The following is a 57,671-nucleotide window of genomic DNA, read 5'->3' as shown; positions in this document are numbered from 1 at the left end:
GACGCAAAGCATTTTAAAACCTGCCAAAGCCTCATCGTCAGTCGCAGAGATGTACTCAGCACGACCCGTTTCGTTCCAGTGGCAATGTTCAGGGCCAAGACCAGGATAGTCCAGACCCGCAGAAATGCTGTACGCTTCTTCTACCTGACCATTTTCATCTTGCAACAGGCGCATGATATTGCCGTGGAGCACGCCATCAGTTCCTCGATTGATTGAGGCAGCTGTTTCACCGCTGTCAAGCCCACGACCTGCCGCCTCAACACCAATCATTGCAACGTCTGCGTCATTGACAAAGGGATAGAAAAGCCCTGCTGCATTTGAGCCGCCACCGACACAGGCAACGACCGCTGCAGGTAATTTACCTGTTTTTTCCAAAATCTGAGCTCTGGCTTCACGACCGATGACCGACTGAAAATCACGCACCATTTCTGGAAATGGCGCAGGTCCAGCTGCAGTGCCTAAGATATAATGCGTATCCTCCACGCTTTCAACCCAGGCACGCAATGCCGCATTAACTGCATCCTTGAGCACACTCGATCCGTCCGTCACAGAGACTACTTCGGCGCCTAGCAACTGCATGCGAAAGACATTGAGCTCTTGGCGTTTGACGTCTACGGCACCCATATAAATCTTACATTCCATGCCAAAAAGCGCTGCCGCTGTCGCCGTTGCAACACCATGCTGACCAGCACCCGTTTCAGCGATGACCTTATTTTTGCCCATTTTCTTAGCTAGCATGACTTGTGCAAGGGCATTGTTGATTTTGTGTGCCCCAGTATGGTTGAGATCTTCACGCTTGAAATAAATCCGTGCGCCACCAAGTTTTTCTGTTAAATTTTTAGCAAAATAAAGCGGATTTTCACGCCCAACATAATCTTTTAACAAGTAATTCAGCTCATCTTGAAAGGCTTGGTCAGTTTTGCTGGCTTCATAAGCTGCTTTGAGTTCTTTAACAGCGTACATCAGTGTTTCAGGCACAAATGTTCCACCGTAAGTACCGAAAAATCCGGCATCATCTGGGTTTTTATAAGTCATATTTTTCTTTCTATTTGTAAAATCAGTGATTTTCTCGTTAGGCTTTCAAGCTATTGCTAATAAATTTTTCAATCTTTACTAAATCTTTTTTACCGTCCGTTTCAACGCCGGAGCTGACGTCTACACCATTTGGCTGGAAGATCGTGATGGCAGTTGCGACATTGTCTGGTGTCAAACCACCTGCGACAAAAAAACGGTAGCCATCTAAAGCCGCAAGATCGACCTTATCCCAGTCAAAACTAGCACCACTGCCGCCTGCAAACTGTGCTGGTGGTGCGTCAAGTAAAAGGATATGATTTTTGAAATCAGCAATCTCATCGGGAATTTTCCCGTCTGTAATACCAAATGCTTTAATCACAGGAACTGGTAAGTTGTCAGCAAATTCTGAATTTTCTTGTCCATGTAATTGTACCATGTCAAGTCCTACTTTTTCAACTATTTCTGTTATAGTTGCTGGGTCTTCATTGACAAATAAGCCGACTTTTTTGATTGTTTTCGGGACAAATTTTGCCAGATATTTGGCATATTCTGGCGTGACCTGTCGCTTACTTTTTGCAAAGACAAAGCCAACATGTGTGGCACCATCACGAACGGCTTCCTTGACAGCTTCTTCGGTGGATAGGCCACATATTTTAATCCACATGACGTGCCACCTGTAAGTTTTTTGCTGCAACAATCGGATTGCCATCTTTCATCAGCGCTTCACCGACCAGCACCGCTCGAAAATCATTGGCGACTTGATCAGCCTCGACAGCTGATTTGATGCCTGACTCTGAGATATAAAAACGATCATTTTTTTGCAAAGGCACAAGCTCAAGGCTGTTTTGAATATCCACTTCAAAGGTTTTGAGGTTTCGATTATTAACACCGATCAACTCAGCATTGATACTGTGCGCAATCGCAAGTTCTTCTGCATTGTGCACCTCGACTAATACTTCGAGCCCGAGCGACGCCGCATAGTCATACAGCTCTTTCAAGTCCGACTCAGACAGAGCAGCAACAATCAAAAGCACAATCGTTGCACCACTATTGACCGCACGCGCAATCTGCTTTTTGTCAATGATGAAATCTTTGTTTAAAACGGGAATGTCAACGTTTTTAGCAACCAAACGAAGGTCGTCAATGTTGCCTTTAAAAAAGACAGGGTCCGTCAGAACGGAAATCGCTGAGACGCCAGCTTTTTCATAGCTCTTTGCTTGTTCAAGCACGTCTACATCCAAGTTGATTGCACCTAGTGACGGTGAGGCACGTTTGACTTCACCGATGACTTGCAGCTGGTCTGGATTTTCTTTCAATCGTGTGACAAATCCCTTAACTTGTCGCACTTTCCCTGGCGTTTCATCTGGCATCTGTGCGACTTCTAACGCTTTTTCAGCTAGGATTTTTTCTAAAAAATCTGCCATTTATTTAACCTCCTGCATCTCAGCAAGTTTTTTGGCAGCAGCGCCGCTTGCGATGACGTCACGCGCTTTTGCAACGCCTGCTTCAATCGTGTCAACAATTCCTGCCGCAAAAAAGCCTAGTCCAGCGTTCAAAACCGTGACTTCAAGGAAAGGACTTGCCACATTATTTAGGACATTTTTCAGGATTTCCGCATTTTCCTTGCCCTCGCCACCTCGAATTTCTTGTAGCGTCACGCGCGGCATGCCGATACTTTCATTGTCGAACTCATGCACCGTAATGTTTCCTGCTTCATCAAGCAGCGCATACTGATTAACACCGTCGAGGCTTGCTTCATCCATGTTGTTTGGGCCACTTACGACGAGGGCACGTCTACGTCCCAATGATTTGAGCACTTCAGCCGTCGTCACCAATAAATCACGACGTGAGGTCCCTAGCAACTGCGTATCCAGATTGACAGGATTTGTGAAAGGGCCGATGAGATTGAGCACCGTGCGCACTTCAAGCTCACGGCGAACCGGCATGACATAGCGCATATTAGGGTGGACGTGCTGAGCAAATAGAAAGACAAGGCCGGTTTGCTCAAAAATGGCTGCCAATTCTTCTGGTGTGTGATAGAGATTGATACCAAGCGCTTCCAAGACATCAGCTGATCCTGATTTTGACGAAATAGAGCGATTGCCGTGCTTGGCCATTTTCACGCCACCAGCCGCAAGCACAAAGGCAGACGTCGTTGATACGTTAAATGAAAATGACAGGTCGCCACCTGTACCACAGTTATCCATGGCGGTCGTAATCGTCGTCGGAATTTTCAGCGCTTTTTCGCGCACCACATCAACAATGCCAGCCATTTCATCGACTGTCTCACCTTTCATGGCAAGGGCAATAAGAATCGACGCAAGCTGTGAATCGGTTAACTCACCATTGAACATCGAGTTTGCAAGTTGATTGACCTCATAACGTGTGAGGTTTTCGCGGTTCATGAGTTTGACTAGGTTTTCTTTCATTTTTGATACACTTTCTACTATTTTTCTCTGACGTCAGCTTATAAGTTTACAAAATTCTCAATCATTCGCAAGCCATCAGGCGTGCCTATACTTTCTGGGTGATATTGCATGCCGTATATTGGTAGTGTTTTGTATTGAATTGCCATGATTTCATGGTCGTCTGTTGTTTTTGAGACGATGTCAAAGTCCGCTGGCATGTCTGAGATGACGATTGAGTGATAGCGCATGATTTCATGCGTTTTTGAAATGCCTGCCAATAACGGCGTCTCTTTCAAGCTTTCAGCCATTGACGTTTTGCCATGCATGATCCGTTTTGCCAAGTCCAACTTGCCGCCAAAAACTTCAGCAATAGCTTGGTGTCCGAGACAAATCCCCAGAATCGGTTTTTCACCTGCGAAATCTTTGATCATGGCTTCCATTTGACCTGCGTCAGCCGGCCAGCCTGGGCCTGGTGAGAAGACGATTTTATCTGCTCTACTCGCCTCGTCGTAGAGATGCTTGTCATCATTTCGCAAGACTTTGACCGTATCGAACTCGCCGATGTACTGCGCGAGGTTATAGGTGAAGCTGTCGTAGTTATCAACTAATAAAATCATTACTTTCTCCAATCTGTGTCATGGCTTTTGCTTTGTTAAGCGTTTCCTGATACTCGTTTTCGGGGACGCTATCAAAGACGATGCCTGCGCCTGCTTGGGCGTGCGCTTTGCCGTCTTTTAGCACCATGGTCCTAAGCGCAATGGCAAAATCCATGTCCGAATTACTTGACAGGTAGCCGATTGCACCAGCATAGATGCCACGCTTAGTTTTTTCTAGCTCATAAATGCGCTGCATGGCGCGGATTTTCGGCGCACCAGACACGGTACCCGCAGGCAAGGTTGATTTGAGCGCGTCAAGACTCGTCACATTATCAAGCAACTCACCTTTGACCACGCTCGTCAGATGCATGACATAGCGGAAATACTCGACTTCCATGTATTTGGTGACTTTGACTGTTCCGATTTTGGCAATTTTGCCAATGTCATTACGTCCGAGATCGACTAACATGCGGTGTTCTGCGACTTCTTTTTTATCAGAAAGTAGATCTGCCGTCAAACGCTCGTCTTCTAGCTCTGAGCTGCCACGCGGTCGTGTTCCTGCAATGGGATTAGTGGTGACGACGCCATTTTTGACTGAGACAAGACTTTCAGGACTTGCACCCATGATCTGATAATCTCCAAAATCCAGAAAATAAAGGTAATTTGACGGATTCGTCAGACGCAGATTCCGATAATAATCAAATGGATTGCCCGTCAGATCACTCGTCAAACGCTGGCTGAGTACAATCTGAAACATGTCACCATTTTTGATATATGTTTTTGCTTTCTCCACCATTTTGATAAAATCAGCTTTTTCAGTATTAGACTGAAATGACAGCTTATTGAGCTTGACCGTTTCAAACTCAGCTTTGTGAGGTCGCGTCAGATTTGACAAAACAAGCTCCATAGCAAGCTTTGCGTCTGCGTCAGAACGACCGCTGTAAATGTCCGACTCAACAATAGTAATCTGCTCTTTTTTATGGTCAAAAACGAGATACGACTCGTACAAAAAGAAATGCAAGTCAGGTGTGCCAATCACGTCCTTTGGAATCTGACCGATATTTTCATAAAAAGAAATCGTGTCGTAGCTGACAAATCCAATCGCACCACCTGTAAAGGGCAGATCTGAGACAACTTTATTTTTCACCGTCAACTCGCCCAGATAATCCAGCGGATCGCCAGTTTTTTCAATACCATTGTCCGTCAGAACGCCATTTTCAAACTTGATTTCATGGACGGGATTATAGGCAATCATCGAATAACGTGAATTTTCTTTTTCCCTCGGGATCGACTCCAGGATGATTTTACGTTTCATATCCAAGCGTAAATACGCCAAAATTGGTGTGATAATGTCAGCATTGATTGTTTTTCTTAAAGTCATAAGCCAAGTCTTTCTAGTCTGTCAATTTCTCAAAATCGATACAAAAAAATCCCCGACAAAAATTAATTTGTCGAGGACGTTATAACACGCGGTGCCACCTCAATTTGACAGAAAAAGCCTGTCATCTCATTCCCTCTAACAAGGGTGTGTGCGGTATCGAGCACGGACGTGATTTTTATTGTTTCAAATCAAATTCATTTTCCTAGCAGCCCATTCGCCTAGTCTGAACTCTTGTCTCGCAATGACCGACAAGTCTCTGAAAATTCATTGACTAAGCTACTTCTTTCTGCTAATAAAACTAATTTTACGACTATTTTTGTAGAATGTCAAGTGGAAATATGATATTTTATTTCATCTGTTCTTTTACAGGACAGCTACAATTACAATCGTCACAGGCACCTCGAGCTTTGATATACTTGTAAAAAGCAAACCCAGCGCCTATAATGGCAAGAAAAAAGATAATCATCGTTTGGATATTCATACAAGCACACTTTCTTTTGGTAGCACATAGGCTGGTTTTCTAAAGAGATAGTAAAGACAGGTTGCAAAGGCAAGCACTGCAACAATGGCAAGTGGACTAAAACGCCCTGTGAGCATAACATTACCCAACTGATAGATGATAAAGCTAAACACATAGGCAATCCCGCACTGAAAGCCAACGGCTATGGCGGTCCACTTGGCGGTCCCCATCTCGCGATAAATGGCCCCTATGGCCGCAAAACATGGTGCGCACAGGAGATTAAACGTCAAAAGCGTGTAAGCTGAAAGCGCCGTAAAATGCTGCGTCATAGCAGTATTCAGCGCGGCACCACCTTTGGCATGGTAAAGCACGCCCATGGTCGATACCAGCGTTTCTTTGGCAAGAAGGCCTGTAAACGTCGACACCGTCGCCTGCCAAGACGTCCAGCCAAGCGGCGCAAATAACGGCATGATCAAGCGACCGATATCAGCCAAAATTGACTGATCCGTTGGCACCTCATGCAGATGAAAATCAAAGGTCATCATAAACCAGAGTAAAATCGTTGTCGCGAGGATAATTGTCCCAGCACGCTTGATAAAACTAAGCGCCTTGTCAAAGGCATAGCGCAGCACATTTGACCATTTGGGCAGGTGGTAATTTGGCAATTCCATGATAAATGGTGTTACAGATCCGCCTAAAAACTTCGTTTTCTTGAGCATGATACCGCTCAGGATAATCGTCAAAATACCGATAAAATAGGCACTTGGCGCAATCAATGAGTTATTTGGAAACAGAGCACCAGCAACAAGCGCAATAATCGGCAGCTTGGCTGAGCAAGGCATGAAAGTTGTCACCATGATCGTGATTTTTCTGTCACGTTCATTTTCAATCGTACGTGAGGCCATGACGCCTGGAATCCCGCATCCTGTTGCAATCAGCATTGGAATGAAGGATTTTCCTGATAAGCCAAAACGTCTGAAAACACGGTCCATGACAAAGGCAACACGACTCATGTAACCCGAGTCCTCAAGAATGCCCAGACAGATGAAAAGAACAAAAATTTGCGGAATGAAACCAAGTACAGCACCGACCCCAGCAATGATCCCGTCCAAAATCAAGTGCTGTCCAATCGGTGCAATTTGTAAGGCATCTAACCCTTTTTGTGCAAGATCTGGCACCAGATTGCCAAATAACTGATCATTTATCCAGTCGGTTCCCATGGTGCCAACCGTCTGAATGCTCAGAAAATACACGGCCCACATGACAAATAGGAAAAATGGCAGACCAAAAAATCGTGAGGTTACAAATTGGTCAATCTTGTCAGAAATGTTGAGTCTGATGCCTTGTGTCTTGCGCTCGACCAGCTCGACTAACTTGGTCAGATACTGATAGCGCTCATTTACCACGATGCTTTGTCGGTCATCTAAAAAAATGTCCTCAGTGATTTTGACAATTTCTGAGACGTCATCTACTTGCGATTGACTCAAGCTAACTTTCTTTAAAATCTTGGCATCATTTTCAAAAACTTTAATCAGGTCAAAGCGGTTGTCAAGCTGTGTTGCTACCGAAAGTTCTGACAGACTCGCCTCAAAACGTTCATCAAAATGCAGGTGAACTTCAGGCGGCGCAGCTTTTTTCGCCGTCACAATCAGCTCATCAAAGCCTTTGTTTTTGAGGGCAGAGATTGAAACGACCGGAACACCTAACGAATAAGCAAGTTTTTCCATGTCGATAAAAATGTTATTACGCGCAAGCAAATCCGTCATGTTCAGCGCTAAAATCACAGGTTTCCCGATCTCAATCAGCTGCGTCGTCAGATAGAGATTGCGCTCGATATTTGTCGCATCGATGATATTGATGACGGCATCATAGTCGTCAGACAAGAGATAGTCACGCGTGACATTTTCTTCCGGCGTAAAGGGTGACAGCGAATAAATTCCCGGCAAATCTTGGATGATAATCGTCTTATTTTTGACATATCTGCCTGATTTCCGCTCAACCGTCACACCTGGCCAATTGCCGACGTACTGATTTGAACCTGTTAGCAGGTTCAAACTCGAGGTTTTACCTGAGTTGGGATTACCAACGAGCGCTAGTCTGATGTTTTCAGCCATTTGCAAGCACACTCACTTCCACTTTTTCAGCTTCATTTTTACGCAGTGTTAGCTCATAGCCACGCACATGCAACTCCATCGGATCACCTAGTGGCGCCACTTTTCTGACGAAAATACGTGTACCACGCGTCACACCCATATCAAGTAGACGACGTTTCAGCGCTTCATTATGACGATGCGCCGTCAAATCATCATCCTTGTCAGCCGTTAGAATACCTTGCACCATCGCCGTCTGACCAGGTTTGACGTCAGACAAAGTTTTGAGATTTTCCTTACCCACTAGTTCCTTTGACACTGTAATCATCGCAAGCAGTGTCGTATCCAGCGCAACACGCGAGTTGTGAATCAAAACGACACCATTATGGCTGTCACGATTCATAATTGCAACCCGTGCATTTTTGATGATACCTAGATTTTGCAGCTGCTTTTTCGCCTCAGTACTTCCAGCCAGATTTGCCACAAAATAGGTCTGCTTCAAAGGACAATTGCTCAATGTTAACATACTAAAATTACCATCTATTCTATCTATAAGTGCCCTAGGACTATCCCCTGGCACACTGCCTTTCACTTATTAGTTATCAAAACTAAATATAAAGCAAATTTCACTACAAAATTCAAATAATTTGCCTATGAATTTATTATAACACAAAAAGTAAAGTATGTTGGACATAAAATGAAAGTATTTTGCGACATTTTCAACTTATCAATAAAACAAAAAACGTGAGCGATCTAAATCACTCACGTTTCCATATTATTTAGCCAAGTTTTTCTTAGCTTCATCAGCCAAAGCTGTGAAAGCTGCTGCGTCGTTGACTGCGAGGTCAGCGAGCATTTTACGGTTGACTTCGATTTCAGCCAATTTCAAACCATGCATCAATTTTGAATAAGACAAACCGTTGATACGAGCTGCCGCATTGATACGTGCAATCCACAACTTACGGAAATCACGTTTCTTTTGACGACGGTCACGGAATGCATAGTTATATGAATTCATGACTTGTTCTTTGGCAGTACGGAACAAAGTATGTTTTGCTCCATAATAACCTTTCGCAAGTTTCAGTACACGTTTACGACGTTTGCGGCTTACAACGCCACCTTTAACACGAGCCATTGATAATTCTCCTTATATATATCTTAGTTTAATGTAGTTCTGCGATCTGAAAATGTCTCTTATTATTTAAGAGAGTAAACCATTTTACGGATACGTTTAAAGTCACCAGTTGACACCATACCAGCTTTACGCAAGTGACGACGTTGTTTTTTAGTTTTCCCGTGGAAACGGTGGCTTGTATAAGCTTTGAAACGTTTCAAGCCTCCAGAACCTGTACGTTTGAAACGTTTTGCTGAAGCGCGATGTGATTTTTGTTTAGGCATTGCTAAAATCTCCTCTATTTTTTTGAATCAGGCTTTCTGACGAAGCTTAAACTGCCATGTCAGAAATGACCTTATTTCTTCTTTTCGCCGGGTGCAAGCTGCATGAACATTTGACGTCCATCCATCTTAGCACGTTGCTCGACGTGCGCAATATCTTGGGTTGCGATAACAAAATCGTCCAAGACTTTTTGACCAACATCTTTGTGGGTGATCATCCGCCCTTTGAAGCGGATAGAAACCTTGACTTTGTTTCCTTTTTCAAGGAATTTACTTGCTTGACGCAATTTTGTATCAAAGTCATTTTGGTCAATAACCGGAGACAATCGAACTTCTTTGACTGTTACGACAGCCTGATTTTTCTTTTGTTCCTTGAGTTTTTTCTTTTGCTCAAATTTGAATTTGGTGAAATCCATAATTTTCGCAACAGGGGGTGTTGCTTGCGCTGAAATCAAAACCAAGTCCATATCTTGATCCATGGCTTGCTCAAGCGCGTCGCGAGTTGGCGTGATGCCAAGTTGATCGCCGTCTGCTGAGATTAAGCGAACTTCGCTTGCACGAATCGCTTGATTCATTGTGACTCTTTCTCTTGCTATGACTGTTCTCCTTACAATTAAGATGTCGCCTTATCCAAAACGGATAAGCCGCGCAATTAATTTACCTATCTGCTGGCTAAAAGAGCCAACGTCTTTATTGAAAAACAACTGAAAAACAAAGCGAGCTTTCATCAGAAAGCCCGCTATAAAATGATAACTCTGAAATCAGAGATTAAATTCATCTTCAATGCCAAGTAGCTTGCGCAATATTGGCGAGAAAGCGGGGGCTTTCTGCTTTTCAACTTCTCTAGTATATCATAGCTTTGACTCCCCGTCAATAGCTTTGACTAAAAAAACTTATTTTCCTTCCAAATAAACCATCAAAATTGAAATATCAGCAGGATTGACTCCTGAAATGCGGCTAGCTTGGCCAATTGTTTCAGGATTGATTTTTTTGAACTTCTGACGAGCTTCTGTGGCGATGCTATCAAGTACGTCCCAGTCAATATTTTTAGGGATTTTTTTAGCTTCCAAACGGTGCATTTTCGACACTTGATCTAGGGCTTTTTTGATGTAGCCTTCATATTTGATCTCAGTTTCAATCAGCTCAATAATCTTGCTGTCAAGCATCTCTGGGGCAGGACCGATAAACTGCGTCGCAATCTCGTAAGTGATCTCTTGACGGCGCATAAATTCTGCTGCTGTGAGTGCATCTGTCAATGGCTTAAAGCCTAGCGCTTCTATTTTAGCATTCGTTTCTGCAATTGGTTTGAGTTTATTTTTGGCAAGGCGCAGCATTTCGTTTTCATACTGGTATTTTTTGATGTCAAATGTTGTCCAACGTTCGTCAGAAACCAGTCCAACCTCACGCCCAAGGGGCGTCAAACGCATATCAGCATTATCATGACGTAAAATCAAGCGATACTCTGCCCGGCTCGTCAGAAGACGATAAGGCTCAATTGTGCCCTTGGTCACAAGGTCATCAATCATCACGCCAATGTAGGCGTCAGAACGCTTGAGGATAAACTCAGGCTTGCCTTGTGCTTTAAGCGCTGCATTGATCCCTGCAATCAACCCTTGACCCGCAGCCTCTTCGTAGCCAGATGTCCCGTTAGTCTGACCAGCTGTAAACAAGCCCGAAATCAACTTGGTTTCAAGTGTGGCACGCAATTGGTGCGGCAAAACGACATCATACTCAATCGCATAGCCAGGGCGCATGAGCTCAGCGTTTTCAAGCCCTGGAATCGAATGCAAAATGTCAAACTGCACTTCCTCAGGCATAGAGGTTGAGAGCCCCTGCACGTAGACTTCTTCAGTCTGACGGCCTTCAGGCTCCAAAAAAAGCTGATGACGCGGCTTGTCAGCAAAACGCACGATTTTATCCTCGATTGACGGGCAATAGCGTGGCCCGACACCTTTTACCATGCCTGAAAACATCGGTGCCCGGTGCAGGTTATTTTGGATGATTTCATGCGTTGAAAGCATGGTATAAGTCAGCCAGCAAGGGACTTGATCCGTCAGATAGTCTGCGTCTTTTGACAAAAATGAAAAATGATTTGGCTTGGTATCACCAGGTTGAATCTCAGTCTTGCTGTAATCAATGCTACTTGCCTTAACGCGTGGTGGTGTTCCCGTCTTAAAACGACCAATCTCAAAGCCCAGATTTCGCAGATTATCAGCCAAGCCAACAGAGGCAAGCGAGTTGTTAGGACCTGACGAATACTGGAGCTCACCTATGATGATTTCTCCACGCAAAGCTGTCCCAGTCGTGATGACAACTGATGTGGCACCATAGTTTGAGCCCGTCGCAGTTCTGACGCCTATGATTTTGTCATCTTCAACTAGGATTTCTTCCACCATGGCTTGACGTAGCGTCAGATTTTCCGTTGTCTCAATCGTTTTTTTCATCTCAGCTGCATACAAATCTTTGTCAGCCTGCGCCCGCAAGGCGCGAACCGCTGGACCTTTACCTGTGTTTAGCATTTTCATCTGGATGTACGTCTTATCAATATTGCGCCCCATCTCGCCACCCAGGGCATCAATCTCACGCACCACGATCCCTTTTGCTGAACCACCAACCGCTGGATTGCACGGCATGAATGCGACCATATTGAGATTGATTGTAAGCAACAAAGTCTTACTGCCCATACGTGCAGCCGCAAGCGCAGCCTCACTACCTGCGTGGCCAGCCCCGACAACGATTACATCAAAATGCTCTTGAAACTTCATCTTATCTCCTTAAAAACAGCCATATAAAAAGTCAAGTACACGAAAAATAGCGAACTATCTTTTCGGGTACTTGACTACCTGACATATGATATTTACATTTTAGCAAAAACTGGCCTTGCGGTCAAGCCTTTTTGCCGCGATAATCAAGTGCCATCCCCTTGAGCAAATTTCTCAAGATTTGGTCTCCTGCAGGCTTATAGTTGCGATGACTTTTATTACGCAAAATAGCGGAAAGCTCGCTTGCAGAGACTGTTTTGCCAGCCTGTGCAAGAAAATCTTGCAGGTGATCTGTCGTATAAGTCATGGCTATCTTGATTTTCTTGATCGTGACATTGTTAATCAGCGCATCGCTTGTCATATCAAACGTCACAGGCACTTCTTTCCCGTCTTTATCAAGTTTTACACCACGTTGACTAATGATGAAACCATTTAAAAAACGCTCTAAATTCTCACGAGATAAGGCTTCATCACGGGCTGTATCAGGCTCTTGCTTCTTTAAGATGACACGGAGTTCTTCTAGGGTAAGCGTCAACCCGCCCAAGGCAAAAATATCTAGCATATCGCTATCTTTGATGTCAAACGTGTAGCGCAGACGAATTAAAATATCATTATTGTTCATACCTTTGATTATACCAAAATACTTAGTAAAATGACGGCTATCAATATTTTTAGACAAAAAAAGCGTCAAAAGACGCTCTCCGATATCGTTTAATCGCTCAACATCTCAACACCCCAAGGGTAGTGGTTGGTTGTGATCAGCTCAAACGTTTTGGTTAGATTTTCAAGTGTTTCAGCGTCAAATTTATCGTTTGATAAGTCTGACTTGAAAAGTTGTACGGCTTTTTCGTGGTTGACTTTTAGCTGCGAAATTGCAGCCTCATAGCTCACAGTTTGTGCCGTTTCAAAAAAGGCTTGATTGAGTTCCTGAAAATTATCCCAGCTGTAGCCTTCAGGCATCAGATCAGCTGCTGGATTTTCAAGCAGATTAATCAGCAATTCTTGCCATTTGACAAGGTGCATGAGACTATCACGTGGCACATTGTCCCGTTCAGATGCTGTGATTGCTTTCGCTTCATCAGTCGCTGCAATCACGTCAAGTAATTTTTCAAGCGACGCATTTGACGCTGAAATGATTTCTTCAACTTGCATAACATACTCCCTTTTCCATTTTATTGATATTGCATAACTTGCTCGTTTTTGTAAGCATGGTCAATCATAGCACCACCGAGACATTCCATACCATCGTAAAAAACAACGGCTTGCCCTGGTGTAATCGCACGCACTGGCTCATCAAAAATCACTTCAGCCTTGTCCCCGTTGACACGGACTGTTACACCAGTGTCAGCTTGACGATAGCGGAATTTAGCTGTGCAATGCATCTCAAATGTATCAGGCATATCACGAGTGAACGATAAGTCGCTCGCATCAAGACTTGTCGAGTACAGCGCTTCATTGTGGAAACCTTGCCCAACATAAAGCACGTTTTGTGACAAATCTTTGCCTACAACAAACCAAGGTTCGTTATCGCCGCCTTGTTGTCCGCCGATGCCAAGTCCACCACGTTGACCAATAGTATAGTACATCAAACCAGCGTGTTCTCCCATATCACGACCATCAAAAGTGACCATACGGCCTTTTTGAGCTGGCAAATATTGGCTCAAGAAGTTTTTGAAATTCTTTTCTCCGATAAAGCAGATGCCTGTTGAATCCTTTTTTTTAGCCGTTGCAAGCCCAGCACGTTCAGCAATTTTGCGAACTTCTGGTTTTTCCAGATGACCAAGCGGGAACATCACTTTTTGGAGTTGTTCTTGTGAAAGCTGACTGAGGAAATAAGACTGATCTTTATTGTCATCAGCACCACGAAGCATGTGAACTGTCCCGTCCTCATCGCGCATTACCTGCGCATAGTGACCTGTCGCCACATAATCTGCACCCAGACTTGTTGCATAGTCAAGAAACGCTTTAAATTTGATTTCCTTGTTACACATCACATCTGGATTTGGTGTACGTCCTGCACGATATTCGGCAAGAAAATACTCAAAGACACGGTCCCAGTACTCTTTTTCAAAGTTGACCGTATAATAAGGAATGCCGACTTGGTCAGCTACAGCAGCAACATCTTTATAGTCTTCTGTTGCTGAACAGACACCAAACTCATCGGTATCATCCCAGTTTTTCATGAAGATCCCAACGACATCATAGCCTTGCTCCTTGAGCAAAAGCGCTGTGACGCTTGAATCTACACCACCACTCATGCCGACAACGACACGCGTTTTTGAATTATCATTTGTCAAAATAATAATCCTCCCATCAAATTTTATTTGGTTGCCAAAATAGCGCACCATGTTAATAAATCGCTTTGAAGGGCGCAATTAACTATTATAGTCTATCATAAAACGAACATTTTAGCTAGATTGGGGATTGGGATATTTGGCTATACTACCCAAAATCAGCCGCATCATGTTAAAATAGAACCATGAAACTTAAAAATATATTTTTCGATCTAGACGGGACGATTGTTGAGAGTTCACTTGGCATCAAAAATGGTTTCCGATATACATTTGACAAGCTCAATTACCCTCAGCTTGACGATCAAGTTTTAAATACTTTTATTGGGCCACCGCTTGAAGCAACTTTTTTGGACTTGTCTCACGGCGATGAAACTTGGGCTGCGCTTGCGACCAAGACTTACCGTGAGTATTATGGAGCTAAGGGGATGTTTGAGGCGACTGTTTATGACGGCGTCCTTGAGACTTTATCAGACCTGCGCGCGAGTTCACACAAGCTCTATATTGCGACCTCAAAAAACGAAGCCGTCGCACTCAAAATGCTCGATGCCATGTCTCTGACCACAGCCTTTGACGGCATTTTTGGTAGCACACCCCTTGCCCATTCAAAAACGCTGGTGCTTGATAAGGCGCTGACGCTGACGTCGTCAGAACGCAAGCACTCCGTCATGATTGGCGATCGCGACTATGACATTATCGGCGGTCTGGAAAATAGCGTTGCCCGCACAATCGGTGTACTTTGGGGATTTGGTGATAAAAACGAGCTCGAAAAAGCTGGCGCCTCTGACATTGTTGCAAAACCACAGGAAATTTTAGGAGTTATCAAATGAGAAACTTAAAATTCAAGTCTGTTTTTGATATTATTGGTCCTGTCATGATTGGTCCGTCAAGCTCGCATACGGCTGGCGCCGTGCGGATTGGCAAGATTGTCCATGCCATTTTCGGTGAAAAGCCGACCGAAGTCGAGTTTCATCTCTATCAGTCATTTGCCAAAACCTATCGTGGCCACGGGACAGATCTCGCATTGGTTGCAGGCGTACTTGGCATGGATACCGATGATGCACGGATTCCTCAGGCACTTGAACTTGCTGACCAGGCGGGAATCAAGGTTTTTTGGAACATTCACAAGGAAGAAAAGGCTGATCATCCAAATACCGCCAAAATTAAAATCAAATCCGATACTAAAACAATGACGATCAAGGGCATTTCTATCGGTGGTGGCACCATCCAAGTCACTGAGCTAAATGGGTTTAATATCGCGCTCAATATGAATACCCCAACCTTTATCATCGTCCATCAAGATGTGCCAGGCATGATTGCCAAGGTCACCGAGTGCCTGTCAAAAAACAAAATCAATATTGCTCAGATGAATGTGACCCGTGAAAATCTCGGTGAAAAAGCCATTATGATGATTGAGGTGGACTCGCATGACGTCTCTGATGCGCTTGAAGAAATCCGTCAGATTGACAACCTGCATAACGTCAACTTTTTCGACTAACTTTCCCGACCCAAACAGAAAAGAGGCCCTATGTTTTATACGATAAATGACTTAATCACTCAGGCAAATCAAGCACACCATGGCAGCATTGCTGAACTCATGATTGCCGTTGAGATGGAAACATCAGGTCGCACACGTGCTGAAATCCGGGCATTGATGACCCGTAATCTTGAGGTCATGATAGACTCTGTCAAGGCTGGTTTGACCAATCAAAAATCTCGCAGTGGTTTGACAGGTGGGGATGCCTTAAAAATGGATACCTATATCAAATCAGGCAAGACATTGTCAGACGTCACCGTCCTATCCGCCGTCAGAAATGCCATCGCCGTAAACGAGTACAACGCGCAAATGGGCCTAGTCTGTGCGACACCAACAGCTGGTTCTGCTGGCTGTGTCCCCGCAGTTTTGATTAGTGCAACTGAAAAACTAGGGCTTTCTACAGAACAACAGCTTGACTTCTTATTTACTGCTGGCGCCTTTGGCATTGTCATTGCAAATAACGCAAGCATTTCTGGTGCTGAAGGTGGTTGTCAGGCTGAGGTTGGATCAGCCAGCGCAATGGCTGCTGCTGCACTCGTGCAAGCAGCGGGCGGCACTGCCTTTGAAGCCAGTCAGGCATGTGCCATGGTCATCAAGAACTTACTCGGACTCATCTGTGACCCCGTCGCAGGACTTGTTGAAGTCCCCTGTGTCAAACGAAATGCCATGGGGGCAAGCCTAGCTTTTATCTGCGCTGACATGGCACTTGCTGGTATCCAGTCAAAAATACCAGTTGATGAAGTCATCAACGCCATGTATCAAGTCGGACTCGCCATGCCATCCGCCTTTCGTGAAACAGCTGAAGGTGGACTCGCCGCAACACCAACTGGACAAAAGTTACAAGCTGAAATATTTGGCTGAAAATCCTGCTATGTTAAAAAACAGCTCAAAACTTCTGAGCTATTTTTTATTGACATTTTTTTAAAAGACTATGAAATATCACGGTATCTAAAAAAACTCCTAAAATCAGGAGTTTTTCACTATTTGTGGCCAGAAACATTCAAACGGTTAAGGGCACGGTGAAGTGCGACTTCAGCACGTTTGACGGCGTCTATATCACTTTGTTTTTCAGCTTCTTGCAGTTCATTTTCAGCGCGACGTTTGGCACGTTCTGCACGTGTCACATCAATATCGCGATCCCGTTCAGCTGAATCGGCTACGATTGTCACCAAGTTATTGCGTACTTCGACGATGCCACCATTGACTGAAATCCAGTCAACGTGCTCTTCATCGTCAACACGACGTACTTTCAACTCATCAATGCGCAATGACGCAATGGTTGGGATCATATGAGGCATAACCCCCATTTCACCATCAACAGTTGACAAAAGCACGAAGTTGGCATGGTGTTCATAACAAATTCCGCCTGGCGTGATAACTTGGACAGTCATTTGGTCTGCCATATTTCAGACCTCCTTAATAACCCATCTTCTTAGCTTTTTCAATCACGTCTTCAATCGGACCTACGCTACGGAAGGCATCCTCAGGAAGTTCGTCATATTTACCAGCCAAGATGTCTTTGAAACCTTTAACAGTTTCTTCAACGGGTACATAAGACCCTGGCTGACCTGTAAATTGTTCAGCCACGTTGAAGTTTTGAGACAAGAAGAACTGCATACGACGGGCACGACCAACGAGCGTTTTTTCTTCGTCAGAAAGCTCATCCATACCAAGAATGGCGATAATATCTTGCAATTCACGGTAACGTTGGAGCACACGTTGCACTTCAGTTGCGACAGCATAGTGTTCTTCACCAACAATTTCTGGTGTCAAAGCACGTGAGCTTGATGCCAACGGGTCAACGGCTGGATAAATACCTTGTTGTGTTAATTTACGCTCAAGGTTAGTCGTTGAGTCCAAATGGGCAAAAGCTGTTGCTGGCGCAGGGTCAGTATAGTCATCGGCAGGGACATATATCGCTTGGATTGACGTTACTGAACCTTTTTTAGTAGACGTGATACGTTCTTGCAATTGACCCATTTCAGTTGCCAAAGTTGGTTGGTAACCAACGGCTGATGGCATACGACCAAGAAGGGCAGAAACTTCAGAACCTGCTTGGGTGAAACGGAAAATGTTGTCAATAAAGAGCAACACGTCTTGACCTTCAACATCACGGAAATATTCCGCAATTGTAAGACCCGCCAAAGCAACACGCATACGTGCGCCTGGTGGCTCATTCATCTGACCAAAGACCATGGCAGTTTTTTCGATAACGCCTGATTCTTTCATTTCTTCGTAAAGGTCATTACCTTCACGAGTCCGTTCCCCAACACCTGTAAACACTGAAATACCACCATGTTCTTGGGCAATGTTGTGGATCAATTCTTGAATCAGAACGGTTTTACCAACACCGGCACCACCGAAAAGGCCAACTTTACCACCTTTAAGATAAGGCGCAAGTAAGTCGATAACCTTAATCCCAGTGACGAGAATTTCGTTTGATGTTGACAATTCATCAAAAGCTGGTGCTTTTTGGTGAATTGGACGACGTTCAAAGTCGTCACCAAATTTTTCTTCAAGGTCAATCGTGTCACCGATAACGTTGAACACACGGCCTAGCGTTTCTTTACCTACTGGTACGCTGATTGCTTTACCAGTATCCAAAACGTCAAGTCCACGTGTCAAACCATCAGTAGACTCCATGGCAATGGTGCGGACAACGCCGTCACCAAGCTCAAGTGCTACTTCAAGCACGATTTTAGTTTTTGTACCATCGCCGTTGTCTTTGTAGACAATCAGCGCATTGTTAATCTCAGGAAGATTTTCCCCGCTTGTAAACTGTACGTCTACAACTGGTCCGATTACCTGTGAAATTTTTCCAGAGCTCATATTACCTCCTGTATTAAGATATTGACATGATGCAGCGATTGCCTTACCAGTCAATTTATTTTTAGCTTTTGTATCCAGTTACCAACTATTGGTTAATCCAAAGCACTTGCGCCCGCAACAATCTCAGTGATTTCTTGCGTAATGGCAGCTTGACGTGCACGGTTATACTGGATAGTCAGGTCGCTAATGACGTTTTTCGCGTTATCAGTGGCCGTTTGCATCGCTGTCATCCCTGCGGCATGTTCAGCAGTTTTCGCATCAATGATGCTTCCGTAAATCATGCTTTCAGCGTATTGGGGCAAAAGTTGCTCCAATATCTTATCGCGGTCAGGCTCGAGCTCAAACGGTTGACGGTAAGACTTGGCTTCATTTTCATCCAAATCAGAAATCGGCAACATTTTTTCAACACGAACTTGGCTGGTCAATGAGTTGACATGGTGATTATAACAAACGTACAATTCATCAAATATTTCATTTTGATACAGATTGACAGACTTATTGACGATGTTACGCACTTCATCGAAAGTCGGCTGATCTGACAAACCACGCAATTCGTATGATACATCAATACCATGAGATCTGAAGAAATCAGCTCCCATGCCACCTAGTGCGATAATGACGTACTCGTCTTGATTTTCGTGGTCATCTTTTAGCATCTGCATGACAGATTTCAAAATAGATGAGTTATAGCCCCCAACCAAGCCTTTGTCAGACGTGATCACGATATAGCCTGTCTTTTTGATGGGACGTGTAATCAGCATCGGGTTAGTCGTTGCTGTAATCACTTGTGACGCCATCAAATCTGTTGTGATTGAACGTACTTTTTGCGCATAAACTTGAAAATTTTTCGCATTTTGTTCAGATTTTGTCAACTTAGCCGCTGATACCATTTGCATGGCTCCAGTAATCTGACTTGTTTTTTTAGTTGACGCAATTCTGACTTTGATTTCATTTAGTGAAGCTGGCATGGCAACCTCCCCTTACTTAAACGACGATGAGTCTTTGAAGTTTTGAATCGCTGCGTCCAATTTTGCTTCTTCAGGCAGATCTTTTGTTGTGACAATTGTATCAAGCAAGTCTTTATGATTGGCATCAAAGAAATCAAACAACTGTGTCTCAAAAGTCAAAATATCATCAACCGGTACTGTATCAAGGAATCCATGTGTTAAAGCATAAAGAATCAACACTTGGTATTGAACAGCAAGTGGGGCATGTAGCGGTTGTTTCAAAACTTCCACGGTTCTACGACCACGGTTGAGTTTGGCTTGTGTCGCTGCATCCAAATCGCTACCAAACTGTGTAAAGGCTTCGAGTTCACGGAATGACGCTAAGTCAAGACGCAAAGTCCCAGCTACTTTTTTCATAGCTTTGATTTGAGCGCTACCACCAACACGGGATACTGAAGATCCGGCATCAATGGCTGGACGAATACCTGAGTAGAAAAGGTCATTTTCAAGGAAAATTTGACCATCTGTAATCGAGATAACGTTCGTTGCGATGTAAGCTGAGATATCCCCTGCTTGCGTTTCGATAAATGGTAGTGCAGTCATTGACCCGCCACCAAGTTCATCAGAAAGTTTTGCTGCACGTTCCAAAAGACGTGAGTGCAAGTAGAAAACATCCCCTGGATAAGCTTCACGACCTGGCGGACGACGGAGCAAGAGTGACAGTTCACGGTAGGCAACGGCTTGTTTAGAGAGGTCATCATAGACCACCAAAACGTGTTTACCGTTATACATGAATTCTTCACCCATTGCAGCGCCAGCGTAAGGTGCGATATAAAGCAATGGTGAGGGTTGTGAAGCTGATGCTGTAACGACGATTGTGTAGTCAAGCGCACCGTATTTACGAAGCGTTTCAACTTGCGTACGGACAGTTGATTCTTTTTGTCCGATTGCAACGTAGATACAGATCATGTCTTGACCTTTTTGGTTCAAGATGGTATCAACCGCAATAGATGTTTTACCTGTTTGACGGTCACCGATGATTAACTCACGTTGACCACGACCAATTGGTACCAAGGCATCAATGGCTTTAAGTCCTGTTTGAAGTGGTTCAGCGACACTTTTACGTTGCATAACGCCTGGTGCTGCTGCTTCTACTGGACGTGTTTTGTCTGTTTTGATTTCACCTAAACCGTCGACTGGAATCCCGAGTGGATTCACAACACGACCGATAAGCGCTTCGCCAACAGGTACTTCCATGATTTTGCCAGTCCGTTTGACTGTGTCACCTTCACGAATGTCGCCGAATTCACCCAAAACGATGATACCAACGTCAGTTGATTCCAAGTTTTGTGCCATACCGTATGAACCGTTTGAAAACTCAAGCAATTCACCACTCATCGCATTTTCAAGACCATGGGCGCGGGCAATCCCGTCACCTACATAAGTCACGACTCCGGTCTCGGCGACCGAAAAATCAGGTGTGAAATTTTCAATTTGTTGTTTAATCAGTGAACTGATTTCATTAGCGTTAAAAGCCAAAGATTGTCGCCTCCTTCATTAAGTGTGATGCTCTCGTTTGATTTACCGAGGCACCTACACTATAGTCGTCTACCTTACCAAGCAAAGCTTAGCAGGCAGACTCATATGATAGTTTTCGCAATTTTATTTAACTGCGATTTAATACTGGCATCGATGATTTTTCCGCGGGCGTTAATGATGACGCCACCCAAAATCTTATCATCAATGGTATTTGTAAGTGTTACTTCGTTGAGGTCAAATTTTGATTTGACTTTCTTCTCAACTTGATTGAGCTGTGTGTCATTTAGTGCGACAGCACTTGTAACAACAACATCAGAAATCTTGAAGAGCTGATCTGCTTGATTTCTGACTTCTTTTAGGATCACTGGCAAGAGACTGAGACGTTTGTTAAGTTCGACGGTTTTCAAGAAATTTTTGAAAATATCTGACGAGACGTCTTCGAGATTTTTTGCAACAGCTATTTTTTTATCATCAGAATAGGCAACATCTGAAAAGAATGTTGACAGATTTGATGATTGAATGACTTGGTCAAAGTTTGCAACTTCTTGCAAGACAGCATCAAGCTGATTGCGTTCTTGTGCGACTTCAAGCAAAGCCTTGCTATATTTTTGGGCAACAACGAGAGACATACTTAATCCCCCAATTTTTCCAAATAGCTATCAATCAAGCTAGACTGCGCTTTAGCGTCTAAGCTTTGACCGATGAGCTTTTCTGCGATTTTCACTGAAATATCAGCGACATCGCCTTTGATACCTGAAATCGCTTCTTTTTTAGATTGTTCGATTTCTTCGTTGGCACGTTGTTTCGCACGCGCCGCATCTTCAGCAGCCTCAGCAGCAATTTTAGCTTTGTTAGCTTGTGCTGTTTCAGTTGCATTGCTGATGATGGCACTTGCTTCATCGCGAGAACCTGCTAATTCAGTTTCGCGTTGTGCAGCTAATGCTTCAGCTTTTTGACGCGCAATTTCGGCATTATCAATGTCATTTGAAATTTTTGTTGCACGTTCTTCAAACATTTTAGTAATGGTACCCCATGCAAACTTTTTGATCAAAATCAAAAGAATGATGAAGGCCCCGCTAGCTACGATGATGTTACCGAGCCCGGTATTCTTCGGAGCAGCTTCCAAAATAATAGACATGAACTTCTACTCCTTTCTTTAATGTTCTGCGGATACTTTATGGCTAATGTACATAGTCGTAAGTAAGACAAATACGTAAGCCTGAAGGCCTGAGATGAACAGTGAGAAACCTGTCCAAGCAACCTCAAGAATAATGGCAACTGGCATCATAAACCAATGTGAATTACCCATACCTACAAGCAAACCAAGCATGACTTCGCCAGCAAAAATGTTACCATACAAACGCAAGCCAAGTGACAATGTGTTTGTAAATTCTTCCAAGATATTCATTGGAAGCATAGCAGTTGGTGGTTTCAAAAAGGCATTTTTTACATAACCTTTGAAACCAAATTTTTGGGCGCCTAGGAAGTTGGCTAAAACAATCACCATGAGTGCTAAAGTCAAATCCACAGCAGCATTTGCTGTTGGTGATTTCCAAAGCGACACGTCTTGACGTGTATTTAGCTTAGTCACAAGCCCCAGAACATTTGAAATCAGTAGGAAAGAAAACAACGTAAAACTTAAAAGTGTGTATCTCGGACCTTCGCTACTGCCAAGGTTTTCTTTGCCGATACCTTCAACAAAGTCAATCACCCACTCAAGCACATTTTGTTTTCCCTTTGGTTTAAGTGTCATGTTACGGCTCGCCCAAAAGACAAGTCCAAAGACAATGACAACAACGAGGGCTGTCATCATCGTAACCGTGCCATCAAACCAAATCGGTCCTATGTGAAAACTTAGTGTTTTATCCATATCCTACCTTTCCATTTTTATTGTAAAATCTGGTTTGAAACTCAAACCTTTACGCTGTCATCATGATGACAACATCTTTTGCAACCATTTATTTTCTAAAAATTAGAAGATAAATGCCATGGCAAGGGCGATAAAGAATGTACCTTCGGCGAAGGCAATCCCCAAGAACATGTTGACACGGAGTTTTGCTTCCATTTCCGGTTGGCGTGCAACAGAGTTGATAAATGCTGACACGACAAGACCATCACCGATGGCGGCACCAAGAGCACCAAGACCAATCGCAATTACGGGAATAGCTGACATTAAAATACCTCTTTTCTATTTTTGGACTTTTGCCCAAATCTTCTTAACAATAGAATTTTAGACCTTTTTTGAACTAATGTCAAATAAAAAATCAGTCTTAAGACCGATTTTCTGAAATAATTTGAAAAATCATTTTCAAACTCAAGAAAGACGCGCTTCTTGGTGATAATCAATGGGTAAAAATTCTAGCACGCGATCAATCATTTTTTGCCAATAATACCATTCGTGTGTGCCGTCTGCTGTTTCATAGGTAATGTCAAATCCTTTATCAGCCAGATCTTTGACGGCAGAATTATTTGCTGCATATAAAAAGTCTTGGCGACCACACCAAGCGTATAGTCTCGGTTTATTTTCTTTATCAGGAAAATCTGCGGCTAATTTTTGGATAGCATTATCAGACATGTCAAACTTATCTAAATCACCAAAAATCCCTGTCCAGTAAGTCTCGTTACCAAGCGCTTTTTTATCAAGATTTTCAAATGAAATCGCACCTGACAAACTCGCTGCATAGGAAAATTTATTGGTTGAAAGCGCTATTTTAAAGGCGCCATAGCCACCCATAGATAAACCCGCAATAAAGTTTTTATCTCGTTTTGTTGATAAGTTTGGAAAGAAATTATGAATGACTTTTGGTAATTCATCGACGATGGCATCGTAATATCTAGCACCGTAGGTCGTATTGGTGTACCAGGCGAGGTCAGTTGATGGCATGATGACAGCTAGGTTGGTATTTCTAACTAAACGCTCGATCCCTGCACGCTTGAGCCAGGTGTTATGGTTACCTGACATACCATGTAACAAATAAAGGACAGGAATATCTGTCAAGTCTGGATTTTCTTCTACTAATTTGACTGATTCTGGGTAGATAACATTGACGTTTCGATCCATTCCCAAAATTTCTGAATAATATTCAATTTGCATTAGGGCCATGGTAGGACCACCTTTCTCAATAAATTTACTTGTCAGATTAACTTTTACCGATGCTTAGTTTGATCAAAAAGGGTGCAATCACGGTTGATAAAATAATGACAACGACAAGTTCGCTATATATTGTTCGATCAATCAGCTGTGAAGCTAGGCCAATCTGTGTGACGATGAGCGCCATCTCCCCACGACTCACCATGCCACTGCCGATAATCATGCTCTCACGCGCATTAAATCCGAAACCACGCCCGACTAGAAAGCTCGGTATCAGTTTCGTCAAGATAGCTAAAACTGTTAAAATCAGGATGAAAATCGGATTTTTGACTATGCCATCAAAACTGATGGGCAGCGCAATGGTCACAAAGAAAATCGGGATAAAAAAGATGTAGGCAACGGTACTGATGTTGGTTTCAATCTTTTCAGCCATCTTGGTCTGACCGATGGCAACACCTGCAAAAAAAGCACCTATGACAGCACTCATGCCAACCGAATCGGCGAGGAGCGACAACATAAAGCAAATCAGCAGACTCACTGATGTGTACTTGGCATAGACAGGTAGCTTGTCCACAAAGCGATAAATCACAGGAATGATACGATAAACAACAGCTAAGGCGAGTAAAAAAGCGACCTGTAACAAAAGTTTGGTGCCGATATGACTGCTACTGTCTTGCGAGCTCATGAAAAAGCTCAAAATCAATACAGCCAAGATGTCATCGACAACTGCTGCACCCAGTATAACAGTGCCAGCCTTGGACGATAGCTTGCCGTATTCTTGCAGCACTTCTACCGTGATCGAGACGCTTGTTGCAGCAAAAACGATGCCATAAAAAATGGCAACAGGCGTCTGATACCCCAGCAGATAGGTTAAGCCAGCGTAGGCAAACAAAGGGACAATCACGCCCATAATCGCAATCACAAGACTTGGCCTGAAGTATTTTCTAAGTAAGCTCAGATCACTTTCAAGCCCTGCCAAAAACATGAGCAAGATCACACCGACTTCAGCTAAGAATGCCAACGTATGTGTTTCATGAATCAAACCAAGTACGCTCGGTGCAAGGATAATCCCAACTAAAAGTTGTCCGACAACCGCAGGGATGCCAATTCGTTTTGAAATAATCGTCGCAAACAGACTGACAACTAAAATCAAGGTTATTTGTGATAACTCTTGCATGACGACCTCATTTCTATTTGATATAACTCATAGTGTATGACGGCTAAAGCGTCATTATTTATTCATTATATCACATTTTGACGGCTAAATCTGTTTGATAACTTGCTACTTGACCGTTGCGATATGCCATGACTTGCCCTGTTTTTGAAATCTGATTGCCCCTTGTAAGTCGGTTCTGTAAGTTACAACATTGTACTTGTCAAATGTTGTCAGCGTTTCGACATTGGGGTGTTTATAGCGATTATTGATACCACAGGAAATCAGACCAATTTTGGGTGTGATGGCTTTGATAAATGCATCAGAAGAGGAGGTTTTCGAGCCGTGGTGACCTGCTTTTAGCACATCGACGTCGAGTTTCGGATAGCGTGTGAGTAGACTTGCCTCGCCTTCTTTTTCCAAATCACCTGTGAAAAGAAACTTGGTCTGATAGAGATTACCATATAGCACGATTGAATCGTTATTTTTACCGTCGCCTTGCGCCCATGGATAAAGAACTTCCAAATAGCTATCAAATATTTCCAGTTTCTGACCGACTTGCGCGACCTGGACTTTTGCGCCAGTTTGCTTGAGAATCTTGACAAAATTTGGATTCGTCAGACTACCCGGACTCGTCAGAATTATTTTGACCTTAATCTGATCAATCACAGCAAGTAAATCCCCCATATGATCCTCATCGGTATGCGTAATAACAAGGGTATCAATGCTACCGACACCCTGACTTTTCAGATAGGGAATCAAGGTGTTTGACGCATTTGGTGTGCTGCTTCTCACACGCCAGGCCTCTTCACTACCAAAAGATACACGCCCACCTGTATCAATCAATATGGTATGGCGATTAATCCTGTCCTGCAAAAAGATGCTGTCACCCTGTCCGATGTCAACCATGGTGATGCTCGATGTGACTGGATTTTTAGTGATAAAAAATAAGGCGAGTAATGGCGTCATTAAAAGTAAACGCCATTTTCGAAACCGCCAAAAATCGATCAGAAAACCTGTCAGAACAAGCATGAGTAGGAATACAATGGCTTGTGGTTTGCCCAGCACCAAAGGATAGTGTAACCAGTTATCTGTCAATTTGATCAGACTTTCAAGTAGTTGAAAACCAATATTAACCTGTGTGATCTTGAAATTTGTAAGAATTGCCAATAAGAAAATAAGTGATAGACCTGGCAGCAAAACCATGTCAAAAATCAGACTGAAAATAAAAGTCAAGATAAGCGACATGGGCTGAAAAGTATGAAAATACAGTAATAACATAGGTAAAACAGATACTGACAATACAAGACTTTCAACTGTCAAACGCTGATATTTAGGCAGCTGATCAAACCGGTCACCAAACATCGAGATGACAAAGGCAAATAAAATCGATAAAGTCCCGCCCGTTGTCAGCAAAAATTTTGGCATGATACAAAACAAGATCAGCAAGGTCAGGCTGAAATTATCCAATTTTTTGATGCCGAAATTCGCAAGGAGTTTCTGAATCAAGGCACGCATGACTGAAACTGAAAATCCTGTCAGACCAGCATATAAAATAGAAAAGGGTAGCTGAACCCCATCAACAATATCCCGTCTGACTCCAGAGCGCAAAAGCAGTTTTCGCAAAAAATCAACAAAAAATGAAACTTGCATGCCCGACAAGGCAAATAAATGCATAATCCCAAGACTCGTATAAATACTACCCATTTCGTCAAAATCCTTGCCAAGATAGCCAAACAATAGTCCTGTCATATAGGCGGACATTGGCTTAGGAAAGTTACTTTCACAAAACAAAATCGCACGTCGTCGCAGCACATGTAAATCAAAATTCTTACCCGCGGTGATGGATTTGATTGATTGAATCGTTGCAACCCTGTAAATCGACTGTGTTTTAAGATAGGCTTGATAGTCAAAACCATTAAAATTTCGTTGGGTAGCTGCTTTTTCTGTTGTCGCAACCACGCTCAAATTGACATTTGAGCTCAGACTTTTAAAATAAAGCTGCACCTCTTGTGTTGGTGCCTGATAATAGACTTGATATGTCTTACCGGCTGACCTCGCCCGAAAGCCAATCGAATCACCATTAACAGTAATCGTGTCTAATATCGGTGTAAGCTGCGCGACAGTTGGCTCGCTATTAAAATCTCGTTCTTCTTTTTTCTTTAATATGGTACAAATACTTGCGAAAACCAGCAAAATAATTCCTAGTTTCAAAACTGCTTGCCGTGTGTTTTTCGTCATAAATATCACAAACGACACACCTAGATAGGCTACCATTAGCCAGCTAAAACGCCAGATACTCAGATAGACTAGTACCGAAAAATAGGCGATGTAGATTGGGCGCACAGCCACATTAGTCCACGGTAATCGACTCTTTAAGTTTTTCAAGCGTCTTCTCCCCGAAACCTGACACTTGGCTCAGGTCCTCTATGGCCTTGAAATTACCGTTTTGCTCGCGGTAATCAATGATATCCTGCGCTTTTTTAGCGCCAATCCCACTCAGCGTTTGAAGCTGCGTCAGATCTGCCGTGTTCAGATTAACTTTTTCTGACGCACCTGCGCTTGTCCCAGTCGCATTTGCAGGTGATGTGACATTTGCTTGCGCCAGTCCGACTTCGCCTTGTGCCGCCACGTAGACTACCATTTCATCTGTCACTTTTTGGGCGAGATTGACCGACTTTGCGTCCGCCTGTGCAGTCAGCCCACCTGCCTGTAAAATAGCGTCATTCACCCTTGCACCAGCTTTGACTTGGTAAACGTTAGGATTTTTGACCGCACCTTTAACGTCTACGATCAGAAAGTCTGACGTAGTTTCCTTATCAGAACTTTGCGTTTTACCTGAACTTTCTGACGCAGTAACTGTCAGATTTTGCGCTGCAACCAGTGGCTGTGCGTCAGAAGCAGGCGTATTACTTGATGCTCCCATCAGATGTGTCACACCGAAAATGACAACTACTAAGACTACTATACCAGCACCAACTATGAGTTTCATGTGTTCCCGAATTTTTTCTTGCAACATAAAAAATCCTCCTACTTTTACATACGTAAAAATCGAGGATTTTGCTTATATCAAATTAACCACGTTTGAGATTTTTTAGATTTTTCACCAACTGCCTAATGATTTTTTCATCAGAATAACTCAACACATTTCTCGCGTAAAGCTTTTCACCAAAGATGAAGACGACAATCACACCCGCAATCTGCAAAACAACTGCAATCAGCGCCTGGGTGGTAGTCGCATACTGGATGGCTAGGCGGCTAGGCATGAGCGTGGGCGAGATAAATGGCACATAACTCAGCACGCTGATGGCCTTGTTGCCTGGTGCACTGGAAACGAGAAAGCTTGCAATATAACCAATCAAGGACAGATACATGACAGGCTGTGCGGCCTGCTGGACCTGACTTTGATCGTTGACAAGTGATGCGACAATGGCAGACAAGATGAGATAGCCAAAAACCCCCGTCACAATCATGACAAATGCGATTGCGACAAAGCTCAGATCAATGCCTTTTACCATGCCAAGCACTAATTTGACCGTATCATTTTGACCAGCAAGCAAGATAATTCCCGCAATTGCAATCAGATAAATCAGGACTTGCGTCAGCACAAGCGCTAAAATACCATAGATTTTCCCACGAAACTGAGTCTTTGCTGATGTCGCAGCAAGCAGCATTTCCATGATACGATTGGACTTTTCGTTTGCGATTTCTTGCGACATCATCCCGACATAGAGCGATACAAACATGAAGATAATGATGCCGATCGCCATAGATAGGACATGGTTAGCGGTATTTTTAGCATCGCCACCTGAGGTTTCGCCGTGAGCCGACTGCGTTTTCATGCTGAGCGTTGCCTGACGCAGCAAATCTGCAATGTTTTTTGCCGTCAGATTAAGCTTTTTCGCCCTATCAGACAGCTCTATTTGCGTCAAGACGTTGCGCAACGTCGTCTCATCAAATTTCACCGTTGTTTTTGCTGCGGTAACCAGGGTATAAGCACCATTTTTAGCCGTCAGATAACCGTCAATCTTGCCTGAATTCAGACTTTTTTTGGCTTGAGTAATGCTTGTGGCTTGTGAAATTGTCGTATCAGATAGGACTTTTCCAGTTTTCAAAACTTGGGCAATCTGCGGTTGGCTGACCACGGCAAGTTTGGCAGGATCATCATTTTTATCAGCCGTTGCAACAATCATGCTGATCAAAATCCCCAAAAATGGTACTATCAAAGGCGACACCACCATTGCCCAAAAGCCAAATGTTTTGATTCTGGTGCGGTAAACCTGTGCTGCAACGAGTTTGATCTGATTAGTCATGGCTTGCTACCTCCTTACGGAAAATCTCGTCAAGCGTGGGCGGTGCCTGCACAAAAGCAGGCATATAGCCACCATCCATCTCATAGAGCTTTTGAAAAATATCCCTGCCAAAGCTTTCGTCGGATAGGTGCAAAAGCCGCCCCTTTCCCTGTGGAACAAGCGATATGACACCGTCAAAAGCCTGTAAAATGTCGTCAGAAACAGATGTTTCCAGATAAATCTGCGTACGTCCAAAACTTTCACGAATGCCGTCAACACTGCCTTGTAAAATCGTCTTGCCATTTTTGAGCATGGTCAGATTGTCAGAAAGCGCCTCAACACCGCTCATGTTATGGCTAGAAAAGATGATTGCAGCACCGTTTGTACGAAACTGCCTGATTTCCGTCATAAGCATCTCTGTATTAACAGGATCAAGACCAGTAAAAGGCTCATCAAGGATCAGTAGCTCAGGTTGGTGTACTAACGTTGAGATGAATTGAATTTTTTGCGCATTGCCTTTTGATAAGGTCTGTACTTTGTCCGTGATGTTTCCAACAACCTCGAGCCGCTTCATCCACTGATTGAGCGCAAGCCTTGCATTGCCACGCTTCATGCCATGTAACTCGGCAAAATACAGAACCTGTTCTTCGACCGTTAATTTCTGATAAAGACCCCGTTCTTCTGGCAAAAAACCGATTTTTTGCTTGACATCTTGTGTGATTTTAGCACCATTCCAGCTGATATGACCTTGATCAGCCTTGATAAAGTCCAAAATCATCCGAAAAGTTGTTGTCTTTCCTGCACCATTTTGCCCAATCAATCCCATGATACTGCCATTTTCAACAGTCATATCCAATGCGTCAACCGCTAATTTATCACCAAATCGCTTGCTGACCGTTTTGATTTCTAACATATTTCATACCTCTTTTTAGACATATGTTTATTATATCATAATCTTCTTTTCATTCTCTCGTCATATTGACTCATTACCCGAAAAGCCCTGGATTTGACAATTTGATGACAGCATAAAAAAACAGATTTCCGAAAAAATCTGTTTTCTATCAAGACTTATTTAACTTCTTCAAAGTCACCATCAACAACGTTGTCGTCTTTTGGTGCATCAGTTGCACCTTCAGCGCCTGCTGCCGCTTGTTGATCAGCTGCTGCTTGTTCATAAAGTTTGACTGCAAGTGCTTGCGCTTTTTCGTTCAATGCGTCAAGTTTTGTTTTCAATTCTTCAAGATTATCAGCTTCTTGCGCTACTTTCAACTCATCAAGTGCTGCTTGCGTTGCGTCACGTTCAGTGTCGAAGCCTTTGCCTTCAGTTTCTTTGATTGTTTTTTCAGTTGCAAAGATCGTTGCGTCAACTTCATTTTTGAGGTCAACTTCTTCTTTACGTTTTGCATCTGCATCTGCATTTGCTTCAGCATCTTTCATCATTTTGTCAATCTCTTCGTCAGAAAGACCAGAGTTTGATTGGATGACGATGGTTTGTTCTTTTTGCGTGCCCATGTCTTTTGCTTTAACAGATACGATACCGTTTTTATCAATGTCAAATGTCACTTCAATTTGTGGGATACCACGTGGTGCAGCTGGGATGTCAGAGAGTTGGAAACGACCCAAAGTCTTGTTATCAGCAGCCATTGGACGTTCACCTTGGAGCACGTGAATGTCTACTGCCGGTTGATTATCAGCCGCAGTTGAGAAGACTTGTGATTTAGATGTTGGGATAGTCGTATTACGATCAATCAGTTTTGTGAAGACACCACCCATTGTTTCGATACCAAGTGACAATGGTGTGACATCTAGCAAGACAACATCTTTGACGTCACCTGTGATGACACCACCTTGGATGGCAGCGCCCATGGCAACGACTTCATCAGGGTTGACTGATTTATTAGGTTCTTTGGCAGTTTCTTTTTTAACCGCATCAACAACAGCAGGGATACGTGTTGAACCACCAACAAGAATCACTTCATCGATTTCGCTAGATGACAATCCTGCATCAGAAAGCGCTTGACGAACTGGTCCTTTTGTCCGTTCAACCAAATCAGCCGTGATTTCGTCAAATTTCGCACGTGTCAATGTCAACTCTAAATGAAGCGGTCCAGCATCACCAGCTGTGATAAATGGCAAGCTGATTTGCGTAGATGTCACACCTGACAAATCTTTTTTCGCTTTTTCAGCTGCATCTTTCAAACGTTGCAAAGCCATCTTGTCGCTTGAAAGGTCGATCCCGTTTTCTTTTTTAAATTCAGCGACCAAGTAGTCGATGATTTTTTGGTCAAAGTCATCCCCACCGAGTTTGTTATCCCCAGCTGTTGCAAGTACGTCAAAGACACCGTCGCCAAGTTCGAGGATAGACACGTCAAATGTCCCTCCACCAAGGTCAAATACGAGGATTTTTTCGTCTTTGTCAGTTTTGTCAAGACCATAAGCAAGTGCTGCCGCAGTTGGTTCATTGACGATACGTTCAACTTCAAGGCCAGCGATTTTACCAGCATCTTTTGTTGCTTGACGTTGTGCGTCGTTGAAGTAAGCAGGAACTGTGATGACCGCTTTTTCAACTTTTTCACCAAGATAATCTTCTGCAAAACCTTTGAGATATTGGAGAATCATAGCTGAGATTTCTTGCGGTGTATATTCTTTACCATTTGCAGCAACTTTTTCAGCTGTTCCCATTTTAGACTTGATTGAGATGATTGTCTCAGGATTTGTAACGGCTTGGCGTTTTGCTGCTTCACCGACAATGATTTCACCATTTTTAAATGACACAACTGATGGTGTCGTACGGTTGCCTTCTGGGTTAGCAATGATTTTTGCTTCGCCACCTTCAAGCACTGCAACTGCTGAGTTTGTTGTACCTAAGTCAATACCGATAATTTTAGCCATAATTTTTTACCTTCTTTTATTTTATTTGCGCTTCGCGCTTTTTTTGAGTTATATTATTAGTTTAACGACATCTCGGTCAATATTTTTTGTTTTTTTACTGTGCCACAACAACCATAGCAGGTCGCAAGATGCGGTCATGCAAGACATAGCCTTTTTGGAAGACTTGCGTGATGGTGTCAGCTTCTGCATCACTTTCAACCGTTTGAATCGCCATGTGATAGTTGTGATCCATTTTAGTTTCATTGACCACAATCTCAACTTCTGTCACGCCTTCTTCTTTGAGGGCGTTAAGCAGGCTTTCCTGCGTCATCTCAAGACCTTTTTTAACATCATCTGACAAGCCTTCAACCGCAAGGGCACGTTCTAAGTTGTCAAGACTTGGCAAGATTTTTTTCGCCAAATCTTGTGAGCGATATTTTTGCAAGGTCTGACGTTCTTCATTGCTGCGACGTTGGATATTTTGCATCTCAGCATTGGCACGCAAGTAATTGTTTTCCATGTCGTCAAGCTTTTCTTGAAGCTGCGCAAGTTCATCGATTTCTTCATCGACAATATCTTCTAGCACTTCTTCATTTTCAAGCTCGTTTTCAAGTTCCTGGTCCAATTCTTGCTCAAGTGTTTCTTCATTATTATCTTTTTTCTTAGACATATTTGCTCCTTTTTCTTAAATCATTTCATAATGGTTACCGTCAAGATAACGGTAGTAATCACTCAGTTTCATGGTCAGGATTTTGGCAATCAAGTCCATGGTCGAGACGACTTTTTGATAGTTGAGATCGACTGGCCCCATGAGCGCAAGCGTTCCGAGTCCACGATAAGGCACGACAAACTGTTGCGTCATCAGAGTAATGTTTTTTGTAATCTGATGATTTTCTGTCAACTCTGAATCAAACTTGACACTTCTCAGCGCATCGTCAGACACCATATCCCGAATCTCATGAATAATTGCTTTATCGTCCATCAAAATCTTGTATAAGGACACGACATCATCAGAGTAGCCAAGAAGATTTTGACGCCCCGCTGAAATCAAGTTTTCTTCAAACAAGTCAGCAAACACATGGTCAAATAGCTGTAAGACATCTGTCGTCACAACAAAGTATTTTTGTGCGACTTGCGGAATCTCCGTCAGAAGTGAATAATGCACGTCAAGTATTTTTTTGCCGACCAAACGCTCATCAGAGATGAATTTAAAGGTCGTCAGATCATCCAAGGTCATTGACCGTGGCAAAACGAACTGAGTCGTCTTGACAAGTCCTGTATCCATGGTCATCACGACCATTGCTGAGTGACTATCAAGCTGCACAATGTCAAACTTTGACAAGACCTGATTTTTTAAGGATACATTGAGCACAAAGCCCGAATAACCTGTCAAATCAGCCAAAGTCCGCGCCGCTTGCTGATAAAGTACATCAAGCCTATAAAACTCACCATCAAAATTTTTCATCACCTGATAAATCTCATTTTCATCGAGTTTACCTGGTTTCAGAAAGTTTTCAACAAAATACTTATAGCCCGTAACGCTAGGCACGCGACCAGATGACGTATGCTCTTTTTGGATGAAGCCAAGCTCTTCCAAATGTTTCATGTCATTTCTGATTGTCGCACTAGATGCCTTGATTGAGGCCATGAGCGCTTTAGATCCGATCGCCTTGTGATTTTGCGTGTAAAGCGACACGATTAGGTTGAGAATTTGCTGTTGCCGCTTTGTTATCACGTTTATCACCTCATTTGACTTGTGAGATTAGCACTCTTACACAGCGACTGCTAACTACATTTATTATTATATAACCTTCTGCTTTTCTTGTCAAGGAAAAAGCGCAAAAAAATTAGCACTCGTATATTCCGAGTGCTAATTTTAACTTTTTATATAAATCCGCGACTTTTAGCCGTCAGGAAAACGTTGATAGAGCTCACTACCATCACGATAAAGATGAACCAGTCAGTTGATGCGGCTCCATTTGCCCAAGCAAAATAAACGAAGTTACAAACCAGGATAAAAATGATGAACAAGAGCGCATAAATCGCAAACTTCCAAAATTTCGCTAAAAGAAAGATAAAAGCGACAAGCACAACCACATAGAGCAGAAACTGCAGATTGGTCATTGAGATGCTTGATTGCAAACGCAAAGCGTTGATGGCATTTGCAATCGTATCATAGACGACCCTGAAAATCTGCAAATTTGGCAAAATAGTGTTAATCATCTGCCAAGCTGAATAAATCAGCAGACCGACGCTCGACAAGACGACAAATGTCGGCTGTTTTCCTGAAAACATGACTGTTACTCCTATATTATCTTACTTATTACTGCTATTCTATCACAAATTACCAGCTTTGTCTTTTCCTTATTTGTCCGACGATACCTATTTCAGCCAAGCAGCGCCAGATATTCTTCCAGCGTCAGCTTGTGCGCCGTCATATACTTGGCATTTGCAACACCGACATAGCGCCAGTGCCAGTCTTCATAGTCAACGCCCGTGCTTGCACTCTTACCTTTTGGAAAGCGCAATACAAAGCCATAGTCAGGCGCGATTTTTTCAAGCTGACTAACGACACTCGGGTCACTTTCATTCAGACTATCCACCGTACTCATATCTATGGCAAGCCCCGTTTCGTGCTCAGACGCACCAGCCGGCTGCGAATACGTTTTGACGATTTTTTCCGCCTCAGCCTGCGTCGTCGCATTGCCCGCCGCAATCTCCTGATCCACATACTGCTGAAAAAGCTGCTTCTGATAGGCCACACTGCGATAGCCTGAAATCAAGTGTTCTGACGGATCAATCGCCTGAGCTGCCGCTAAGAACTGCGTCACATTTTTCGCAATCCGTGAGTCAACATAGATGCTGCCAATCTGCGTCAAATCAGGATTCATCTCCTCTTTGATGTGTGTGCGATTAACCAAAACCAACTGCCAGTCTGACGATTTACTGTCAGGCAGCCCACTTGCTTTTTGACTTTTTTTACTCTTGGTAGATGACGATTTGACTTCTGACGACTTTGCTTTTTGAGGCGTCGTTAGACTTGTCCCCACTGTTTTTGTAGCCTGTGCAGACTTATCTTTTGTCAGTGCCCGTCCCAGAAAAACACCACCAAGAATCAGCACAATCAAAATCAGTAAAACAAAGATAATCCGATCATAACGTGGCTTCTTGCTGCGGTTACGACGTGGTTTTTGTGAATAATCACTCGGCATCTAAAATCTCCCGTCCAAGCGCGCGGTAGTGCATATCCCCAATCTCACCAATGGTAAAATTGCCGTCAGAATAACTCAGGTGCGTCACAGAACCATTATCAAGGGATTGAAATTTTGGCTGATTACGATCAAGTAACTTGATAAATGTCGCGATGGTCATGCCATGGCTGACGATGACAATATTTTCAGCACCAGTCGCTTCAGCTTCTTTTGCGGCGTCAAAAAAACCATCCAAGATCCGCTTACTCAGCACTTCCCAAGGCTCAGCCCATCCAGCTGTATCCACCTCAAGCAGACCATTTGCAATATCCTGGTAAGTCAGCTCTTCTTCTGACTTGCCTTTATAGGCGTCTGTCCGTGGCAAAACACCATCAAAAAGCTCGCCGTCATAACCACCGTCAAGGCTTCCAAAACACCACTCGCGAATGCGTTTATCCATCTGATAGGGAATGTCCTCATTTTCAGAGTACTTGAGAATGAAATTCATGGTCTGAATCGTCCGACCACTGTCTGACGAGTAGGCGCGGTCAAACTGGATATTTTCCGCCGCAAATCCCAGCCCCAGCTCAGTCACACCACGTTCACCATCAGCAGTAAGCGGCGTATCAGACCAGCCTTGCGCCCGCCCAATCGTATTGAACATGGTCTTGCCATGCCGCACCAAATAGATATTTACCATAATTGTTTTGCTCCATCTTTGAAAAGGTTTTCTTTATTCTATTTTAACAAAAAAAAGCAGATTTCTCTACTTTCACTTGGCTAATCTTAGTTTTTAAACGAATGAATGGGCGCAGGAATATGCCCACCACGTGCGATAAAGGCTGCTGACGATTCTTTGTGGACCGCCATCACAGGCGCTGTACCAAGCAAACCACCAAACTCGATTTGCTCACCGACTTTACCTTTAGGAATCACACGAACAGCCGTCGTTTTCATGTTGATGACACCAATAGCCGCCTCATCAGCAATCATCGCTGAAATCGTGCTTGCAGGTGTATCACCAGGAACAGCGATCATGTCAAGACCGACGCTACAAATAGCAGTCATAGCTTCAAGTTTTTCAAGATTGAGCACACCAGCATTAACCGCTGCAATCATGCCCTCGTCCTCAGAAACTGGGATGAAAGCGCCTGACAGGCCGCCGACTTGGTTGCATGCCATGACGCCACCTTTTTTGACTTGGTCATTGAGAAGTGCAAGCGCAGCTGTCGTGCCGTGCGTGCCCACCATCTCAAGCCCCATCTCCTCAAGGATGCGGGCAACCGAGTCTCCCACAGCAGGCGTTGGTGCAAGCGACAAGTCAACGATACCAAACTCGACGCCAAGGCGCTCAGACGCCATTTTCCCGACAAGTTGTCCCATGCGTGTGACTTTGAATGCCGTTTTCTTAACAACTTCAGCAACCACGTCAAATGACTCACCACGAACTTTTTCGAGCGCACGTTTGACAACACCAGGACCAGAAACGCCGACGTTAATCACGACATCAGCTTCACCGACACCGTGAAAAGCGCCCGCCATGAACGGATTGTCTTCGACAGCATTTGCAAAAACGACGAGCTTGGCACAGCTCATATCGTCAAGTTTTGCCGCCTCAACGATAATCTCGCCAATGTCACGGACAGCATCCATATTGATGCCAGTCTTAGTTGAGCCAACATTGACCGAACTACAAACAAAGTCAGTCGCAGCAAGCGCCTTAGGCAATGAATCAATGAGGATTTTGTCGCCTTTTTGATAGCCTTTTTGTGCCAAAGCCGTGAAACCACCAATAAAGTCAATGCCGATTTCTTTCGCAGCGCGGTCAAGCGCCAGCGCAAACGGTGTGTAGTCCGTCGCATCTGTCGCAGCACCGATAATCGCAATAGGCGTCACACTAACCCGTTTATTGATGATTGGAATACCAAGCTCATCACCGATTTCATTCCCGATTTTGACCAAATCACGCGCCTTAGTCGTGATTTTTTGATAAATCTTCTCACAAGCTCGGTCAATATCGCTGTCAATACAGTCCAAGAGAGAAATCCCCATCGTAATTGTCCGAATATCCAGATTTTCCTCTTCAATCATCCGAATCGTTTCAAGAATTTGATTTTGTTCCACAGTTTTACCTTTCTGATGTCCGTTAAGCCCCTGCAATCACGCGCTGCTACTGAATTAAAGTTGGTGCATAGCTTGAAAAATCGCTTCATTCATGATCTTGATGTCCACTTTCAACTCGTCACCAAGCTCTGTCAAGTTTGCCTTAACGTCCGCAAAGTTTTTGCTTGCTTCATCAATCTCAACCACCATGTTCATCGTGAAAAAGCCATCCATGATCGTTTGTGACATATCGATAATGTTGATTTCAAGCTCACTCAAACGCGTTGAAACCCCCGCTACAATCCCTGTTTTGTCTTGACCAATCACTGTTACTATTGCGCGCATTTTCTTCTCCTTTTAGCTATTTTAGCCGATATGACGATTCTCGCCACATATTTTGATATAATGATATTACAATAAGTATAGCACATTTTCAGCGTTATTTTTAGAAAATTTCGACAAAAATATTGATTTTTAGATAAAACACACGTAAAACCCGAACATTAGACCCATAAGGAGCACCATTGTCATGTCTTTCAAGACCTTCCTCAACTTCACCCGCATCCAGACCCTGCCAGCCGCACTGCTCTCACCAATTGCCGGGCTGATTTTTTCGCTTTACTATTTCAACAGTTTTCACCTGTTGCCAACGCTCCTTTTTTTCATCGGCCTCATTGCCATTAACCTATTTGTGAGCGCCTGGAATAACCTCATGGACTACAAAAAGGCGCTCGATCCCGACTATAAGACGCACGAAAATATCCTATCCACCCGAAACATCGACCCAAAACTCGCGCTAAAAGTCTGCCTGTTGCTCCTTGCAATCGATATCATCGTTGGCATCGGCGTCGTTCTCACCACCAACCTCGCCATCCTGCCCATCGGTGCACTTTGCTTTATTATCGCCGTTTTCTACACCTTTGGTCCCTTCGCCTTCTCCCGCTTTCCGTTGGGTGAAGTGCTTGCTGGCTTTGCTGAGGGCATCTGCGGCTTTTTCTTTGGCATCTATATCAACAGCTTTGATCAGGGCTATTTTACGCTCGATTTTGCCAAATGGTTGCTGACTTTCAAAGTCGATGTCGCTACGCTCACACCGATTGCCCTTGTCGGCCTCATGTGTTTTTGCATGAACTTCAATGTCATGCTAGCAGACAATATCTGTGATCTGACCCAGGACGAGAAAAACGGCCGCCTGACCTTACCTCATTTTATTGGGATTTCTTCGGCACTAAACTTATTTGTCGGCGTCTACTGCCTTGCAAGCGCTGCTATTCTCTGTGCTATCTTCCTATCCATCCTTCCAAAAAACTGCCTACTCATGCTCCTAATCACACCGCTGATCATCAACAACATCACAAAATTCCTAAAAAAACAGGACAAAAGAGAAACTTTTATCCTGTCCGTTCACAATCTGATGATTTTTAATGGGGCGTTAGCCTTGAGTATCTTGATTGGTGTTTTGTTTTGAAGGGATTGACGCTTGATTGTGTTTTAAAATTCATTTGTAAATGAAAATTTTAAGTTTTTCGAACAAATTTCAATTATAAGTTATTTTTTAATAATAAAGCATACACAGGTTGTTGCGTCCCCAAAACTGACGCTATTCCCCAAAATTAGACTAAAGGCTGGAGGCAACCACCTAGCCTTACAGACCGCTTCCTATCGTTTTATCAACTCTAAAAAGCTACTAAGTTCGTTCTTTGCCTCGTCTGTTGTGCCCTCCAACTCCCCAAGGAGGTTAAATAAATCAGTAGTTGCCGTTTGAATTTCCTCGCGAACCTCTTTGAGTTCTTTAGCTACCTCTGGAAGCGGAACAACAACATCTTCCTCGAATGTATCTACATAACGAGGGATGTTCAGGTTATAGCCGTTTTCTTTAATTTCGTCCAAAGTTGCAACGTGAGCATACTTTTCAACGTCTTCACGATTATGATAGGTTTCAAGGATCTTAGCGATGTTTTCTTGAGTAAGCTTGTTTTGGTTCTTACCTTTTTCAAACTCGCTTGATGCATCGATGAACAAGATATCTTTGTTCTCACCGCGAGCTTCTCGCCCTTTAAATACTAAGACGCATGTTGGAATACTCGTTCCATAGAATAGGTTCGCAGGCAACCCAATGACAGTATCAAGTAAATTCTCTTTAATGATATTTTTTCGGATTTTACCTTCTGAAGCGCCACGGAATAGCACCCCGTGAGGTAATACGATGGCCATGGTTCCTTCTTTATCTAAGTGATCAAGACCATGCAATACAAAGGCATAATCTGCTTTTGAAGCTGGCGCAACACCAAAACCTTTGAAACGAGTATCTTTCTCTCGGTCAATAGTCTTGATATCCCAGGGTTGAGAATAAGGTGGGTTCGCGACCACAGCATTAAATTTCAGTGGTGTTTGAATGCCATCTTTTTCGGAAAATGGCCAGTCAGCATCCAAAGTGTTTGCACGTTTAAGTTCCATATTTCGGTAGTTAACACCGTGCATCATCAAGTTCATGCGAGCCAAGTTATAAGTTGTTGTATTTAACTCTTGACCATAGAACTCAACACTTCCTTCTTTATCACCGTTTGGCAATTCCTTTTGAACCGTAAGGAGAAGCGATCCCGATCCCATTGTCGGGTCATACACTCTAAACTGGTCGTTACTTTCTTTAACATCAAGCGTAACAAGTTTAGCTAAGATTTGGCTAACCTCATGAGGCGTATAGAATTCTCCGCCCTTTTTACCGGCATTCGCTGCAAATTGGCCAATTAAGTACTCATAGACATCGCCAAGAATATCGTGCCCAGACTCGTCTTTAAAAATGAACTCATTAATCATCAGAACAATATCATTAAGCGCTTTCGCACGTTCATTAGTACTTGAACCGAGACGACTATCTCCTAAATTGACATCTGAAAATACATTAGCAAAATCAGCTTCGGCTACCGGATTACGTTTGGCATTCTTATTGAATGAATCAAACATATCTTGGAAGTCGCTGGCTTTGATTTTATGGTTTTCGATTTTAGAAACCACTTCTTCCCATGTGTACTCTGGCACAATGGCGTAACCCAATCCACGGCTACTTTCTTCAAGGTATTCTTCACGCTCTTCTTCGTCAGTTACTGTGTAAAAATCCTCCAAGTGATTCGCTTTAAGGTAATCATATTGGTTTTCAGACAGGTAACGGTAGAACATGAACGGCAAGATATAGTTCTTGTATTCACTCGCATCCATCGTTCCTCGAAGTTTGTTGGCCATAGCCCAAAGTTTATTGGTAATTTCTGTTGTATTACTCATGTTTTCAGTTCTCCTTTGTTATTTTTATACAAACATCGCCTTAAGTAGCGATTTCTTAATTATTTTCATCAATTCCAACTCATGCTGATGAAGGGCGATAAGGTCGTCTAGTTGTTTGAAGAACGAACTGATTTTCTTTTGTTCATCGATAGCGGGAAGTTTAATTTTAATTCCCATAAAATCATCAAAGTTAATATTTAACAGTCCGTCCATTCGTGCACCAGATGAAACTAATTTCCCAAGTTCTCGGTCTGGTTGTTTAGTTGCAAAAATATACTCAAGAAATAATGGCACAGATTTATCATTTGATTTAAAACTGTGATAAACCCTTGGAACTAGAGCTTCTTCATAGTCTTTCAACTCAAAAACAACTCCATATTTTGCAAGTTTAGAATTTCCGTGATTATAAGATAATTCACTTTTAGACAAGAGAGTATAATTCTTTTGTTCTTTTCCAGCGATATTCCCGGAAAATCTATCAATCTGATTCATCCAACCATTTCCGGCAGACATTGTAAGAGTTGGTAAATCCATTCGTCCATCATTTCCGCGAACTCTATCAGTAACTTCACCTAACTTCCGCTGTTCCCAAGCGTCAGTGAATCTGTCAAAGCGGATTTCGGGTTTATCTTCGCCATCTTTCGGGAACATTTTTTCAAGCATGGCTTTTTTGATGTTGACCGTTTTGTCATACTCACGCTGATGAAGGGCGATAAGGTCGTCGAGTTTGGCGAAGAACTGCCCGATTTGGGTTTGTTCTCGTTTTGACTTAGGAAACTCAAATTTCATTTTACTAAATTCAGTCTTATTTACTATTTGCATAGTGCCTGAACTTGCAAATGATTTCATCTTCTTCGACCAAATTTCTGACATTGTGAGTAAGAAATATGAATCATTATTTTCGTTTGGAACAACTCCGTTAATCTGTTGATTAAAACTCCCGCGCACTGTCAACATTGTATTTTTTCCAATACTAGCAATACTGGTTACAAGAATTGTACCAGCTGGAACCATTCTTGATATTGATTCCCCTTGAGCAGAAAGTTTTTTGGGTGAATCCGAAATTGTTTGAGATTTAATGTCTGTTGGTGTAATCCATGGAGAACCATCTGATGAATAATTATCAGCATTTGAAGTTGGCGGGGTAGAACCAGTTACTATTTCGCCAACTTCCATTAACTTACACTGTTCCCAAGCGTCAGTAAAGCCTTTGAATCTGATAGCTGGTCCGTTTGTTGTTTTATCACTCATTTAACGCCCCCTTTCCTTGACTCTAGCTTTTTAACAAGCTTATCAAAGTCTGACGTTATTTTTTTGTGTTTATTGAATTCTTTGTATTCGCCGATTGCTTTATCTTTAGCTTTTTGGTGACTAATACATCCTGCTCCAGTCAAAATATCGTATCGGTTGAATTTTAAGAATTCGTCGATGCTAGTTGCAAAGCCCTCCATGCCAAGAAGCGTTTCATCTTCAAGCAAACGTTCAACGTAATCAAAGTATGCCGACACATTACGCTCTAGACTTTTGATTTCCTTTTCTGACAGATAGTTCTTGGCTATCATCACATCAGATTGAAGAATACGACCGTCAGGAGAGTTCTTCCAAGTAGTCAGTCCCATATTATTCTTATCGCGATCTGCGCTATCAAAAATTATTTCAGCAGCTGTCTTACCAGTTATCGCATAATGAAACTTATTTTGAACCGTTGCATAGAACCTCTTTGTAATTTCCGAATTAAGATCATAATCAAAAGAAATTTCTGCAAATACATCTGTAATTTGTTGCCAAATTCGACGTTCACTCGCTCGAATACTCCGAACTGTTTCAAGCAACTCGCGGAAATAATCTTTTCCGAAAGTGTTCTCCCCTTGTTTCATCCGCTCTACATCAATTGCGAAACCTTTTTGAATAAATTCTTTCAAAACATTTGTAGCCCAGATTCGAAACTTGGTTGCTTTTTGGGAGTTCACACGGTATCCGACTGAAATTATAGCATCCAGATTGTAATATTTAACCGCCTTCGTCTGTGTCTTCCCTTCAATCGCGCCATGTTGAGTGGTGTGTGCAATTTCCGCACATACCACTTTTTCATCCAACTCTCCAGTTTCGAAGATATTTTTCAAGTGACGGGAAATCGAAGTTCTATCCACGTCAAATAAATCTGCAATGGTTTTTTGGGTAGCCCAAATCGTTTCATCTTGGACTATAACTTGAACTTTTTCAACGTCTTCGTAGATTAAAAATTGTATCTCGTTCATCTTATCCTCCTATTTTTTATTTGTTCAGAAAATGCCTGCACCTATTAATTGTTAATCAGGCTATTCGCCTTTTTTGATTTCATCTGCAAGATCATAAAACGCCTTGCGGAATTCAATACGGTATTTGACCCAAGATAAAGCTGCCACTTCTGCTACTGCAATTTCTTTGTAGTCAAAACGAGCATCATTCATAATCGTAGTCAGCTCGTTTTGTTTATCCATGTCTTCTTGTCCCACACGATGCTTCTTGATGAGATTTTCGATATCTCTAGGCTTCGTACTATTGTCTAAGCCCCATTTACGAACGAAGTTAGTGAACAATTGGATATTTGTTTCTTTCTGAGATTTATCCATCGCTTGGTTCATCATCTCGACATCAGTAGGTGCAGGATAACTATCAAACGTAAAGTCTTTCGTGAAAATCTTATCTACGAAGTTTCGCATCTTCGATTTTTCTATATCGTTGTCAGACTTCGCAATTTCAATATGAATATCTTCAAACGTCTTTTGTGCATCGTCCATCTTATCATCATGAACCTGATCCGCCATTTGGGCAATTAGGTCAATCAGATAATCATAATTGATTGTCACATCATGGATATGAACCATCGCTAAGTTGACTTGCGAAATATCGATATCTTCATGCTTTGCACGGCGTTCTTTTAGTTCTCCCGCGATAACAGTCGTCAAAATGACTTCCTGCTCTTCGGTTATGCCAATACGATTAAAGAAGCCTTCAGTATCACCATAGGCTGATACTGGATTTTTATCATCATCCTCAGTATATTGTTTCAATTGACTGAGCAAACGATTGTATTCTTTCAGTTGTTCAAAGAGCTCGTCCTGCGCTTTTTCACTTGGTGGCAACTGAACAAAGTCATCCGTCAATTGTCCGAGTTTCTTAACAACAGCTTGCATCTCACTTTGAACTTCACTAAATGCCTTAGAAAGAATCCCTGCTTCCTGATTGCCTTCCTTCAGTTCACCTAACTCCAGATCAATCTTTTCATAAGCTGATTCGCGGTTAGAATAAACATAAAAAGCCTTGTTCATTTCTAGTTCGTTTTGAACCGGCCAGCGGTAGTTCACCACATTCCCCCAAGGTTTTTCTTGAAGGTTATGCATGCGGTTCGTACGAGAATAAGCTTGGATTAAGTTCCCCGCTTTTAAAGTGCGGTCGACATAAAGGGTGTTCATCTCTGGCGCATCAAACCCAGTAAGCAATTGATCGACAACGATTACTAAGTCGAGATAGTTTCTATCATCCGCGGATTTATTCAGTCGGCGAGCTAAATCCTCAGTATATTGTTTGACGGTCGTCATATCCCACGCTGTGCCAAAAAGCTTGTTGTAGCTTTTGATTGCCTTGTGCAAGTTTTCGTTCGTCTTCAATTGATGGCTGTTATTTGAAGTGGTTGCTGAAAAGCTTACCGCTACCTTCAATCGTTCTTCCTCTGGTTTAGTAGCATTAATTTCTGCAAACTTATCGAAATATTCCATCGCCCGTGGTGTTGAAGCCTTGTTCCCACCAACGTGTACCGTGAATAACGCATTGTACTTCCCATCGTTCGATCGTTCCTTCCAGTTTTGGAAAATATCTTTCACGACCAACTCAACGTGTTCAGAACTGGTATCATAGACACTATCTTTGATGTTATCATCAATATCTTCCTCAGTTGGATCTTCCGGGGGGGCAATGGTTTCTTTAAACTCAACATTAAAGCCGAGAACATTCTTATCCGCGATTGCTTCTTTAATCGTATAAGCGTGCAAAATATCACCAAAAATTTGGCGAGTTTCAGGGAATTTTGGCGTCCCCGTATACCCCACCCACGCTGAATTAGGGATGGCTTTGCGAATACTTTCTAGCATCCCTTCATTCTCAGTACCATCACCAGTTGAGCGATGCGCTTCGTCTACAATAAAGAGAATGTTTTCATTCAACTTCTTGAAGCTATCACGAGAAACATAGCGAGACATCTTTTGGATACTAGTTACCACGATATTCTTGTCGCTCTTCTTCGTAAGTTTTCGGTGCAAATCGGATATGTTAGCGGTATCACTTACAACACCTGTTTTCCCTTCAAACCCAGCAACTGGATCATAGGCTTGATAAGCATCCGAGGTTTGATTGGTCAGAGCGATACGGTCAACGAGGAAAACGACCTTATCTACATTAGATAAACGACTCGCAAGCCACGCTGTTTTGAAACTCGTGATTGTTTTACCACTACCTGTGGTATGCCAGATGTATCCCAATTTCCCATCATCGTAGTTAAAATCGAATTTACGGACTTTATCAAGTACTCTTTTGGTCGCATAAACCTGATACGGACGCATAACTTTGATGCTTTCCTTAGTCTTCGTTCCATCTAAAACCATATAACGCGTTGCCAAATCATGGGCCATGGGAATCGAAAGAACTTTATCAGCAAATGTTTTCCACGACCGCACTGGTTTGGCATCATCCTCATTTTGCCAATTAAAGGCAAAGGCCCGGTTAAAGCTTTCAAGTTTTGTGTTCGCCATGTAACGAATATCATGTGGTGTCATCGCAATCAATATTTGCAGGGTCGAAAAGATTCCGCTATATTGTTTTTCAGCGATATATTGCTCCATTTGGTTGAGTGACTCTGTTGTCGTATGAAGTGCTTTTTTCAATTCGATTTGAATAATTGGCAGCCCATTAATCAGCATCGTCACATCAAAACGACGACTCCGTTTCCCATCGACGACTTTCGGCCGTTCAATCTGGTTGACAACTTGATAGACAGTGTTCCCACCGGCTACTTGCGCCTGGTCAAATACCGTTAAAAAGACATGCTTCCCATTATCAAGGTCAACTTCTATTTCAGAAACACCGTTAACACCATATAGAAATTGCCCAGCGTGATATGGTGAATCAATAGCCGTGATGACCTTCTTGACTTGACCAAATTCAGTATCAGATAAGCGCCCATCAATACGAGCTCTGTTATTTTGTTCCAAGATGTTCTTAAAGTTCAGCCATAACTGCTCAGTGGTTTTGATTTTATTCGCGTACTCCCATTGCTTCACTCCCCCGATTTGAGTTAGGTAATCGATGACTTCACGTTCAAACACCAGTTCAGATTTACTTTTGTAATCACTCATCTTATTTTTTTTCCTTCAAGTTTTCTTCTAGTACAGTGCCAACAAACTGTTCCATTAACGCAGCGTACTTATTTAGCTTACTTTGCGTTTTTATCATTTCATTATACGCTTTCCCAATTTTATGTTGTTGCTCCAGCGATACGATCGGTACAACAATTTCATTTAAAGCTTTGATTGGTATCCTGAGAATCGACCCAGTCCCTTGAAGCTCTCTTTCCTTTTGCCGCCTCACATCAGAATAAGCATTGAACAGATAGATGAAATAAAGTTTGTCCAGACCTTCACTAGAAAATTCAACCTTAGTAAAATTAAGTGATGGAATTTTCCCGGAATTTGCAACACCAACTATAGTAGCAATTTGCATTGCGTTGCTGATCACCACGTCACCGCTTTCAAGAGAAATCCCTTCAGTAATTGAGTTTGAAATTGTTTCATCAATGAAACCATCCTTATGATTAAAATCTTGATCAAACGATGCTTGGTCATAATAATTTATATCTATTATTCCAAACCGTTTCTCAATCCTAGTTGGATTGATGCCTGGCACGAATGTCACAAATTCGCTTATTCTTCTTTTATCCAAGATACTCATCTCCTCATATAACGATTATCGGAAATATTTCAATATTCCATCAACAGTAACTATTTTATCACAGCCAAAATCGTTTGTCAACCTATTTTATGAAATACTGGGATATTTCGTAAAATGATTTACCTTTTTCAAGAAAAATTCCTCTGGAACTTATTCTCGGGAACAGCGAAAGTTTTCTGAGATTGCTGAGCGCTTTGACATTTTACGAATACCAATAACAGCTTCTGATAGAGTACCAGGAGACACACCATATTATCATGCAAACGATATTCAAGATTATGTTGTTCGATTTACACACGATAGAGAATTTATTTTAATCACAAGACTAAAACCACCGATGAGAACTTTTTTAATTCTACTCATTTTACTTTTTCCTTTCTATTTGATAAAATACAAGTACACGAAACCGCAGGTCTTGCGACCCTTGGTTCCTGTGTTAGCTTAGAAGTTTGTTGAGAAGTTCAATCAACGCTGTTGCAAGTTCAATTTTGAGGATTAACTTTGCGTTGTTGAATTCATCAGACTTCTTTTTGTATTTTCTAGGTTTCAAGTTTATCACCTCCCTAACCTATATCTCTACTATACACTTCATTTTACAATTTGAGATAGAAGAATTTATCAAGTTTCACGATAACTAAAAACAAAAAAAGTGATCATCTCCACAGAGACAATCACTTTTTTGCTATTTACGATAAAATTCTTTCACCCTTCAGCAACCCCAAAAGCCTCAATCAAAGCCTCAGCACACTTCAAACCATCAATCGCAGCTGAAACGATGCCACCCGCAAAGCCTGCGCCTTCACCACTTGGATAGATGCCTTTTATCGATATAGATTGGAAATCGTCAGGATCGCGGTTGATTCTGACGGGCGATGATGAGCGGGACTCAACCCCTGTCATTACCGCATCATCCATGGCAAATCCGTGAAGCTTGTGGTCTAGTCCCGTCAGAGACTCACGCAGGGCTTCTGTGATGTAGTCAGGAAATAGCTGCGCTAGATCAGTCGGTTTGACGCCTAGACTATAGCTCGGTGTGACACTTTTCATCTCTGACGACGCTTGATTTTTTAAGAAATCACTGACTAATTGCGCTGGCGCCTGATAGGTTGCACCTCCCAGCTCAAACGCTTTCGCCTCAAGCTCACGTTGAAACTCGATTCCTGCAAGAGGTGAATCACTTGCAAAATCTTCTGGAAAAACTTGGACCAAAAGGCCACTGTTAGCGTTTTTTTGGTCACGCGCATGCTCACTCATGCCATTTGTCACTAGGCGACCAGCTTCCGAGCTTGAGGCAACGACTAGCCCACCGGGACACATGCAAAACGTGTAGACACCACGCCCATTGCTTGCCTTATAAGTCAGACGATACTCAGCAGCGCCAAGTCTTGGGTTACCTGCAAACTCCTTGTACTGCGCCTGATTGATAACTTCCTGCGGATGCTCAATGCGCACACCCACCGCAAAAGCCTTAGCACTCATATCGACACCTTGCTCATAAAGTGCGCTAAAAGTATCACGCGCACTATGCCCAATCGCAAGAATGACCTGTTCAGCCGCAATCTCTTTCCCGTCAGACATGACGATGCCTGATAATCGACCGGCTTCAATCTTAAATGTTGCAACTTGCGCGTTAAAGCGGATTTCACCACCCAAAGAGATGATATCCTTGCGGATATTTTTGACGATATGTCGCAACAAATCCGTCCCGACATGCGGATGCGCCTTGTAGAGAATATCCTCAGGCGCCCCGTGATTCACAAGCTCTTGCAACACCTTGCGACCACGCAGATCCTTGACACGGCTGGTCAGCTTCCCGTCAGAAAAGGTCCCAGCGCCACCCTCGCCAAACTGGACGTTACTTTTCGGGTTGAGCTGACCTTTTTCCCAAAATGCGTCAATCGACTTGACACGGTCATCGACGGCTTCGCCGCGCTCCAAAACAAGCGGCTTGTAGCCCATTTGCGCAAGTAACAGTGCAGCATACATACCCGCAGGACCAAAACCGATAACGACAGGGCGATGCGTGAGCTTTGCAGTTCCCACGACAGGATTTTTATAAGTCAGATCTGGCGTCTGTGCGACATTTTTATACTTACCAGAGAGAAACTTCATCTCATCTTTAACTTTGATGTCAACCGTGTATATAAAGTTGATTTCACCCCGTTTTCTGGCATCAATTGACTCCTTATAGATGCGGTAGTCAAGGATATCTGACGGCTTGATTTTGAGTTTTTTTGCCACTTGTGTCTTGACGCTTGCAATGTCGTCGTTGATTGACGTTTTGATTTGAGTAATTCTTAGCATAATTCTCTCGATTTCTATTTCTGCGGTAATGTTTCCGGTCAATGTTGCCTATACGCTTAATTCAGCTCAAACGTCATGACGACAGGATTGTGATCACTGGATTTGAAGTTATTTTGAACTGTTTTGATGCTGGTGTCTTTGATATTATCAGTGACAAGAAAACCATCAATCACGCCGAGTGTGGAATGATCACCGTAAACTGTCCCATTACTGCGGACTGACGGGGCATTGGTTGGTGCGACAACACGCATATTTTTTGCGAGCTTATCCGTTGGAAATGCCTTCATCCAGGTCAACTCAGGGTGTGCCTTGCCAGATAAGACGTGGTTATAGTCACCGCCACAAATCACGTAATCTCCCGCATCAGCGTGCTGTTTCATGTTATCAAAAAGCTTGGTCAACTGCGCCTTTTGAATGACTTCATCCTTGATAAATGCTGACATATGGACATTGTAAAGATAGAGCGTTTTGCCATTTGCCACACTGATCTCACTGACACTAAGGGCACGGTCCAAGTCGAAAAATTTATTAAAATTCTTCTCAATCGGCAGGCTAAAACGTCTTGCTTGGTTAACCTTTGCCTTCGACAATGTCAACAAGCCAGACTTCGCCTTACCAATCGGCTGCGTAACCGGATAAAAAAGATAGGCAGAGTCATAGTTATTTGCAAAAACCGACGAATAATCTTGATTTTTTTTGGTGAAAAAATCAGGTTGATTGACCTTAAAAGACCTATCCCCCTCATAATCCACCTCTTGCAAGTTGATAAAATCAGGATTTTCAGCCGTCATCAACTGGTTGTCCTCGGTTAAGTTCGCAAGCACATCTTGTTTCGAGCGCGCACGAACTTCTTTACCGCCGTCCATAAAAAACGTATAGTCCGCTGGATATGACCCGTATCCGATGTTAAAACTCATGATTTTACAGCTAGTATTAGCTGTAACTTGTTCAGTCTGACGGGCGTTTTTGACGGGCAAACTCTGATCATCAGCAATCCTGTGATACTGCAGATACACGTAAGCAATATAACCTGCGACAATGATGATAACAAGCACGATAAGTGCCAAAATAAATTTCATAACTGTTTTCATAACCTTTATTATATCAAAAAACGTCATTTTGAGATGACGCCTTGTTTTAATACTTTCTAAATCGTGCATATCGTGCCGCAATAAGTGCTTCAGTTGACAACTGCGATAAAGCATCAAGCTCGCTAATAAGCGCTGTTTTGAGCGTTTCAAGCATCTTCTCATCTTCTGAGATGACTTTGTCAACAACGCCATTTGCAAGTAAATCGTTAGACGTGATTTTCAACAACTCAGCAGCCTCAGGTGCGCGCGATGAATCCTTCCAAAGAATTGTCGCAAATCCTTCAGGTGATAAGATGCTATACATGGCTTTCTCAAGCATCCAGACTTGGTCAGCAACGGCAAGCGCTAGCGCACCACCAGAGCCGCCTTCGCCTGTGATGATGGCAATAATCGGCACCTCAAGATCACTCATCTCAAGCAGATTACGCGCAATCGCTTCACCCTGACCACGCTCCTCAGCACCAGATCCAGGAAAAGCCCCCGCCGTGTTGATAAAGGTGATGATTGGGCGGCCAAACTTTTCAGCCTGCTTCATCAGACGCAGCGCCTTGCGGTATCCCTCAGGATGCGGTTGCCCAAAGTTGCGAGCTAGATTATCCTTGAGACTTTTTCCTTTTTGGATGCCGACAATGGTAACAGGACGCCCAGCAAGGCTAGCAATTCCGCCAACGATTGCACCGTCATCTCTGAAATTTCGATCGCCATGAAACTCGATAAAGTCATCAAAAATCTGCTTGGCATAGTCAAGCGTTGTCAGGCGATCTTGGCTACGTGCTGCAAGGACGATTTTTTGTGCATTTTCAGCCATTTACTTGTCCTCCTGTTTGCGATTGTCCTGATACCTGTTTAGGTGCGTGCAGTCTCAAAATCTGTGCCAGTACTTGTGATAACTCTGTACGTTTGACAATCTTGTCAACAAATCCATGCGCCTGTAAAAACTCCGCCTTTTGAAAATCATCAGGCAGATTTTCCCGAACAGTCTGCTCGATCACACGACGCCCTGCAAAGCCTATCAAAGTCTGTGGTTCAGCAAGGATAATGTCGCCTAGCATGGCAAATGACGCCGTTACACCACCCGTTGTCGGGTCTGTCAGCACTGTCACGTAAAGCAATCCCGCCTTACTATGACGTTTGACAGCCGCAGAGATTTTCGCCATCTGCATGAGACTCATGATGCCTTCTTGCATGCGAGCACCGCCAGACGCTGTAAAAATCACGACGGGCAGCTTTTCTGCAAGCGCATACTCAAATAAACGCGTCAGTTTTTCCCCGACAATCATCCCCATAGACGCCATGATAAAGTTCGAGTCCATGATAGCAAGTGCCGTTTTTTGCCCCAAAATCGTGGCTGTCCCTGTTAAAACCGCTTCATCAAGGCCTGTTTTAGCCTTGGCAGCAGCAACTTTATCAGGATATCCTGGAAAATTCAGCGGATCTGGCGCCGCAATCCCTGTAAACAACTCAGAAAAACTGCCCGCATCTGCGACAATATCTAGTCGCTCCATGGCAGAAATCCTGAAGTTGTAGCCACAGGACGGGCAGATTTTTTCAGGACCTAAATCCTTGGTATAAATCGTGTGCTTACAGTTTGGACACTTGGCAAACAACTCATCTGGCACCTCGGGCAAGGTATTTTCGACGTCAAGACGTGATTTATTTGGATTGATGCGAATATATTTATTTTTTTTATTAAACAAAGCCATTTGTGTCAATCCTCATTTTTTAGATAATCAGGTAGAAAAACTTCTCCCAAAAAGGCTGTATCATAATCCCCAGCGACGACCTGGCGGTTTGAAATCAGATCCATCTGGAACTCTGCATTGGTCTGTACTCCCTCGACTTCAAGCTCGACAAGTGCACGCTGCATTTTCATGAGGGCCTCAAAACGATTTTCCCCATGGACGATGATTTTAGCGATCATGCTGTCATAATACGGAGGAATCGTGTAGCCTTGATACATGGCTGAGTCCACACGCAACCCAACACCACCAGACGGCAAATACAAATCAGTGATTTTACCTGGACTTGGTGCAAAGTTAAACTTGGGATTTTCAGCGTTAATCCGACATTCAATCGCATGACCTGTGATTTTGATGTCGTCTTGCGTGAGTTCAAGCGCTTCACCTGCTGCAATCTTGATCTGATTTTTAACAATGTCTACGTGAGTCACAAATTCAGTGACTGGGTGCTCCACTTGGATCCGTGTGTTCATCTCCATAAAGTAGAACTCGCCCGTTTTTTCATCTAGTAAAAATTCGATTGTGCCTGCATTTTCATAGCCGACATATTTGGCTGCAGCAACAGCGGCAGCACCAATCTTATCACGAAGGGTATGACCAATCGCAATCGACGGTGCTTCTTCCAAAACTTTCTGGTTATTGCGTTGCAGCGAACAATCTCGCTCTCCAAGATGGATGACGTTACCGTGCTCATCGCCCAAAATCTGAACTTCGATATGGCGTGCAGGATAAATCACACGCTCCATATACATAGCACCATTGCCAAAAGCAGCCTGAGCTTCTGCCTGTGCTGACTCAAAATTTGGCAATAACTCTTCTTGTGAATTTACCTTGCGGATGCCTTTGCCGCCGCCACCTGCAGAGGCTTTGAGCATGACAGGATAGCCAATCTGATTTGCGATTTCAAGCGCTTGTGTCGCGTCAAAGACTTCACCATCTGAGCCTGGAATAACCGGAACATTTGCCGCAATCATCTGTGCACGCGCATTGATCTTATCTCCCATGGTATCCATGACTTTAGCTGAGGGACCGATAAATTTGACACCGACTTCTTCACATAAGTTAGCGAATTTTGAGTTTTCACTCAAAAAACCAAAGCCCGGGTGAATGGCCTCAGCCTTAAGCGTGACTGCAGCTGAGATGATTTGGTGCATGTTGAGGTAGGAGTCGCTTGCCTTCGCAGGGCCAATACAGACCGCTTCATCTGCAAGCAAGGTGTGGAGGGCATCCCGGTCTGCTTCTGAGTAGACTGCGACCGTTTGTATGCCCAATTCACGTGCTGCACGAATGATTCGGACCGCAATTTCACCGCGGTTGGCGATTAATATTTTTTTGAACATATGATTTCTCTTTTATCTGATTTGACGATTAGTCGCCAATCGCAAAAGTCAAAGTACCTTTTGCGGCTAGTTTACCATCAACTGTCGCCTGCGCTTCAACGACTGCAATCGGCCCACGACGCTTGATAAATTTCGCATTGAGGACCAGCTGATCGCCTGGCACGACTTGTTTCTTGAACTTAACACCATCCATGCCAGCGTAAAAGACAAGTTTGCCCTTATTTTCTGGTTTTGACAACTCTAAAACACCTGCTGCTTGCGCAAGGGCCTCCATGATAAGGACGCCTGGCATAACAGGATAGTCAGGAAAATGCCCGTTAAAAAACGGTTCATTGATGCTAACATTTTTGATGGCAGTAATCTCATCATCTGAGTGTTCAAGCACACGGTCGACCAAGAGCATAGGGTAACGGTGCGGCAATGCTGCTTTGATTTGATTGATATCTATCGTCATTTGATGCGTACCAATCCTTCTCCGTACTCAACCATTGCTTCAGCGTCAACCAAAATTTCAGTGATCACGCCATCGCGTGGTGCTGGAATTTCATTCATGACTTTCATGGCTTCAATGATCAGTAAAGTTTGACCTTTTTTGACCGTTTCGCCAACTGAGATAAAGTCAGATTTGTCAGGGGCTGGTTTCAGGTAAGCAACGCCAACTAAGGGACTTGTAACCACATCGCCTTCAGCTTCTGCTGCTTGAGTGACTGTTTTTTCTGTTCCAATCGGGGCAGCACTTGCGGCATCTGCTGATACTTCTGAAATACTCGGTACTTCAGCACTCTGTAGATGCGCTTGTAGTGCTGGGGATACTGCTTGTGCTGCAACTTGACCTTGATTTTTTGAGAAAGACAGTGAGAACTCGTTTGTCGCATATGAAAATTCACGCAAAGACGAGCCGTCAAATTGGCTGAGCAAGTCTTTGACTTCGTTAATCTGAATCTGAGACATTAGTTATTTATTCACCTTCCCATTTTTTAAGCGCGATAACAGCATTGTGACCACCAAAGCCAAATGAATTTGAGATGGCATAGTTAATGTTGTGGGCTTTACCTTGACCAAGGACAATGTTGATTTTCTCTGTATTTTCATCAAGTTCGCTTGTCCCTGCGTTCACGGGTGCGTATTGATGTTGGATAGCTTGCAACGTCGCAATGGCTTCAATCCCGCCTGCTGCACCAAGGGCATGGCCTGTGAGTGCTTTTGTTGACGAAACAAGGACATTTTCATCATCACCAAAGACGGTATGAATGGCAAGTGCTTCGCCTTTTTCATTGGCCTGAGTTGAGGTACCGTGAGCGTTGATGTAGCCGATGTCACTTGGTTTAAGCCCTGCTTCGTCGAGTGCGAGTTGCATGGCTTTTGCAGCGCCCGATCCGTCAGGAAGTGGCGTTGTCATATGATAAGCATCATTAGTTGAGCCGTAACCCACGATTTCAGCTAGGATATTTGCGCCACGTGCTTGTGCGTGTTCAAGGCTTTCCAAAACGAGAATCCCTGATCCTTCACCGAGTACAAAGCCTGAACGGTCCTTATCAAAGGGAATAGACGCACGTTTTGGATCTGTTTCATGTGTCAATGCTGTCAGATTGGCAAATCCTGCCACACCAAGATCACAGATGGCAGCTTCAGTCCCGCCTGCTAGCATGACGTCAGCATAGCCATGTTTAATCTCACGAAAGGCTGAACCAATCGCATTTGTACCCGCTGCACATGCTGTCACTTCAGAACGGCTGACACCATTTGCATTGACACGCAAAGCCACGTTACCAGTCGCCATATTGGCAATTGAAAGTGGTACAAAAAGAGGCGCGACACGTTTCGGTCCTTTGGTTGCAAGGCGTGCACCCTGCTCTTGGATGACTGGCAAACCGCCGATACCTGAGCCAATAATCGCACCAAAGCGATCATGATCAAAGTTAGCATCATTTTCTAAATCAATATTTGCCATGGCAAGTGCATCAAGCGCTGCATAGACGGCATAGAGACTGAAAGTATCCATGCGTTTTTTGTCTTTATGGACGAAATACTTGTCATATGGAAAATCTTTAACTTCTCCTGCGACTGTGATCCCTGTTTCTGTGGCATCAAATTTCTTGATGACATCAATGCCGGTTTTGCCCGCTTCAAGATTCGCCCAGAATTCATCTGGTGTGTTTCCTATTGGCGACGTAATGCCGTATCCCGTGATGACTACACGATTTGTCATGATATTTACTCCTTTAATTCTTTGAAATCTATTCACTCGCTTATTTTTTGAAATAGTTCAGATTTCGATAAATAGTCGTTCGTTTTATTGCATGGTCAAGCCACCGTCGATAGCGATGGTTTGACCTGTTATGTATTCTTGGCTGGCTAGAAACAGCGCTGTTGTCGCAATTTCTTCAACATTGCCAAAACGTTTCATGGGGATTTGCGCTTTCATGGCGTCTTTAATCTTGTCAGAAAGATTTGCCGTCATATCGCTTTCGATGAAGCCCGGCGCAATGGCGTTGACACGGATATTACGTCCTGCAACCTCGCGTGCAACTGACTTTGTCAGACCAATCAAACCTGCTTTGGATGCGGCATAGTTTGCCTGACCGACGTTGCCCATGAGCCCAACGACTGACGTCATGTTGATAATGGCGCCTTGACGTGCTTTAGTCATTGGTTTTAAAACAGCCTGCGTCATGTTGAAAGCGCCCGTCAGATTGATTTTGAGCACTTGCTCAAAGTCTTCTGCAGTCATCTTTAACATGAGTTTATCATTTGTAATGCCGGCATTATTGATGAGAATGTCAAGGCTACCAAGCGTTTCAATCGTTTCATTAACCATGCGTTTTGCGTCGTCAGAATCACTCACGTCGCCTGAAATGCCGATGATTTGTCCAGAATAGCTGTCAAGTTCGCCAATGAGTTCTGACGAAATCTCTGAGCGACCATTTAGCACAACATTTGCGCCAGCAGCAGCAAAGGCGTGTGCAATAGCAAGGCCAATACCACGTGTTGAACCTGTGATTAGAACGTTTTTATTGATAATTTCCATTTTATTTCTCCAGTGTCGCAAGTAACGCTTCAAATGTCGCCAAATCTTCGACGTGTATGATACCGGCTGACTTGTCAATTTTTTTGACGAATCCTGACAAAACTTTGCCTGGTCCGATTTCGATGAAGTCTGTCACACCAAGTGATACCAAAGTCTCAATCGACTCGTAAAATCTGACAGGTGACATGACTTGACGGGTCAAAAGTGGTTTAATTTCTGAAACTGGCATGACTTGTGCTGTTGTATTTGACACCAAAGGAATATTGAAATCTGAAAAATTAACTGTCTCTAACACTTCAGAAAGTCTGTCAGATGCTGGTGCCAAAATCGCTGTGTGAAAGGGGCCTGATACTTTCAGCGGGATCATGCGTTTGACGCCTGCAACCGTTAAAAGCTCAACAGCATAGTCAACTGCTGCAACTTCGCCACCAATCACGATTTGTGCTGGCGTATTATAGTTGGCTGGGCTCACAATACCACGTTCTGAGGCAAGTTTACACGCCTCTTCAATGACATCTGCAGGTGTGTTCATGACAGCAACCATTTTCCCAGAACCAGTTGGTGCGGCTTCAGCCATAAACTGACCGCGTTTTGCGACAAGCGCAATTGCGTCAGAAAAGGCTAGGCTGCCACTTGCAACGAGCGCCGAATATTCGCCGAGTGAGAGACCTGCAACCGCATCAGGTTTGATATCGTGCGCTGCTAGCAATCGCAAAATGCCAACAGATGTCGCTAAAATAGCTGGTTGCGTGTACTTCGTTTCGTTGAGCTCATCAGCTTTTTTGTCGATTAACTCACGCAAGTCATAGCCCAAAATCACTGACGCTTCGTCATAAGTCGCACGAACAATCTCAAAATTTTCATATAAATCTCGCGCCATTCCCAGTTTTTGAGCGCCTTGACCGGCAAATAAAAATGCTGTTTTCGTCATTTTTTCTCCACTTAATTTAGTTTACTC

At 43.3% G+C, this 57,671-nt stretch carries 56 protein-coding genes and 1 other annotated feature (1 of these 57 running past the window's edge); of the genes, 4 read left to right on the top strand and 52 right to left on the bottom strand.

The features are described from left to right. The 15 genes from trpB to mnmA form a co-directional block, all read right to left on the bottom strand. A protein-coding gene (trpB, locus tag Hs20B_RS00650) for a tryptophan synthase subunit beta (protein ID WP_172354592.1) crosses the window boundary here: on the bottom strand, positions 1 to 1,035 show its 5' portion. The gene continues 165 nt to the left of window position 1, outside the view; the window shows 1,035 of its 1,200 coding nt (coding positions 1-1,035); it begins with the start codon at positions 1,033 to 1,035; the stop codon falls past the left edge of the window. Positions 1,036 to 1,072: 37 nt separating this feature from the next. After that, positions 1,073 to 1,678, bottom strand: a complete 606-nt coding sequence (locus Hs20B_RS00645; protein ID WP_172354590.1) for a phosphoribosylanthranilate isomerase — start codon at positions 1,676 to 1,678, stop codon at positions 1,073 to 1,075. Next, positions 1,668 to 2,438 (bottom strand): indole-3-glycerol phosphate synthase TrpC, encoded by a 771-nt coding sequence (gene trpC / locus Hs20B_RS00640; RefSeq protein WP_172354588.1) that lies wholly within the window; start codon positions 2,436 to 2,438, stop codon positions 1,668 to 1,670. Before trpC ends, Hs20B_RS00645 begins: the two co-directional genes overlap by 11 nt. Next, on the bottom strand, positions 2,439 to 3,443 hold the full coding sequence (gene trpD, locus Hs20B_RS00635; RefSeq protein WP_172354586.1) for an anthranilate phosphoribosyltransferase: 1,005 nt from the start codon (positions 3,441 to 3,443) through the stop codon (positions 2,439 to 2,441). A 38-nt stretch (positions 3,444 to 3,481) separates the two neighbouring features. Further along, positions 3,482 to 4,039: an aminodeoxychorismate/anthranilate synthase component II gene (locus Hs20B_RS00630; protein WP_172354584.1), complete on the bottom strand. Its 558-nt coding sequence runs from the start codon at positions 4,037 to 4,039 to the stop codon at positions 3,482 to 3,484. Next, a complete protein-coding gene (gene trpE, locus Hs20B_RS00625) occupies positions 4,023 to 5,333 on the bottom strand; it encodes an anthranilate synthase component I (protein WP_371863833.1) in 1,311 nt (436 codons plus the stop codon). Before trpE ends, Hs20B_RS00630 begins: the two co-directional genes overlap by 17 nt. 135 nt (positions 5,334 to 5,468) lie before the next feature. Further along, positions 5,469 to 5,702 (bottom strand) — a binding site (T-box leader). A gap of 174 nt (positions 5,703 to 5,876) precedes the next feature. Continuing rightward, positions 5,877 to 7,973: a ferrous iron transport protein B gene (gene feoB, locus Hs20B_RS00620; RefSeq protein ID WP_172354580.1), complete on the bottom strand. Its 2,097-nt coding sequence runs from the start codon at positions 7,971 to 7,973 to the stop codon at positions 5,877 to 5,879. After that, entirely contained in the window at positions 7,966 to 8,475 is a 510-nt protein-coding gene (locus Hs20B_RS00615; RefSeq protein ID WP_172354578.1) for a FeoA family protein, read from the bottom strand. Before Hs20B_RS00615 ends, feoB begins: the two co-directional genes overlap by 8 nt. Before the next feature lie 249 nt (positions 8,476 to 8,724). Beyond that, positions 8,725 to 9,084, bottom strand: coding sequence for a 50S ribosomal protein L20 (rplT, locus tag Hs20B_RS00610; RefSeq protein ID WP_172354576.1), 360 nt, complete (start codon positions 9,082 to 9,084; stop codon positions 8,725 to 8,727). A gap of 62 nt (positions 9,085 to 9,146) precedes the next feature. Next, on the bottom strand, positions 9,147 to 9,347 hold the full coding sequence (gene rpmI / locus Hs20B_RS00605) for a 50S ribosomal protein L35 (protein WP_172209913.1): 201 nt from the start codon (positions 9,345 to 9,347) through the stop codon (positions 9,147 to 9,149). A gap of 71 nt (positions 9,348 to 9,418) precedes the next feature. Continuing rightward, positions 9,419 to 9,919: a translation initiation factor IF-3 gene (gene infC, locus Hs20B_RS00600; RefSeq protein ID WP_172354574.1), complete on the bottom strand. Its 501-nt coding sequence runs from the start codon at positions 9,917 to 9,919 to the stop codon at positions 9,419 to 9,421. 318 nt (positions 9,920 to 10,237) lie between these two features. After that, the gene (gene mnmG, locus Hs20B_RS00595; RefSeq protein WP_172354572.1) at positions 10,238 to 12,109 is read right to left on the bottom strand and encodes a tRNA uridine-5-carboxymethylaminomethyl(34) synthesis enzyme MnmG; all 1,872 of its coding nucleotides are present in this window, start codon (positions 12,107 to 12,109) and stop codon (positions 10,238 to 10,240) included. Positions 12,110 to 12,230: 121 nt separating this feature from the next. Further along, positions 12,231 to 12,728: a YehS family protein gene (locus tag Hs20B_RS00590; protein WP_172354570.1), complete on the bottom strand. Its 498-nt coding sequence runs from the start codon at positions 12,726 to 12,728 to the stop codon at positions 12,231 to 12,233. Positions 12,729 to 12,817: 89 nt separating this feature from the next. After that, the gene (locus tag Hs20B_RS00585) at positions 12,818 to 13,258 is read right to left on the bottom strand and encodes a ClbS/DfsB family four-helix bundle protein (RefSeq protein WP_172354568.1); all 441 of its coding nucleotides are present in this window, start codon (positions 13,256 to 13,258) and stop codon (positions 12,818 to 12,820) included. A 20-nt stretch (positions 13,259 to 13,278) separates the two neighbouring features. Next, the gene (gene mnmA / locus Hs20B_RS00580; RefSeq protein WP_172355152.1) at positions 13,279 to 14,454 is read right to left on the bottom strand and encodes a tRNA 2-thiouridine(34) synthase MnmA; all 1,176 of its coding nucleotides are present in this window, start codon (positions 14,452 to 14,454) and stop codon (positions 13,279 to 13,281) included. Positions 14,455 to 14,585: 131 nt separating this feature from the next. Here mnmA and Hs20B_RS00575 point away from each other — a divergent pair, with 131 nt between their 5' ends. Genes Hs20B_RS00575 through sdaAA form a run of 3 tightly spaced genes read left to right on the top strand, consistent with a single transcriptional unit; the run spans position 14,586 to position 16,795 of the window. Beyond that, the gene (locus Hs20B_RS00575) at positions 14,586 to 15,227 is read left to right on the top strand and encodes an HAD hydrolase-like protein (protein WP_172354566.1); all 642 of its coding nucleotides are present in this window, start codon (positions 14,586 to 14,588) and stop codon (positions 15,225 to 15,227) included. Then, the gene (gene sdaAB / locus Hs20B_RS00570) at positions 15,224 to 15,895 is read left to right on the top strand and encodes an L-serine ammonia-lyase, iron-sulfur-dependent subunit beta (RefSeq protein ID WP_172354565.1); all 672 of its coding nucleotides are present in this window, start codon (positions 15,224 to 15,226) and stop codon (positions 15,893 to 15,895) included. Before Hs20B_RS00575 ends, sdaAB begins: the two co-directional genes overlap by 4 nt. 30 nt (positions 15,896 to 15,925) lie before the next feature. Beyond that, positions 15,926 to 16,795, top strand: coding sequence for an L-serine ammonia-lyase, iron-sulfur-dependent, subunit alpha (sdaAA, locus tag Hs20B_RS00565; RefSeq protein WP_172354563.1), 870 nt, complete (start codon positions 15,926 to 15,928; stop codon positions 16,793 to 16,795). A 119-nt stretch (positions 16,796 to 16,914) separates the two neighbouring features. On the opposite strand, the gene Hs20B_RS00560 is transcribed toward sdaAA, so the two are convergent. The 22 genes from Hs20B_RS00560 to Hs20B_RS00455 all read right to left on the bottom strand — a co-directional run bounded on the left by Hs20B_RS00560 (position 16,915) and on the right by Hs20B_RS00455 (position 38,295). Continuing rightward, positions 16,915 to 17,337 carry a F0F1 ATP synthase subunit epsilon gene (locus Hs20B_RS00560; protein ID WP_172354561.1) on the bottom strand — a complete coding sequence of 141 codons (423 nt, stop codon included), beginning with the start codon at positions 17,335 to 17,337 and terminating at the stop codon, positions 16,915 to 16,917. Between the two features lie 13 nt (positions 17,338 to 17,350). Beyond that, entirely contained in the window at positions 17,351 to 18,763 is a 1,413-nt protein-coding gene (gene atpD, locus Hs20B_RS00555) for a F0F1 ATP synthase subunit beta (protein ID WP_172354559.1), read from the bottom strand. A 92-nt stretch (positions 18,764 to 18,855) separates the two neighbouring features. Beyond that, a complete protein-coding gene (locus Hs20B_RS00550) occupies positions 18,856 to 19,731 on the bottom strand; it encodes a F0F1 ATP synthase subunit gamma (protein ID WP_172354557.1) in 876 nt (291 codons plus the stop codon). 12 nt (positions 19,732 to 19,743) lie between these two features. Next, entirely contained in the window at positions 19,744 to 21,249 is a 1,506-nt protein-coding gene (gene atpA, locus Hs20B_RS00545; RefSeq protein WP_172354555.1) for a F0F1 ATP synthase subunit alpha, read from the bottom strand. A gap of 101 nt (positions 21,250 to 21,350) precedes the next feature. Continuing rightward, the gene (locus tag Hs20B_RS00540; RefSeq protein WP_172354553.1) at positions 21,351 to 21,878 is read right to left on the bottom strand and encodes a F0F1 ATP synthase subunit delta; all 528 of its coding nucleotides are present in this window, start codon (positions 21,876 to 21,878) and stop codon (positions 21,351 to 21,353) included. 2 nt (positions 21,879 to 21,880) lie between these two features. Beyond that, the gene (atpF, locus tag Hs20B_RS00535; RefSeq protein WP_172354551.1) at positions 21,881 to 22,387 is read right to left on the bottom strand and encodes a F0F1 ATP synthase subunit B; all 507 of its coding nucleotides are present in this window, start codon (positions 22,385 to 22,387) and stop codon (positions 21,881 to 21,883) included. 18 nt (positions 22,388 to 22,405) lie between these two features. Then, complete coding sequence (gene atpB, locus Hs20B_RS00530) at positions 22,406 to 23,119, bottom strand: F0F1 ATP synthase subunit A (protein WP_172354549.1); 714 nt, start codon at positions 23,117 to 23,119, stop codon at positions 22,406 to 22,408. Between the two features lie 102 nt (positions 23,120 to 23,221). Further along, on the bottom strand, positions 23,222 to 23,422 hold the full coding sequence (gene atpE / locus Hs20B_RS00525) for an ATP synthase F0 subunit C (protein WP_172354547.1): 201 nt from the start codon (positions 23,420 to 23,422) through the stop codon (positions 23,222 to 23,224). Positions 23,423 to 23,563: 141 nt separating this feature from the next. Beyond that, entirely contained in the window at positions 23,564 to 24,352 is a 789-nt protein-coding gene (locus tag Hs20B_RS00520) for an alpha/beta hydrolase (protein ID WP_172354545.1), read from the bottom strand. A 37-nt stretch (positions 24,353 to 24,389) separates the two neighbouring features. Next, positions 24,390 to 25,517: a cation:proton antiporter gene (locus Hs20B_RS00515; RefSeq protein WP_172354543.1), complete on the bottom strand. Its 1,128-nt coding sequence runs from the start codon at positions 25,515 to 25,517 to the stop codon at positions 24,390 to 24,392. Positions 25,518 to 25,622: 105 nt separating this feature from the next. After that, complete coding sequence (locus tag Hs20B_RS00510) at positions 25,623 to 27,881, bottom strand: DNA internalization-related competence protein ComEC/Rec2 (RefSeq protein WP_228407414.1); 2,259 nt, start codon at positions 27,879 to 27,881, stop codon at positions 25,623 to 25,625. Continuing rightward, positions 27,847 to 28,512 (bottom strand): helix-hairpin-helix domain-containing protein, encoded by a 666-nt coding sequence (locus Hs20B_RS00505; RefSeq protein ID WP_172354541.1) that lies wholly within the window; start codon positions 28,510 to 28,512, stop codon positions 27,847 to 27,849. Before Hs20B_RS00505 ends, Hs20B_RS00510 begins: the two co-directional genes overlap by 35 nt. Before the next feature lie 55 nt (positions 28,513 to 28,567). Beyond that, positions 28,568 to 29,806, bottom strand: a complete 1,239-nt coding sequence (locus Hs20B_RS00500) for an ABC transporter permease (RefSeq protein WP_172354539.1) — start codon at positions 29,804 to 29,806, stop codon at positions 28,568 to 28,570. After that, positions 29,799 to 30,698 carry an ABC transporter ATP-binding protein gene (locus Hs20B_RS00495; RefSeq protein ID WP_172354537.1) on the bottom strand — a complete coding sequence of 300 codons (900 nt, stop codon included), beginning with the start codon at positions 30,696 to 30,698 and terminating at the stop codon, positions 29,799 to 29,801. Before Hs20B_RS00495 ends, Hs20B_RS00500 begins: the two co-directional genes overlap by 8 nt. A 155-nt stretch (positions 30,699 to 30,853) precedes the next feature. After that, entirely contained in the window at positions 30,854 to 32,677 is a 1,824-nt protein-coding gene (gene dnaK, locus Hs20B_RS00490; protein ID WP_172354535.1) for a molecular chaperone DnaK, read from the bottom strand. Positions 32,678 to 32,771: 94 nt separating this feature from the next. Then, positions 32,772 to 33,326 carry a nucleotide exchange factor GrpE gene (gene grpE, locus Hs20B_RS00485; RefSeq protein ID WP_172354533.1) on the bottom strand — a complete coding sequence of 185 codons (555 nt, stop codon included), beginning with the start codon at positions 33,324 to 33,326 and terminating at the stop codon, positions 32,772 to 32,774. 15 nt (positions 33,327 to 33,341) lie between these two features. Further along, the gene (hrcA, locus tag Hs20B_RS00480) at positions 33,342 to 34,391 is read right to left on the bottom strand and encodes a heat-inducible transcriptional repressor HrcA (RefSeq protein ID WP_172354531.1); all 1,050 of its coding nucleotides are present in this window, start codon (positions 34,389 to 34,391) and stop codon (positions 33,342 to 33,344) included. Positions 34,392 to 34,540: 149 nt separating this feature from the next. After that, positions 34,541 to 34,951, bottom strand: a complete 411-nt coding sequence (locus Hs20B_RS00475) for a hypothetical protein (protein WP_172354529.1) — start codon at positions 34,949 to 34,951, stop codon at positions 34,541 to 34,543. Between the two features lie 92 nt (positions 34,952 to 35,043). Beyond that, positions 35,044 to 35,868: a M15 family metallopeptidase gene (locus Hs20B_RS00470; RefSeq protein ID WP_172354527.1), complete on the bottom strand. Its 825-nt coding sequence runs from the start codon at positions 35,866 to 35,868 to the stop codon at positions 35,044 to 35,046. Then, positions 35,858 to 36,547, bottom strand: a complete 690-nt coding sequence (locus tag Hs20B_RS00465) for a histidine phosphatase family protein (protein WP_172354525.1) — start codon at positions 36,545 to 36,547, stop codon at positions 35,858 to 35,860. Before Hs20B_RS00465 ends, Hs20B_RS00470 begins: the two co-directional genes overlap by 11 nt. A gap of 86 nt (positions 36,548 to 36,633) precedes the next feature. Continuing rightward, a complete protein-coding gene (locus Hs20B_RS00460; RefSeq protein WP_172354523.1) occupies positions 36,634 to 37,971 on the bottom strand; it encodes a PFL family protein in 1,338 nt (445 codons plus the stop codon). Between the two features lie 54 nt (positions 37,972 to 38,025). Then, positions 38,026 to 38,295: an ACT domain-containing protein gene (locus Hs20B_RS00455; RefSeq protein WP_172354521.1), complete on the bottom strand. Its 270-nt coding sequence runs from the start codon at positions 38,293 to 38,295 to the stop codon at positions 38,026 to 38,028. Positions 38,296 to 38,479: 184 nt separating this feature from the next. Between Hs20B_RS00455 and Hs20B_RS00450 the strand changes: the two genes are divergently transcribed. After that, positions 38,480 to 39,418, top strand: coding sequence for a UbiA family prenyltransferase (locus tag Hs20B_RS00450; RefSeq protein WP_172354519.1), 939 nt, complete (start codon positions 38,480 to 38,482; stop codon positions 39,416 to 39,418). A 191-nt stretch (positions 39,419 to 39,609) separates the two neighbouring features. Here Hs20B_RS00450 and Hs20B_RS00445 read toward each other — a convergent pair whose 3' ends face one another. The 15 genes from Hs20B_RS00445 to fabD form a co-directional block, all read right to left on the bottom strand. After that, positions 39,610 to 41,229 carry a type I restriction-modification system subunit M gene (locus Hs20B_RS00445; protein WP_172354517.1) on the bottom strand — a complete coding sequence of 540 codons (1,620 nt, stop codon included), beginning with the start codon at positions 41,227 to 41,229 and terminating at the stop codon, positions 39,610 to 39,612. A 24-nt stretch (positions 41,230 to 41,253) separates the two neighbouring features. After that, positions 41,254 to 42,480, bottom strand: a complete 1,227-nt coding sequence (locus Hs20B_RS00440) for a restriction endonuclease subunit S (RefSeq protein ID WP_172354515.1) — start codon at positions 42,478 to 42,480, stop codon at positions 41,254 to 41,256. Then, positions 42,477 to 43,487: a virulence RhuM family protein gene (locus tag Hs20B_RS00435; RefSeq protein WP_172354513.1), complete on the bottom strand. Its 1,011-nt coding sequence runs from the start codon at positions 43,485 to 43,487 to the stop codon at positions 42,477 to 42,479. The genes Hs20B_RS00440 and Hs20B_RS00435 overlap by 4 nt, the downstream gene beginning before the upstream one ends. A 60-nt stretch (positions 43,488 to 43,547) precedes the next feature. After that, entirely contained in the window at positions 43,548 to 46,619 is a 3,072-nt protein-coding gene (locus Hs20B_RS00430; RefSeq protein WP_172354511.1) for a type I restriction endonuclease subunit R, read from the bottom strand. 1 nt (position 46,620) lies between these two features. Next, on the bottom strand, positions 46,621 to 47,202 hold the full coding sequence (locus tag Hs20B_RS00425; protein ID WP_172354509.1) for a restriction endonuclease subunit S domain-containing protein: 582 nt from the start codon (positions 47,200 to 47,202) through the stop codon (positions 46,621 to 46,623). A 711-nt stretch (positions 47,203 to 47,913) separates the two neighbouring features. Next, on the bottom strand, positions 47,914 to 49,515 hold the full coding sequence (locus tag Hs20B_RS00420) for an NAD(P)/FAD-dependent oxidoreductase (RefSeq protein WP_172354507.1): 1,602 nt from the start codon (positions 49,513 to 49,515) through the stop codon (positions 47,914 to 47,916). A 56-nt stretch (positions 49,516 to 49,571) separates the two neighbouring features. Then, positions 49,572 to 50,606, bottom strand: coding sequence for an endonuclease/exonuclease/phosphatase family protein (locus Hs20B_RS00415; RefSeq protein WP_228407412.1), 1,035 nt, complete (start codon positions 50,604 to 50,606; stop codon positions 49,572 to 49,574). Positions 50,607 to 50,652: 46 nt separating this feature from the next. Further along, the gene (locus Hs20B_RS00410) at positions 50,653 to 51,414 is read right to left on the bottom strand and encodes an acetyl-CoA carboxylase carboxyl transferase subunit alpha (RefSeq protein WP_172354505.1); all 762 of its coding nucleotides are present in this window, start codon (positions 51,412 to 51,414) and stop codon (positions 50,653 to 50,655) included. Next, complete coding sequence (gene accD / locus Hs20B_RS00405) at positions 51,407 to 52,309, bottom strand: acetyl-CoA carboxylase, carboxyltransferase subunit beta (RefSeq protein WP_172354503.1); 903 nt, start codon at positions 52,307 to 52,309, stop codon at positions 51,407 to 51,409. The genes Hs20B_RS00410 and accD overlap by 8 nt, the downstream gene beginning before the upstream one ends. Positions 52,310 to 52,314: 5 nt before the next feature. Further along, a complete protein-coding gene (locus Hs20B_RS00400) occupies positions 52,315 to 53,685 on the bottom strand; it encodes an acetyl-CoA carboxylase biotin carboxylase subunit (protein WP_172354501.1) in 1,371 nt (456 codons plus the stop codon). Between the two features lie 28 nt (positions 53,686 to 53,713). Continuing rightward, positions 53,714 to 54,139 (bottom strand): 3-hydroxyacyl-ACP dehydratase FabZ, encoded by a 426-nt coding sequence (fabZ, locus tag Hs20B_RS00395; protein ID WP_172354499.1) that lies wholly within the window; start codon positions 54,137 to 54,139, stop codon positions 53,714 to 53,716. Continuing rightward, positions 54,136 to 54,627 (bottom strand): acetyl-CoA carboxylase biotin carboxyl carrier protein, encoded by a 492-nt coding sequence (gene accB / locus Hs20B_RS00390; protein WP_172355146.1) that lies wholly within the window; start codon positions 54,625 to 54,627, stop codon positions 54,136 to 54,138. Before accB ends, fabZ begins: the two co-directional genes overlap by 4 nt. A 16-nt stretch (positions 54,628 to 54,643) precedes the next feature. Next, positions 54,644 to 55,894 (bottom strand): beta-ketoacyl-ACP synthase II, encoded by a 1,251-nt coding sequence (gene fabF, locus Hs20B_RS00385; protein ID WP_172354497.1) that lies wholly within the window; start codon positions 55,892 to 55,894, stop codon positions 54,644 to 54,646. 84 nt (positions 55,895 to 55,978) lie between these two features. Further along, the gene (gene fabG / locus Hs20B_RS00380; RefSeq protein ID WP_172354495.1) at positions 55,979 to 56,713 is read right to left on the bottom strand and encodes a 3-oxoacyl-[acyl-carrier-protein] reductase; all 735 of its coding nucleotides are present in this window, start codon (positions 56,711 to 56,713) and stop codon (positions 55,979 to 55,981) included. A 1-nt stretch (position 56,714) separates the two neighbouring features. After that, a complete protein-coding gene (gene fabD / locus Hs20B_RS00375) occupies positions 56,715 to 57,644 on the bottom strand; it encodes an ACP S-malonyltransferase (protein WP_172354493.1) in 930 nt (309 codons plus the stop codon). Positions 57,645 to 57,671: the final 27 nt, after the last annotated feature.

Origin of the sequence: Pseudolactococcus insecticola (assembly GCF_011170065.1) — a bacterium.
GTDB classification, from domain to species: Bacteria; Bacillota; Bacilli; order Lactobacillales; family Streptococcaceae; genus Pseudolactococcus; species Pseudolactococcus insecticola.
The sequence above is the reverse complement of the archived record's forward strand: the minus strand, read 5'-3'. Positions and strand labels throughout refer to the sequence as shown.

Coding starts and splice junctions, on each gene's coding strand:
- Hs20B_RS00470 (WP_172354527.1), bottom strand. CDS start 35,868: ATGCCGAGTGATTATTCACAAAAACCACGTCGTAACCGCAGCAAGAAG.
- accD (WP_172354503.1), bottom strand. CDS start 52,309: ATGGCTTTGTTTAATAAAAAAAATAAATATATTCGCATCAATCCAAAT.
- feoB (WP_172354580.1), bottom strand. CDS start 7,973: ATGGCTGAAAACATCAGACTAGCGCTCGTTGGTAATCCCAACTCAGGT.
- grpE (WP_172354533.1), bottom strand. CDS start 33,326: ATGTCTAAGAAAAAAGATAATAATGAAGAAACACTTGAGCAAGAATTG.
- Hs20B_RS00415 (WP_228407412.1), bottom strand. CDS start 50,606: ATGAAAACAGTTATGAAATTTATTTTGGCACTTATCGTGCTTGTTATC.
- dnaK (WP_172354535.1), bottom strand. CDS start 32,677: ATGGCTAAAATTATCGGTATTGACTTAGGTACAACAAACTCAGCAGTT.
- Hs20B_RS00445 (WP_172354517.1), bottom strand. CDS start 41,229: ATGAGTAATACAACAGAAATTACCAATAAACTTTGGGCTATGGCCAAC.
- Hs20B_RS00430 (WP_172354511.1), bottom strand. CDS start 46,619: ATGAGTGATTACAAAAGTAAATCTGAACTGGTGTTTGAACGTGAAGTC.
- Hs20B_RS00435 (WP_172354513.1), bottom strand. CDS start 43,487: ATGAACGAGATACAATTTTTAATCTACGAAGACGTTGAAAAAGTTCAA.
- Hs20B_RS00575 (WP_172354566.1), top strand. CDS start 14,586: ATGAAACTTAAAAATATATTTTTCGATCTAGACGGGACGATTGTTGAG.
- fabD (WP_172354493.1), bottom strand. CDS start 57,644: ATGACGAAAACAGCATTTTTATTTGCCGGTCAAGGCGCTCAAAAACTG.
- fabZ (WP_172354499.1), bottom strand. CDS start 54,139: ATGACGATAGATATCAATCAAATCAAAGCAGCATTGCCGCACCGTTAC.
- mnmG (WP_172354572.1), bottom strand. CDS start 12,109: ATGAAGTTTCAAGAGCATTTTGATGTAATCGTTGTCGGGGCTGGCCAC.
- trpE (WP_371863833.1), bottom strand. CDS start 5,333: ATGAAACGTAAAATCATCCTGGAGTCGATCCCGAGGGAAAAAGAAAAT.
- Hs20B_RS00615 (WP_172354578.1), bottom strand. CDS start 8,475: ATGTTAACATTGAGCAATTGTCCTTTGAAGCAGACCTATTTTGTGGCA.
- trpD (WP_172354586.1), bottom strand. CDS start 3,443: ATGAAAGAAAACCTAGTCAAACTCATGAACCGCGAAAACCTCACACGT.
- atpD (WP_172354559.1), bottom strand. CDS start 18,763: ATGAGCTCTGGAAAAATTTCACAGGTAATCGGACCAGTTGTAGACGTA.
- rpmI (WP_172209913.1), bottom strand. CDS start 9,347: ATGCCTAAACAAAAATCACATCGCGCTTCAGCAAAACGTTTCAAACGT.
- Hs20B_RS00505 (WP_172354541.1), bottom strand. CDS start 28,512: ATGTTGCAAGAAAAAATTCGGGAACACATGAAACTCATAGTTGGTGCT.
- Hs20B_RS00475 (WP_172354529.1), bottom strand. CDS start 34,951: ATGTTTTCAGGAAAACAGCCGACATTTGTCGTCTTGTCGAGCGTCGGT.
- Hs20B_RS00465 (WP_172354525.1), bottom strand. CDS start 36,547: ATGGTAAATATCTATTTGGTGCGGCATGGCAAGACCATGTTCAATACG.
- mnmA (WP_172355152.1), bottom strand. CDS start 14,454: ATGGTGCGCTATTTTGGCAACCAAATAAAATTTGATGGGAGGATTATT.
- atpE (WP_172354547.1), bottom strand. CDS start 23,422: ATGTCAGCTATTCCCGTAATTGCGATTGGTCTTGGTGCTCTTGGTGCC.
- Hs20B_RS00495 (WP_172354537.1), bottom strand. CDS start 30,698: ATGTTAGAAATCAAAACGGTCAGCAAGCGATTTGGTGATAAATTAGCG.
- Hs20B_RS00400 (WP_172354501.1), bottom strand. CDS start 53,685: ATGTTCAAAAAAATATTAATCGCCAACCGCGGTGAAATTGCGGTCCGA.
- atpF (WP_172354551.1), bottom strand. CDS start 22,387: ATGTCTATTATTTTGGAAGCTGCTCCGAAGAATACCGGGCTCGGTAAC.
- Hs20B_RS00455 (WP_172354521.1), bottom strand. CDS start 38,295: ATGCGCGCAATAGTAACAGTGATTGGTCAAGACAAAACAGGGATTGTA.
- fabG (WP_172354495.1), bottom strand. CDS start 56,713: ATGGAAATTATCAATAAAAACGTTCTAATCACAGGTTCAACACGTGGT.
- Hs20B_RS00500 (WP_172354539.1), bottom strand. CDS start 29,806: ATGACTAATCAGATCAAACTCGTTGCAGCACAGGTTTACCGCACCAGA.
- Hs20B_RS00630 (WP_172354584.1), bottom strand. CDS start 4,039: ATGATTTTATTAGTTGATAACTACGACAGCTTCACCTATAACCTCGCG.
- sdaAB (WP_172354565.1), top strand. CDS start 15,224: ATGAGAAACTTAAAATTCAAGTCTGTTTTTGATATTATTGGTCCTGTC.
- Hs20B_RS00410 (WP_172354505.1), bottom strand. CDS start 51,414: ATGGCTGAAAATGCACAAAAAATCGTCCTTGCAGCACGTAGCCAAGAT.
- sdaAA (WP_172354563.1), top strand. CDS start 15,926: ATGTTTTATACGATAAATGACTTAATCACTCAGGCAAATCAAGCACAC.
- Hs20B_RS00550 (WP_172354557.1), bottom strand. CDS start 19,731: ATGCCAGCTTCACTAAATGAAATCAAAGTCAGAATTGCGTCAACTAAA.
- Hs20B_RS00645 (WP_172354590.1), bottom strand. CDS start 1,678: ATGTGGATTAAAATATGTGGCCTATCCACCGAAGAAGCTGTCAAGGAA.
- fabF (WP_172354497.1), bottom strand. CDS start 55,894: ATGACAAATCGTGTAGTCATCACGGGATACGGCATTACGTCGCCAATA.
- Hs20B_RS00585 (WP_172354568.1), bottom strand. CDS start 13,258: ATGCAAGTTGAAGAAATCATTTCAGCGTCAAATGCGTCGCTTGAAAAA.
- Hs20B_RS00420 (WP_172354507.1), bottom strand. CDS start 49,515: ATGCTAAGAATTACTCAAATCAAAACGTCAATCAACGACGACATTGCA.
- atpB (WP_172354549.1), bottom strand. CDS start 23,119: ATGGATAAAACACTAAGTTTTCACATAGGACCGATTTGGTTTGATGGC.
- rplT (WP_172354576.1), bottom strand. CDS start 9,084: ATGGCTCGTGTTAAAGGTGGCGTTGTAAGCCGCAAACGTCGTAAACGT.
- infC (WP_172354574.1), bottom strand. CDS start 9,919: ATGAATCAAGCGATTCGTGCAAGCGAAGTTCGCTTAATCTCAGCAGAC.
- Hs20B_RS00450 (WP_172354519.1), top strand. CDS start 38,480: ATGTCTTTCAAGACCTTCCTCAACTTCACCCGCATCCAGACCCTGCCA.
- Hs20B_RS00440 (WP_172354515.1), bottom strand. CDS start 42,480: ATGAGTGATAAAACAACAAACGGACCAGCTATCAGATTCAAAGGCTTT.
- Hs20B_RS00560 (WP_172354561.1), bottom strand. CDS start 17,337: ATGGCAGACCAAATGACTGTCCAAGTTATCACGCCAGGCGGAATTTGT.
- Hs20B_RS00590 (WP_172354570.1), bottom strand. CDS start 12,728: ATGAACAATAATGATATTTTAATTCGTCTGCGCTACACGTTTGACATC.
- trpC (WP_172354588.1), bottom strand. CDS start 2,438: ATGGCAGATTTTTTAGAAAAAATCCTAGCTGAAAAAGCGTTAGAAGTC.
- Hs20B_RS00520 (WP_172354545.1), bottom strand. CDS start 24,352: ATGGCCCTAATGCAAATTGAATATTATTCAGAAATTTTGGGAATGGAT.
- Hs20B_RS00540 (WP_172354553.1), bottom strand. CDS start 21,878: ATGTCTCTCGTTGTTGCCCAAAAATATAGCAAGGCTTTGCTTGAAGTC.
- Hs20B_RS00515 (WP_172354543.1), bottom strand. CDS start 25,517: ATGCAAGAGTTATCACAAATAACCTTGATTTTAGTTGTCAGTCTGTTT.